46 protein-coding genes, 2 tRNA genes, 2 rRNA genes and 1 other RNA gene (2 of these 51 running past the window's edge) are annotated in these 57,671 nt (G+C 41.4%); 17 read left to right on the forward strand and 34 right to left on the reverse strand.

All coding sequences use genetic code 11. The features are described 5' to 3' along the window. From IGI54_RS06970 to IGI54_RS07020, 11 genes are all read right to left on the reverse strand, one after another. A 23S ribosomal RNA gene (locus IGI54_RS06970) occupies positions 1-1,773 on the reverse strand (it extends 1,140 nt beyond the left edge of the window). Between the two features lie 176 nt (positions 1,774-1,949). Further along, positions 1,950-2,022 (reverse strand) — tRNA-Ala (locus IGI54_RS06975). A gap of 97 nt (positions 2,023-2,119) precedes the next feature. Next, positions 2,120-3,678, reverse strand: a 16S ribosomal RNA gene (locus tag IGI54_RS06980). Together the 16S and 23S rRNA genes with 1 tRNA gene alongside form the textbook arrangement of a ribosomal RNA operon. A gap of 526 nt (positions 3,679-4,204) precedes the next feature. After that, the gene (locus IGI54_RS06985) at positions 4,205-5,710 is read right to left on the reverse strand and encodes a HAMP domain-containing sensor histidine kinase (RefSeq protein ID WP_071862816.1); all 1,506 of its coding nucleotides are present in this window, start codon (positions 5,708-5,710) and stop codon (positions 4,205-4,207) included. Continuing rightward, the gene (locus IGI54_RS06990) at positions 5,707-6,393 is read right to left on the reverse strand and encodes a response regulator transcription factor (RefSeq protein WP_071862817.1); all 687 of its coding nucleotides are present in this window, start codon (positions 6,391-6,393) and stop codon (positions 5,707-5,709) included. The genes IGI54_RS06985 and IGI54_RS06990 overlap by 4 nt, the downstream gene beginning before the upstream one ends. Before the next feature lie 110 nt (positions 6,394-6,503). Continuing rightward, entirely contained in the window at positions 6,504-7,925 is a 1,422-nt protein-coding gene (gndA, locus tag IGI54_RS06995) for an NADP-dependent phosphogluconate dehydrogenase (protein ID WP_430620269.1), read from the reverse strand. A 243-nt stretch (positions 7,926-8,168) separates the two neighbouring features. After that, positions 8,169-8,348, reverse strand: coding sequence for a 50S ribosomal protein L32 (gene rpmF, locus IGI54_RS07000; RefSeq protein ID WP_010740070.1), 180 nt, complete (start codon positions 8,346-8,348; stop codon positions 8,169-8,171). A 57-nt stretch (positions 8,349-8,405) separates the two neighbouring features. Beyond that, positions 8,406-8,954, reverse strand: a complete 549-nt coding sequence (locus IGI54_RS07005; RefSeq protein WP_071862819.1) for a YceD family protein — start codon at positions 8,952-8,954, stop codon at positions 8,406-8,408. Between the two features lie 463 nt (positions 8,955-9,417). Next, a complete protein-coding gene (gene pyk, locus IGI54_RS07010) occupies positions 9,418-11,202 on the reverse strand; it encodes a pyruvate kinase (protein WP_216430979.1) in 1,785 nt (594 codons plus the stop codon). Positions 11,203-11,263: 61 nt separating this feature from the next. After that, entirely contained in the window at positions 11,264-12,226 is a 963-nt protein-coding gene (gene pfkA, locus IGI54_RS07015) for a 6-phosphofructokinase (RefSeq protein ID WP_071862821.1), read from the reverse strand. Positions 12,227-12,366: 140 nt separating this feature from the next. Then, positions 12,367-15,627, reverse strand: a complete 3,261-nt coding sequence (locus IGI54_RS07020; protein WP_430620270.1) for a DNA polymerase III subunit alpha — start codon at positions 15,625-15,627, stop codon at positions 12,367-12,369. Positions 15,628-15,840: 213 nt separating this feature from the next. Here IGI54_RS07020 and IGI54_RS07025 point away from each other — a divergent pair, with 213 nt between their 5' ends. Next, the gene (locus IGI54_RS07025) at positions 15,841-16,020 is read left to right on the forward strand and encodes a YjzD family protein (RefSeq protein WP_071862823.1); all 180 of its coding nucleotides are present in this window, start codon (positions 15,841-15,843) and stop codon (positions 16,018-16,020) included. A 95-nt stretch (positions 16,021-16,115) separates the two neighbouring features. Here IGI54_RS07025 and IGI54_RS07030 read toward each other — a convergent pair whose 3' ends face one another. After that, positions 16,116-16,526: a hypothetical protein gene (locus IGI54_RS07030; protein ID WP_430620271.1), complete on the reverse strand. Its 411-nt coding sequence runs from the start codon at positions 16,524-16,526 to the stop codon at positions 16,116-16,118. A 69-nt stretch (positions 16,527-16,595) separates the two neighbouring features. Next, a complete protein-coding gene (locus IGI54_RS07035) occupies positions 16,596-17,798 on the reverse strand; it encodes a multidrug efflux MFS transporter (protein WP_071862895.1) in 1,203 nt (400 codons plus the stop codon). Positions 17,799-18,071: 273 nt separating this feature from the next. Here IGI54_RS07035 and IGI54_RS07040 point away from each other — a divergent pair, with 273 nt between their 5' ends. Continuing rightward, on the forward strand, positions 18,072-18,878 hold the full coding sequence (locus IGI54_RS07040; protein ID WP_430620272.1) for a Cof-type HAD-IIB family hydrolase: 807 nt from the start codon (positions 18,072-18,074) through the stop codon (positions 18,876-18,878). Positions 18,879-18,933: 55 nt separating this feature from the next. Here IGI54_RS07040 and IGI54_RS07045 read toward each other — a convergent pair whose 3' ends face one another. From IGI54_RS07045 to IGI54_RS07060, 4 genes are all read right to left on the reverse strand, one after another. Continuing rightward, positions 18,934-19,716: a hypothetical protein gene (locus tag IGI54_RS07045; protein ID WP_430620273.1), complete on the reverse strand. Its 783-nt coding sequence runs from the start codon at positions 19,714-19,716 to the stop codon at positions 18,934-18,936. Positions 19,717-19,861: 145 nt separating this feature from the next. Next, positions 19,862-20,089, reverse strand: a complete 228-nt coding sequence (locus tag IGI54_RS07050) for a hypothetical protein (RefSeq protein ID WP_071862827.1) — start codon at positions 20,087-20,089, stop codon at positions 19,862-19,864. Positions 20,090-20,215: 126 nt separating this feature from the next. After that, positions 20,216-20,303: transfer RNA gene (locus IGI54_RS07055), tRNA-Ser, on the reverse strand. A 40-nt stretch (positions 20,304-20,343) separates the two neighbouring features. Then, positions 20,344-20,916 carry a TetR/AcrR family transcriptional regulator gene (locus IGI54_RS07060; protein ID WP_071862828.1) on the reverse strand — a complete coding sequence of 191 codons (573 nt, stop codon included), beginning with the start codon at positions 20,914-20,916 and terminating at the stop codon, positions 20,344-20,346. Between the two features lie 390 nt (positions 20,917-21,306). Between IGI54_RS07060 and IGI54_RS07065 the strand changes: the two genes are divergently transcribed. The 4 genes from IGI54_RS07065 to IGI54_RS07080 all read left to right on the forward strand — a co-directional run bounded on the left by IGI54_RS07065 (position 21,307) and on the right by IGI54_RS07080 (position 24,925). Next, complete coding sequence (locus IGI54_RS07065) at positions 21,307-22,059, forward strand: threonine/serine exporter family protein (protein WP_216430760.1); 753 nt, start codon at positions 21,307-21,309, stop codon at positions 22,057-22,059. 45 nt (positions 22,060-22,104) lie between these two features. Continuing rightward, positions 22,105-22,554 carry a threonine/serine exporter family protein gene (locus IGI54_RS07070; RefSeq protein WP_315306238.1) on the forward strand — a complete coding sequence of 150 codons (450 nt, stop codon included), beginning with the start codon at positions 22,105-22,107 and terminating at the stop codon, positions 22,552-22,554. Positions 22,555-22,731: 177 nt separating this feature from the next. Beyond that, entirely contained in the window at positions 22,732-23,331 is a 600-nt protein-coding gene (locus IGI54_RS07075; protein WP_216430759.1) for a TVP38/TMEM64 family protein, read from the forward strand. Positions 23,332-23,365: 34 nt separating this feature from the next. Next, positions 23,366-24,925 (forward strand): glycerophosphodiester phosphodiesterase family protein, encoded by a 1,560-nt coding sequence (locus tag IGI54_RS07080; protein WP_315306236.1) that lies wholly within the window; start codon positions 23,366-23,368, stop codon positions 24,923-24,925. Between the two features lie 202 nt (positions 24,926-25,127). Here the strand turns inward: IGI54_RS07080 and IGI54_RS07085 are convergent, their stop codons facing one another. The 3 genes from IGI54_RS07085 to gdhA form a co-directional block, all read right to left on the reverse strand. Beyond that, a complete protein-coding gene (locus IGI54_RS07085) occupies positions 25,128-25,346 on the reverse strand; it encodes a hypothetical protein (protein ID WP_071862833.1) in 219 nt (72 codons plus the stop codon). A gap of 311 nt (positions 25,347-25,657) precedes the next feature. Further along, entirely contained in the window at positions 25,658-27,004 is a 1,347-nt protein-coding gene (locus IGI54_RS07090; RefSeq protein ID WP_071862834.1) for a glucose-6-phosphate isomerase, read from the reverse strand. 85 nt (positions 27,005-27,089) lie between these two features. Continuing rightward, a complete protein-coding gene (gene gdhA / locus IGI54_RS07095) occupies positions 27,090-28,433 on the reverse strand; it encodes an NADP-specific glutamate dehydrogenase (protein ID WP_430620274.1) in 1,344 nt (447 codons plus the stop codon). Positions 28,434-28,595: 162 nt separating this feature from the next. On the opposite strand from gdhA, the gene IGI54_RS07100 reads away from it, so the two are divergent. Then, positions 28,596-29,852: an NAD(P)/FAD-dependent oxidoreductase gene (locus IGI54_RS07100; protein WP_430620275.1), complete on the forward strand. Its 1,257-nt coding sequence runs from the start codon at positions 28,596-28,598 to the stop codon at positions 29,850-29,852. Here the strand turns inward: IGI54_RS07100 and ybaK are convergent. Further along, positions 29,849-30,334 (reverse strand): Cys-tRNA(Pro) deacylase, encoded by a 486-nt coding sequence (gene ybaK, locus IGI54_RS07105; RefSeq protein ID WP_430620276.1) that lies wholly within the window; start codon positions 30,332-30,334, stop codon positions 29,849-29,851. The two genes, IGI54_RS07100 and ybaK, sit on opposite strands and share 4 nt — an antisense overlap. A gap of 137 nt (positions 30,335-30,471) precedes the next feature. On the opposite strand from ybaK, the gene IGI54_RS07110 reads away from it, so the two are divergent. Continuing rightward, positions 30,472-31,509, forward strand: coding sequence for a tagatose 1,6-diphosphate aldolase (locus IGI54_RS07110; protein ID WP_430620277.1), 1,038 nt, complete (start codon positions 30,472-30,474; stop codon positions 31,507-31,509). A gap of 76 nt (positions 31,510-31,585) precedes the next feature. On the opposite strand, the gene aroD is transcribed toward IGI54_RS07110, so the two are convergent. Both aroD and IGI54_RS07120 read right to left on the reverse strand, forming a co-directional pair. Then, complete coding sequence (aroD, locus tag IGI54_RS07115; protein WP_430620278.1) at positions 31,586-32,335, reverse strand: type I 3-dehydroquinate dehydratase; 750 nt, start codon at positions 32,333-32,335, stop codon at positions 31,586-31,588. Positions 32,336-32,355: 20 nt separating this feature from the next. After that, a complete protein-coding gene (locus tag IGI54_RS07120; protein ID WP_430621487.1) occupies positions 32,356-33,525 on the reverse strand; it encodes a class I SAM-dependent rRNA methyltransferase in 1,170 nt (389 codons plus the stop codon). Positions 33,526-33,702: 177 nt separating this feature from the next. Here IGI54_RS07120 and IGI54_RS07125 point away from each other — a divergent pair, with 177 nt between their 5' ends. The 3 genes from IGI54_RS07125 to IGI54_RS07135 all read left to right on the forward strand — a co-directional run bounded on the left by IGI54_RS07125 (position 33,703) and on the right by IGI54_RS07135 (position 38,165). Next, positions 33,703-35,814 carry an LTA synthase family protein gene (locus IGI54_RS07125; protein WP_071862841.1) on the forward strand — a complete coding sequence of 704 codons (2,112 nt, stop codon included), beginning with the start codon at positions 33,703-33,705 and terminating at the stop codon, positions 35,812-35,814. Between the two features lie 120 nt (positions 35,815-35,934). Further along, positions 35,935-36,591, forward strand: coding sequence for a hypothetical protein (locus tag IGI54_RS07130; RefSeq protein WP_313631575.1), 657 nt, complete (start codon positions 35,935-35,937; stop codon positions 36,589-36,591). 134 nt (positions 36,592-36,725) lie between these two features. Further along, positions 36,726-38,165: an NCS2 family permease gene (locus IGI54_RS07135; protein WP_216430746.1), complete on the forward strand. Its 1,440-nt coding sequence runs from the start codon at positions 36,726-36,728 to the stop codon at positions 38,163-38,165. 221 nt (positions 38,166-38,386) lie between these two features. Here IGI54_RS07135 and IGI54_RS07140 read toward each other — a convergent pair whose 3' ends face one another. Both IGI54_RS07140 and IGI54_RS07145 read right to left on the reverse strand, forming a co-directional pair. Further along, the gene (locus tag IGI54_RS07140; RefSeq protein ID WP_430620279.1) at positions 38,387-39,850 is read right to left on the reverse strand and encodes an ATP-binding protein; all 1,464 of its coding nucleotides are present in this window, start codon (positions 39,848-39,850) and stop codon (positions 38,387-38,389) included. Continuing rightward, complete coding sequence (locus IGI54_RS07145; RefSeq protein WP_430620280.1) at positions 39,847-40,569, reverse strand: winged helix-turn-helix domain-containing protein; 723 nt, start codon at positions 40,567-40,569, stop codon at positions 39,847-39,849. Before IGI54_RS07145 ends, IGI54_RS07140 begins: the two co-directional genes overlap by 4 nt. A 228-nt stretch (positions 40,570-40,797) precedes the next feature. Here IGI54_RS07145 and ssrA point away from each other — a divergent pair. Beyond that, positions 40,798-41,166, forward strand: a transfer-messenger RNA (tmRNA) gene (gene ssrA, locus IGI54_RS07150). 182 nt (positions 41,167-41,348) lie between these two features. Here the strand turns inward: ssrA and IGI54_RS07155 are convergent. The 3 genes from IGI54_RS07155 to IGI54_RS07165 are packed head-to-tail and all read right to left on the reverse strand — an operon-like array spanning position 41,349 to position 45,651. Next, positions 41,349-42,575 (reverse strand): L-lactate MFS transporter, encoded by a 1,227-nt coding sequence (locus IGI54_RS07155; protein ID WP_430620281.1) that lies wholly within the window; start codon positions 42,573-42,575, stop codon positions 41,349-41,351. A gap of 11 nt (positions 42,576-42,586) precedes the next feature. Beyond that, the gene (locus tag IGI54_RS07160) at positions 42,587-45,028 is read right to left on the reverse strand and encodes a flavocytochrome c (protein ID WP_430620282.1); all 2,442 of its coding nucleotides are present in this window, start codon (positions 45,026-45,028) and stop codon (positions 42,587-42,589) included. Continuing rightward, positions 45,025-45,651 (reverse strand): NADPH-dependent FMN reductase, encoded by a 627-nt coding sequence (locus IGI54_RS07165; RefSeq protein ID WP_430620283.1) that lies wholly within the window; start codon positions 45,649-45,651, stop codon positions 45,025-45,027. The genes IGI54_RS07160 and IGI54_RS07165 overlap by 4 nt, the downstream gene beginning before the upstream one ends. 183 nt (positions 45,652-45,834) lie before the next feature. Between IGI54_RS07165 and IGI54_RS07170 the strand changes: the two genes are divergently transcribed. After that, positions 45,835-46,770 carry a LysR family transcriptional regulator gene (locus tag IGI54_RS07170; RefSeq protein WP_430620284.1) on the forward strand — a complete coding sequence of 312 codons (936 nt, stop codon included), beginning with the start codon at positions 45,835-45,837 and terminating at the stop codon, positions 46,768-46,770. A gap of 39 nt (positions 46,771-46,809) precedes the next feature. Here IGI54_RS07170 and IGI54_RS07175 read toward each other — a convergent pair whose 3' ends face one another. The 3 genes from IGI54_RS07175 to IGI54_RS07185 form a co-directional block, all read right to left on the reverse strand. Then, on the reverse strand, positions 46,810-47,745 hold the full coding sequence (locus tag IGI54_RS07175; protein WP_430620285.1) for an FAD:protein FMN transferase: 936 nt from the start codon (positions 47,743-47,745) through the stop codon (positions 46,810-46,812). 93 nt (positions 47,746-47,838) lie between these two features. Continuing rightward, positions 47,839-48,687: an aldo/keto reductase gene (locus IGI54_RS07180; RefSeq protein WP_430620286.1), complete on the reverse strand. Its 849-nt coding sequence runs from the start codon at positions 48,685-48,687 to the stop codon at positions 47,839-47,841. A 148-nt stretch (positions 48,688-48,835) separates the two neighbouring features. Next, positions 48,836-49,021, reverse strand: a complete 186-nt coding sequence (locus IGI54_RS07185) for a hypothetical protein (protein WP_071862852.1) — start codon at positions 49,019-49,021, stop codon at positions 48,836-48,838. A gap of 224 nt (positions 49,022-49,245) precedes the next feature. Here IGI54_RS07185 and IGI54_RS07190 point away from each other — a divergent pair, with 224 nt between their 5' ends. Next, entirely contained in the window at positions 49,246-50,034 is a 789-nt protein-coding gene (locus IGI54_RS07190; protein ID WP_071862853.1) for a Cof-type HAD-IIB family hydrolase, read from the forward strand. A 43-nt stretch (positions 50,035-50,077) separates the two neighbouring features. Here the strand turns inward: IGI54_RS07190 and IGI54_RS07195 are convergent, their stop codons facing one another. Beyond that, entirely contained in the window at positions 50,078-51,421 is a 1,344-nt protein-coding gene (locus IGI54_RS07195; protein WP_430620287.1) for a citrate/2-methylcitrate synthase, read from the reverse strand. A gap of 169 nt (positions 51,422-51,590) precedes the next feature. On the opposite strand from IGI54_RS07195, the gene acnA reads away from it, so the two are divergent. Together acnA and icd are read left to right on the forward strand one after the other, a co-directional pair. Continuing rightward, positions 51,591-54,242 (forward strand): aconitate hydratase AcnA, encoded by a 2,652-nt coding sequence (acnA, locus tag IGI54_RS07200; RefSeq protein WP_430620288.1) that lies wholly within the window; start codon positions 51,591-51,593, stop codon positions 54,240-54,242. Then, positions 54,242-55,471 (forward strand): NADP-dependent isocitrate dehydrogenase, encoded by a 1,230-nt coding sequence (gene icd, locus IGI54_RS07205; protein ID WP_430620289.1) that lies wholly within the window; start codon positions 54,242-54,244, stop codon positions 55,469-55,471. Before acnA ends, icd begins: the two co-directional genes overlap by 1 nt. A gap of 96 nt (positions 55,472-55,567) precedes the next feature. On the opposite strand, the gene IGI54_RS07210 is transcribed toward icd, so the two are convergent. Both IGI54_RS07210 and IGI54_RS07215 read right to left on the reverse strand, forming a co-directional pair. Then, positions 55,568-55,795 (reverse strand): hypothetical protein, encoded by a 228-nt coding sequence (locus tag IGI54_RS07210; protein ID WP_071862857.1) that lies wholly within the window; start codon positions 55,793-55,795, stop codon positions 55,568-55,570. Positions 55,796-55,905: 110 nt separating this feature from the next. Further along, positions 55,906-56,388 (reverse strand): GAF domain-containing protein, encoded by a 483-nt coding sequence (locus IGI54_RS07215; protein WP_430620290.1) that lies wholly within the window; start codon positions 56,386-56,388, stop codon positions 55,906-55,908. A gap of 299 nt (positions 56,389-56,687) precedes the next feature. Here IGI54_RS07215 and IGI54_RS07220 point away from each other — a divergent pair, with 299 nt between their 5' ends. Further along, positions 56,688-57,671, forward strand: partial view of a peptidoglycan DD-metalloendopeptidase family protein gene (locus tag IGI54_RS07220; RefSeq protein WP_430620291.1) — the 5' portion only. 459 nt of this gene lie beyond the right edge of the window; only the first 984 of its 1,443 coding nucleotides appear in the window; the start codon lies at positions 56,688-56,690; its stop codon lies off the right edge, out of view.

The following is a 57,671-nucleotide window of genomic DNA, read 5'->3' on the forward strand; positions in this document are numbered from 1 at the left end:
TTCACTGCGGCTGATCGTTAGATCAGCACCCCTTCTCCCGAAGTTACGGGGTCATTTTGCCGAGTTCCTTAACGAGAGTTCTCTCGCTCACCTTAGGATTCTCTCCTCGACTACCTGTGTCGGTTTGCGGTACGGGCCATTGTTTTCTCACTAGAAGCTTTTCTCGGCAGTGTGACATCAGGAACTTCGGTACTATTATTTCCCTCCCCATCACAACTTGTCCTTAGAGAAGCAAGCATTTGACTCGCCTCAAGACTCATTGCTTGGACAGACATTTCCAATCGTCTGATTCCTTAGCCTCCTGCGTCCCTCCATTGCTCAAACAAAAACAACGGGTACAGGAATATCAACCTGTTATCCATCGCCTACGCCTTTCGGCCTCGGCTTAGGTCCCGACTAACCCTGGGCGGACGAGCCTTCCCCAGGAAACCTTAGTCATTCGGTGGACAGGATTCTCACCTGTCTTTCGCTACTCATACCGGCATTCTCACTTCTAAGCGCTCCAGCAGTCCTCACGATCTACCTTCAACGCCCTTAGAACGCTCTCCTACCAACATACCTATTGGTATGTTCCACAGCTTCGGTAAACTATTTAGCCCCGGTACATTTTCGGCGCAGGGTCACTCGACTAGTGAGCTATTACGCACTCTTTAAATGGTGGCTGCTTCTGAGCCAACATCCTAGTTGTCTGTGCAACCCCACATCCTTTTCCACTTAATAGTTATTTTGGGACCTTAGCTGGTGGTCTGGGCTGTTTCCCTTTCGACTATGGATCTTATCACTCACAGTCTGACTCCCAGAGATGAATGGATGGCATTCGGAGTTTATCTGAATTCGGTAACCCGAGATGGGCCCCTAGTCCAAACAGTGCTCTACCTCCATCATTCTTACTCTGAGGCTAGCCCTAAAGCTATTTCGGAGAGAACCAGCTATCTCCAAGTTCGTTTGGAATTTCTCCGCTACCCACACCTCATCCCCGCACTTTTCAACGTACGTGGGTTCGGTCCTCCAGTGCGTTTTACCGCACCTTCAACCTGGACATGGGTAGATCACATGGTTTCGGGTCTACGACCACTTACTCATTCGCCCTATTCAGACTCGCTTTCGCTACGGCTCCGTCTTTTCAACTTAACCTCGCAAGTAATCGTAACTCGCCGGTTCATTCTACAAAAGGCACGCTATCACCCATTAACGGGCTCTAACTTGTTGTAGGCACACGGTTTCAGGATCTATTTCACTCCCCTTCCGGGGTGCTTTTCACCTTTCCCTCACGGTACTGGTTCACTATCGGTCACTAGGGAGTATTTAGCCTTGGGAGATGGTCCTCCCGGATTCCGACGGAATTCCTCGTGTTCCGCCGTACTCAGGATCCTCCTAGGTGCCAGTCAAATTTTGTCTACGGGGCTTTTACCCTTTCTAGCAGACCTTTCCAGGTCCTTCGACTATTTCACTGGACTACCATATCGGAGTCCTACAACCCCAAGAGGCAAGCCTCTTGGTTTGGGCTTTTCCCGTTTCGCTCGCCGCTACTCAGGGAATCGAATTTTCTTTCTCTTCCTGCAGGTACTTAGATGTTTCAGTTCTCTGCGTCTACCTCTAATCAGCTATGTATTCACTGAAAAGTAACATCCTATAAAAGATGCTGGGTTCCCCCATTCGGAAATCTCCGGATCAAAGCTTACTTACAGCTCCCCGAAGCATATCGGTGTTAGTCCCGTCCTTCATCGGCTCCTAGTGCCAAGGCATCCACCGTGCGCCCTTATTCACTTAACCTTATCTTGACTTTCGTCAAGGGTCTTACTAATTCCCATGAGCGATCATGTTCCTTAGTAATAAATAAGCAATTGAACTTATTAAAAAACTCATTCAACGCGGTGTTCTCGGTTTGTTTAAAAAAATGTGTTTCTGTATCCAGTTTTCAATGAACGAATGATGACCAACGTCATCAATGGAGCCTAGCGGGATCGAACCGCTGACCTCCTGCGTGCAAAGCAGGCGCTCTCCCAGCTGAGCTAAGGCCCCGGGTATTAAATTGAGAGTAAACCTCTCAAAACTGAACGAATAAAAGCAATCCTGTGTAGTTTCCGTAACGTTCATCTTAGATGAACTATTTCCTTAGAAAGGAGGTGATCCAGCCGCACCTTCCGATACGGCTACCTTGTTACGACTTCACCCCAATCATCTATCCCACCTTAGGCGGCTGGCTCCAAAAGGTTACCTCACCGACTTCGGGTGTTACAAACTCTCGTGGTGTGACGGGCGGTGTGTACAAGGCCCGGGAACGTATTCACCGCGGCGTGCTGATCCGCGATTACTAGCGATTCCGGCTTCATGTAGGCGAGTTGCAGCCTACAATCCGAACTGAGAGAAGCTTTAAGAGATTAGCTTAGCCTCGCGACTTCGCGACTCGTTGTACTTCCCATTGTAGCACGTGTGTAGCCCAGGTCATAAGGGGCATGATGATTTGACGTCATCCCCACCTTCCTCCGGTTTGTCACCGGCAGTCTCGCTAGAGTGCCCAACTAAATGATGGCAACTAACAATAAGGGTTGCGCTCGTTGCGGGACTTAACCCAACATCTCACGACACGAGCTGACGACAACCATGCACCACCTGTCACTTTGCCCCCGAAGGGGAAGCTCTATCTCTAGAGTGGTCAAAGGATGTCAAGACCTGGTAAGGTTCTTCGCGTTGCTTCGAATTAAACCACATGCTCCACCGCTTGTGCGGGCCCCCGTCAATTCCTTTGAGTTTCAACCTTGCGGTCGTACTCCCCAGGCGGAGTGCTTAATGCGTTAGCTGCAGCACTGAAGGGCGGAAACCCTCCAACACTTAGCACTCATCGTTTACGGCGTGGACTACCAGGGTATCTAATCCTGTTTGCTCCCCACGCTTTCGAGCCTCAGCGTCAGTTACAGACCAGAGAGCCGCCTTCGCCACTGGTGTTCCTCCATATATCTACGCATTTCACCGCTACACATGGAATTCCACTCTCCTCTTCTGCACTCAAGTTTCCCAGTTTCCAATGACCCTCCCCGGTTGAGCCGGGGGCTTTCACATCAGACTTAAGAAACCGCCTGCGCTCGCTTTACGCCCAATAAATCCGGACAACGCTTGCCACCTACGTATTACCGCGGCTGCTGGCACGTAGTTAGCCGTGGCTTTCTGGTTAGATACCGTCAAGGGATGAACTTTTTACTCTCATCCTTGTTCTTCTCTAACAACAGAGTTTTACGATCCGAAAACCTTCTTCACTCACGCGGCGTTGCTCGGTCAGACTTTCGTCCATTGCCGAAGATTCCCTACTGCTGCCTCCCGTAGGAGTTTGGGCCGTGTCTCAGTCCCAATGTGGCCGATCACCCTCTCAGGTCGGCTATGCATCGTTGCCTTGGTGAGCCGTTACCTCACCAACTAGCTAATGCACCGCGGGTCCATCCATCAGTGACGCAAAAGCGCCTTTCAAAGTAAAACCATGCGGTTTTACTTGTTATACGGTATTAGCACCTGTTTCCAAGTGTTATCCCCTTCTGATGGGCAGGTTACCCACGTGTTACTCACCCGTTCGCCACTCTTTTTCTTTCGGTGGAGCAAGCTCCGGTGAAAGAAAAAGCGTTCGACTTGCATGTATTAGGCACGCCGCCAGCGTTCGTCCTGAGCCAGGATCAAACTCTCATAAAAAGTGTTTGAAACAATCTTGCGATTGTTAAGCTCAATTGTAATAATTGACTTGCTAGCATATTGCTTGCTATGTTGTTTGCTTCTATAAAAGAAGCGCCCTACACATTTGGTTTGTTTTATTCGTTCAGTTTTCAAAGGTCTACGTTGTTTGTCGCTTTGTTTCAGCAACTTTTATATCTTAACAGGTTACTGTCTCGATGTCAAGAACTTTCTCTCAAAAACTTTTTATAAAAAAACATTTTCGGATGACTTCTCGCATCAGCGACTTTATAAAAATACCACAAGTAAAAACATCCGTCAACTATTATTTTGAATCTTTTTTCAAGATGCTTTATTCTCTTGGGAACAGATAATAATATAGCAATCTTCAAGTTACATTGCAACTATTTTTTGAACTTTTTTCAATCTTTTTTGCTTTTTCGAACGTTCTTGCAAAACTCCAAAATAACGTTCGATTTTAAAACAAAAATAACGCTATCTAGAATAATTTCATCTTTGAACTTTCGCATAAAAAAACAACCGAATTTTACTCGGTTGTCTCTTCTTCTAGCATTGGAATAAAAATTCTAAAAATCGTACCCTTTCCAACAGAGCTTTCGACACTAATATTTCCTTTATAGCTCTCTAAAAGTTTATGAGCGATAGACAATCCTAAGCCATTTCCGCCTTTTGTTCTAGCACGGGCCTTATCTACTCGATAAAAACGATTGAACACTTTACCAATATCTTCATCGGGAATCCCTTCACCAAAATCTTGAATCGCGATTTCAAAACGATTGAAGGTTGAAGAAACAGAAATATGGACTTCCTTACGATCAGTCGAATATTTCACTGCATTATCTAAAATAATAATCAAAATTTGCTCTAAGTGATTGCGATAAATTTTTAAAATCTTTTCTTTATCCAAATCATCATCTAAGGTAAAGGTAAATTCTGGATAAAGTAGTTTGAAATTATTAAACACTTGGTACGTAACTTCTTTGGCTTTTGAGGTTTCATTGCCATAATAAACATCTACTTGCTCAGCTCTAGATAAATCTAGCATCTCTTGAACGAGACTCTTCATCCGAACCAGCTCTTGTAAACTGGCTTGAATCGACTCATCAAGGATCTCAGGATCATCTTTTCCCCAACGGTTCAGCATATTCAGATGTCCTTCGATTACAGCAACTGGGGTTCTTAGTTCGTGAGATACATCCTCTACAAACTGTTCTTGTTGCTCAATATACATTCGTATCCGATCAATCACATCATTAAAAATCACCGCTAAGTCCGCCAACTCGTCATTAGTGGTAATGTCTGGAACATGGACTTCTGCTTGCGGATCTTGACGGATAATTTCCATGGTATCGCGGAGAATTTTTACCGGCTTCAAGAAATAGGAAGACAATAAGAAACCAAAGAAACTACTTAACAACAACGAGAAGATTTCCAAAATGATCAACGTTAATAGTAATTTGCTCCGCATCTCATAAAAATCTGAAAGCTCATAAAAAATCTGGGCATAGCCGATTTTCTCACCGGTTTTTTTAGAATAGATTGGTTCAACTGACAGGAAACCATTTTTTTCATCCACTGTCACAATAGTAGGACTTTTATGCTTTGTCTGAACTAATGGTTGATACTCTTCCTGTGTTTTGAAAATCAATTTTTTGTCTAGATTATAGATGTCTAGCGATAGTTGTCGTTGACCTAGCTCTGAGATGAAATCGTCGATGCGCATCATATTGCCTTCTAAGGTCATGTTTTGATCATATAAAGAGTTGTCTTGCGCAGTAGATTCCGTCAATGTTCGATACGTACTTACGAGCGTCAGCTCTTCATCCGCATCGGCTAGCCGTGAGGTCACCGCTGTAATGGTCCGTTCGACGTTGTTTCGTTCCTTCGTTACAATCAGATTCACGGAGGACTTGTAAGTAATCACCGCGAAAATAGTAAACACCACAAATATAAAGAAAGAACTTGTAAAGGCCCACTTGATGGTAAGTGAGGGCCCTTTCAGTTCTCTTTGATTCTTGATAAATTTTCTCATGAGCGCATAACGTAACCAGTACCACGCACTGTTTGGATATAGCTATCTTCACCGGGTACATCAATTTTATTACGCAAGTAACGAATATATACGTCTACCACATTGGTTTCGACTTCTGTTTCATAGCCCCAAACCTTATTTAATAAAACATCACGGGCAAGAACCACATTGACGTTTTCCATTAGTGTTAACAGCAACTCGTATTCACGTTTCGTTAATTCGATAATTTCATTGCCACGGCGAACCACTCGATTTTCTTTCTCGATCGTTAAATCGCGGTACGTAATCGTGGTTTGTTTAGCAACATTTTTATCGCCTTCGATATCGATACGGCGAAGTAATGCGCGTAAGCGTGCTAATAATTCTTCGATTGCGAAAGGTTTGACGATATAGTCGTCTGCCCCATGATCCAAACCTGAAACGCGGTCAATAACTGAATCACGAGCTGTCATCATAATAATTGGCGTATTTTTCACCTGACGGACGCGACGGCAAACTTCAAGACCATTTAATTCAGGCAACATTAGATCAAGTAAAATTGCATCCCAGTCACTTTCCAATGCAGCTTCAAGGCCAGTTCTGCCATTATAATGCACTTCTGTTTCGTAACCTTCGTGCTTTAATTCCAGCTCGACAAAACGAGCTAGATTTTTTTCGTCTTCAATGATCAGAATATTACTCATTTTTTTAGTTCCTTTCCAAGTTAAGTTTCATTAAACCTTTACCATTATAGTGGTATTCATACTAAAAAGCTATAGCCAGTTTAACATGGGATTTTAAATCAGCTGTTTTTTTATTCTTCGTGATACCAGCTGTAATGATAAATCCCCTCTTTATCGGTCCGTTCATAAGTATGAGCACCAAAGTAATCACGTTGCGCTTGGATTAGGTTTGCTGGTAAACGTTCAGCTCGATAAGAATCATAATAAGTAATCGCTGATGAGAAGGTTGGAACTGGAACACCTGCTTGAACAGCAATCGCTACAACATCACGGACAGCTTGTTGATACTTCGCGGTAATTTCTTGGAAATATTCATCTAGCATCAAGTTCGCCAAGTCTGCATCCTTTTCGTAAGCATCGGTAATTTTTTGTAAAAAGCGAGCACGAATAATGCAACCGGCACGCCAGATTTTCGCGATATCGCCAAATGGCAGGTCCCATCCGTATTCTTTTGAAGCACTGCGTAATTGCGCAAATCCTTGCGCATAGCTCATGATTTTGCTGAAGTATAATGCTTCACGGATTTTTTCGATCAATTCTTGTTTGTCGCCTTCGTATTTATAAGGAGCTGGTTTTGGCAAGACTTTGCTAGCGGCAACCCGTTCATCTTTATATGCAGAAATAAAACGAGCAAAAACTGATTCAGTAATCAACGGTAGTGGCACACCAAGGTCTAAGGCACTTTGTGAAGTCCATTTACCAGTACCTTTATTACCAGCTGCATCCTTAATCACGTCAACGATTGGTTGATCCGTTCCTTCATCATCTTTACGTGTCAAAATATCCGCTGTGATCTCGATCAAATAGCTGTCTAATTCGCCTTTGTTCCATTCGGAAAAGACATCCGCCATTTCATCAACTGATAGTCCTAATAATTGCTGCATCAAATCATACGATTCGGCGATCAATTGCATGTCGCCATACTCAATACCATTATGAACCATTTTTACATAATGGCCCGCACCATTGGCACCGATATAAGTAACGCATGGTTCACCATCTTCAGCTTTGGCAGCGATTTGCTCAAAGATCGGCGCAACTAAATCATACGCTTCTTTTTGACCACCAGGCATCATTGAAGGACCTTCTAACGCACCTTTTTCACCACCGGAAACACCAGTACCGATGAAGTTGATTCCTGAGTTGGCTAATTCTTCATTGCGGCGAATCGTATCTTTAAAGAACGTATTTCCTCCGTCAATCAAGATATCGCCTTTATCTAAATGAGGTAATAATGATTGGATTGTTGCATCCGTAGCAGGCCCCGCTTTGACCATCAATAAAATTCGACGAGGTTTCTCAATCGAATCAACAAATTCTTCAATCGAAAAAGTAGCTTTCAACTTGCGATCAGGATGTTCTGCAACAACCTCCTCCGTTTTTGAGCCTGTCCGATTGTACAAGGCAACAGAATACCCGCGGCTTTCAATATTCAAGGCTAGATTCTTGCCCATTACTGCCATACCTACGACACCAAATTGTTGTTTTGACATAATTATCCTCCTAATTCGTGTTAAACACTTATTTTTCTTTAGAAAAATAAGATAGATTCTTTCCATGTTTAACGTTTCTACCATCCGTTGAACACGCAGTAAAATCGTTTTGTTAGCATTCAATACGTTTCTCATTATATCCTAACAAAGTAAGAATGGAAAATGAATTGTGTTAACTCTAAGAAAAAAACCCCAAGACTCCATGGTTAGTCTTGAGGTTTTGGCTTCTCTATTAAAAAGTGCTTATGCTTCTTTAGACATAACATCTTTTCCATCATAGTAGCCACAGTTGGCACATACGTGATGGCTCTTCTTCATTTCGCCACAGTTTGGACATTCGTTCAAACCTTTGATGGTTAATTTGTAGTGAGTACGACGTTTGTTCTTTTTAGCTTTTGATGTTTTTCTAGCTGGTACTGCCATTGGGTGTTACACCTCCTTATAAAATGAAGTATCATTAATGATACATTTATTCCAATCTTACTGATCATCTTCCTCATTGAATAATTCCGATAACTTCGCAAGACGAGGATCAATTGTTTCAGCAGATTCCTTTTTCTGGAAATACTCTTCTTCGCTAACAACTTCCCAATCGTTACCTTTTGGAAGGTCGGTCGCTTGCTTTTCTTCCTCAGAAAAAACTTGTAGCGGAATCGCCAGTAAAATGTTGTCTTCGATGGAGTCCGTCAAGTCGATCGTATCATTGTCTATGACAAGGATCTCTTCGTCTCGCTCATCTTCCAATGAAGACCATTGCTCCCGTGTCATGAATACCTCATCCACCGATAAATCAAGCGGTAAGTCAACTGGTTCCAAGGAACGTGCTGAAGGAACAGTTACAATTGTTTTCAATTGATAATGTAAAATGTATTCATTTTTTCCAACAGACAAGAGACCCTCCACAGTAACCGGAGCTACCGCCAAGATTTCGTTATCTCGCGCTGTTAATGTTTCACTTACATCGATCGTTTCTGAAAAATTTAGTGCTTCTTCTTTGTAGCGGCGTAATTCGCCAATCGACCATTTCATTATTCATCACCTCTAAGCAACAATCGCTATTATACAGGTGTAAAAAATCTTTGTCAATGAAATTTTCTTGACACCCTTAAAGGTTTTCCAACTCACCTAGATTTTAAGCAATAAGACGAAAATAGATAGAAATCGTTCATCAGATTTATATACATTTTTGCTAATTGTTGAAAAATTTAGCTTAGAACGCTAGATGTCCGAACAAAACCAGTTGTCCTTTTTCGAAAATACTCATTTCAGACAAATTTGATTTACCCATAATCTTAGCCAACTCAAATAATTAGGAGATATAAATTTTATCAAAATTTATGCGTATCGTCAGCGACAGACTATCCAAATAAACGTTTCGCATCCGATTTTCCTAATCACGCTAAAGCGTGATTAGAAAAACTCGCAAAAGGAGACTGTGACAAATTGTCGCAGTCCCCCGCATTTCTTTTTTAAAACGCTGATCTAAAGGTTATTAGATCGCTGTTGTTTGTCCACGGTATACAATACCACGACGAGGGTCAACAGTGACTAATTCACCGTCAACAACAGTTGAAGTTGCTTCTTTAGCACCTACGACTACAGGGATATCTTGAGCAATACCAACGACTGCAGCGTGTGAAGTTAAGCCGCCATCTTCAACGATCAAAGCTGCTGCTTTTTCGATTGCTGGCATATATTCTTTATCAGTTGTAGGAACAACTAAAACCATACCATCTTTTGCTTTTTTAATTGCTTCTTCAGCAGATTTAGCAACGACTGCATGAGCAACGACTGTTGATTCACCAACGCCTTGCGCTTCTAATAATTTAGAACCGATCATTTGAACTTTCATTACGTTAGTTGTTCCACGTTCGCCAACTGGTACACCAGCAGTGATTAAGATTAAATCGCCTTCTGAAGCGAAACCTAAATCTACAGCTTGTTGAGCAGCTAAGTCGAACATTTCATCAGTTGTTGTTGGTTTTTCAGCAACTGTTGGATAAACACCCCAGTTAACCATCAAGCTACGTTTTGTACGTTCGTCAAAAGTAACAGCCAAGATATCAGCATCTGGACGGTATTTAGAGATCATACGAGCTGTGTGACCTGATTCAGTCGCAGCAACGATTGTTTTAATACCTAAGTTTTTCGCAGCACGAGCAACAGATAAACCAATTGTTTCAGTTACGTTTGATTTGTCGAATTCGTTGATTTGGAATGAACCTAATTCTGATAAAGCAGATTCAGCTTCCATATCGATGCGAGCCATTGTACCAACAGCTTCAACTGGGTATTTACCGTTTGCAGATTCACCAGAAAGCATCGTTGCATCTGTTCCGTCAAATACAGCATTGGCAACGTCAGAAGCTTCCGCACGTGTTGGACGTGGGTTTTCTTGCATTGATTCTAACATTTGAGTTGCAGTGATTACTGGTTTACCAGCGTAGTTACATTTTTTAATGATACGTTTTTGAACCATTGGTACTAATTCAGGTGCGATTTCAACACCCATATCTCCACGAGCAATCATGATACCGTCAGAAACTTTGATGATTTCGTCGATATTATCGATTCCTTCTTGTGATTCGATTTTAGGGAAGATATGAACGTGTGTCATATTTTTTTCTTCAAGGATTTCACGAATATCAAGAACGTCTTGTGCTTTACGAACAAAACTTGCAGCGATAAAGTTGATGTCATTGTCTAAACCAAAACGGATATCATCTGCATCTTTTTCAGTGATCCCTGGCAAGTTGATTGAGATTCCAGGAGCGTTCACACCTTTACGAGAACCTAGCATACCAGCATTTTTAACTAGCATAATTAATTCGCGGTTAGCTTCGTCTTTGTCTACGATTTCCATGTCGATCAGACCATCATCGAATAAAATGTGTCCGCCGATATGTGCATCGTCGAATAAACCTGGGTAAGTCACAGCAATTTTTTCTTTCGTTCCTTTTAATTCAGAGTCCATTGAGATGCGTGTTTCGTCGCCAACGTTAAATTCGATATAACCAGCACGACCGTAGTCTGCTTCTGTTGTGTCTTGAACAGTTGTACGGATTTCAGCACCTTTAGTATCTAATAAGATACCAACATCTTTACCTGTTTTTTCGACTGCATCACGAACCATTTGCATACGTGACAATTGTTCTTCGTGATCTCCGTGTGAAAAGTTGAAACGGAACACGTTGGCACCAGCTTCGATTAATTGAGAAATTGTTTCAACTGTGTTACTTGCTGGTCCTAATGTACTAACGATCTTCGTTTTTTTCATTACGTAATACGCTCCATTCTTGATTGTTTATAATATATAGTCTGCACTATTATTAACGAGATTAAAATGAGATTTGGTTGTTTAATTCATACAACGATAAATCAGGCTTGTGTTTATTGTTTTCTAATGTGTCGATGATGTCAGCAGCAACGACGTCATTGTTTTCGATTCCGATACACAATCCGCCTTTACCTTCTAATAATAAATCAACAGCGTATGAACCAAATTTACTTGCTAATACACGGTCGCGAGCGCTTGGAGAACCACCACGAACAACGTGACCTAACACACTGACACGTGTATGGAAGTCGCCGTATTCTGCTAGTTTATCAGCGAATTCATTTCCGCCCATAACGCCTTCAGCCAAGATAATCAAGCAATGTTTCTTCCCGCGATCACGGCCTGCTTGAATTTTCTTCGCGATTTTTTCCATATCGAAATCATGTTCAGGGATCACGATTTCGTCTGCTCCGCCAGCAACACCTGACCACAAAGCAATATCGCCTGCGTTACGTCCCATTACTTCGATGACGAATGTACGAACGTGTGAAGTTGCAGTATCACGGATACGGTCAACTGATTCTAATACGGTGTTGATTGCTGTATCAAAACCAACCGTGAAATCAGTTCCGGGAATATCATTATCGATCGTTCCTGGGATACCAACAGCTGGATAACCGTGTTTTGTTAAAGCCATCGCACCATGGTAAGAACCATCGCCACCGATAACCACTAAGCCTTCAATACCGAATTTTTTCAATTGTTCGATCCCTTTTAATTGCCCTTCTTCAGTAGCAAATTCAGGATAACGAGCAGAATATAAGAAAGTCCCGCCGCGTTGGATCTTATCTCCAACATCAGCAACGTCTAGACGACGGATGTCTCCAGCAACCAATCCAGCAAAACCGTAATTGATTCCGTAAACTTCCATGCCTTCGAAAATTGCTTTACGCACAACGGCACGAACAGCAGCGTTCATTCCTGGAGCGTCTCCTCCACTTGTTAAAATTCCAATGCGTTTCATTTTCTCACCTCATAAATATTTCTCGAAAAACGTACATCGTTTAATTCATGGTACATTCTACCAAAAAACATCCCAAAAGTCTTGGGATGTCCACGTGAAAAGCCGAGTTTTTGCAAAAAGTTTTTGAAAGTTACAAGAAATCATCTTATTACGATGTTTTGTTCCCCTAATATGTCACGTAAAGCATTTAACAGGGTGTCATTAATCCCCACCCAGAACTTTTTATCCAACACAATCTTTTTGCGATTTTTTTCATAATAGATAATCACCGGTACTTTTCCTGGAGAAGTTTGGAGTTTATCGGCAATCGCTTGTTGAATTGCTTGGTCATCTTTCTCTGCTGGCACACGCAAAAACAATGTTTGGTCACTGATATTTTCTTCAGCAGTCTCTGCTAATTCCAATTCTTCCACTAACAACTGAAGAGCTTGATCATAACGACTACGTTCGACCTTTCCAGCGACTAAATAAACCTTTTCTAACTCCAGCGCATTGCGGATTCGACGATAGGTCTGTGGGAAGATTGTCAAAGAAATCTCGCCACTTTGATCATTTCCAGTCAAGAAGGCCATCTGCTCACCCTTTTTGGTGCGAATCTCGCGTATATCCTTTAAATAGAAAAGAATCTTGCTACGGCTACCGACAGATAACTCCGTGATAGCACGCAAGTCCTTTTGTTTAAGCAACTTAGGGAAATTCTCCGTAGGATGGCCTGAGACATACAGCCCTAGATATTGTTCCTCATAGTTCAAACGCTCAGCTAAAGAATAATCCGCTAACGGCCGTTCCTTTAAGCTCATCACGTCTAACAGAGACATGCTGCCACCGCTATATTGCACGTTCTGGATCTTCCCTTCTAATTCTTCGATTAGCTGTCGGCGATTGGGATGCAGTTCATCAAAAGCACCAATCAAAATCAATGGTGCAATGTACTCATTTTTCAACCAACGTTTTTCAACGTTTAACAAAAACTGATCTAAGGACTTAAAGGGACCATTTTCTTTGCGAGCCGTCAGAATGTTGCTGACAAAGTCCCGCCGAATTCCTTTAATGGCATCTAAACCAAAGCGAATCAACTCTTTTTCGACTAAGGTAAAGCTGTACTGACTGCGGTTAACATCCGGCGCTAATAATTTTACCCCGGCTCGATTGGCTTCCGCGATATATTCCCGCAATTTTTTCGGATCATTCCGCACCGATTGCATCAATGCTGTATAAAAGGCCCCAGGATAATGAACTTTCAAGTAGGCCATTTGATAGCCGACAAAACTATAGGCCACCGAATGAGAACGGTTGAAGCCGTAATTCGCGAAACGTTCAATATAGTCATAGACTTCTTCGGCGCTTTTCTGACTATGCCCTCGTTGAACAGCCCCATCAACAAAATGTCGACGCTCTTCGTCTAATAAATCTTTTTTCTTTTTGCTCACCGCCCGGCGCAAAATATCGGCTTGTCCTAAACTAAAGCCGGCCATCTGAGCAGCAACTTGCATGATTTGTTCTTGATAGACGATAAAGCCATAGGTTGGTGCTAAGATTGGCTTCACTGACGAGTCCGGAAAAGCAACGGGCTCCTTTCCATTTTTACGAGCAATAAATTGGTCAATGATCTGCATTGGACCAGGTCGATACAGCGCATTAACCGCTACGATGTCTTCAAAGTCGGTAGGATGTAATTTGCGCAACACATTTCGGATACCTGCAGATTCGAATTGGAACACGCCGCTTGTCTCACCCCGCTGAAATAACGCCAAAGTCTCTGCATCATCTAAAGGAATTTTTTTAAGATCCAGTTCCTCATGATAAATGCGGCGAACATTCTGTAAGGCTGTATCAATGATGGAAAGATTCCGCAAACCAAGAAAGTCCATTTTCAATAAGCCGATCGCTTCTACATCCGTCATGGTGAACTGAGTCAGTAAAATGTCCTCCGAACCATTTTGTAATGGCACAACTTGCATTAAATTCACATCGCTGATCACCACACCGCCAGCATGGGTGGAAACGTGTCGGGGCAACCCTTCCAGCGTCAAAGCGGTTTGAAACAATAAATTGCTTCGCTTATCATGAGCCACTAGGCGTTTCAAGGGCTCCGACTTTTCATAGGCTTCCTTCAACGTAATTTTCAATTGACTAGGTATGGCCTTTGACCATTGATTGGCTTCACTTTGAGAAAGGCCAAACACTCGGCCGACATCTCGCAAGACCATTTTGGCCGCCATTGTTCCAAAAGTCGCAATTTGCGACACATGGAAATGACCGTATTTTTCATGGACATAATGCAATACTTGATTACGGCGATTATCAGGAATATCCAGATCGATATCGGGCATGCTATTGCGTTCTGGATTCAAGAAACGTTCAAATAAAAGATCGTATTTGATTGGATCAACGTCGGTGATACTCAGAACATAGGCTACCAGCGAACCGGCAGCCGACCCACGACCTGCCCCAGAAGCAATTTTGCTGCGATGAACATAATCCATGACATCCCAAACAATTAAGAAATAGTCATCAAAGCCCATGCTATGAATAATCGCTAACTCTCGTGTCAGGCGTTGACGATAAATTTCTGTAACTGATTCGATCCGCTGCGGTAATTTTTCCCAGCATAGCTCCTGTAAATACTCGTTGGCCGTTTGCTTGGTTGGTACGGGATAATGAGGCAATAGTTTTTGATGTAGCGGCAGTTCAAACTGACACTTCTCAATTATTGCTTCGGCATTCTTGACAGCCTCCGTTTCATTTTGGAAACTTGCTGCCAACACTTGACTATCTAATAGGTAGTTTTCTCCCAGCAGATTACTTAATTCATCTTTTGGCAGCTGCGTGCCATTTTGGATATGCTGCATCACCTTAATGGAAAAAGCCTGATCTGCTTCCAAGTAAGCCACTTGTTGGATCGCGATTCTCGGTAATTGCGTCGTCAAATCAGACGTATCACTGTTTGGCGAAATTCCTAAATAAAATTCTTTCGGCGTTTCCTTTAACACTTCCGCGATGGCAGCATCTCGGTGATCTTCTAAGCCATCTACCGGCAAAACGACGACTAAATTTTCTGTCTGAAGCTGATAGTCTGAGAGCAGCAATGGTTTTTCCGCCATCATGCGTTCACTAGACAAGCGCATCAGCTCCTGATAACCTGCGACATCCTTTGCATAAAACAGTAACTTCGCTGTTTCTTCAGCCAAAGCAAAATCCAATTCTAAGCCAATGATTCCAAGTATTTCTTGCGCTTTACAGGCTTGGAAAAATTCTACCGCGCCGTACAAGACATTCTCATCGGTAATAGCGATCGCCGAGTAGCCACGTTTTTTGGCGGCCTCGACGTATTCCTTGATTGTCAGCGTACTGTTTAATAATGAATAGGAAGTTTTTGTATATAGTTGTGGGATTCCCATGAGATCCTCCTAGTTCGTAGTGATATTTTTAAATAAATCTGACTGCATATCTATGTAACACGAATTTCAAAAATCGTTAATAGTAAATTTCACGCCAAAAAGTGTCGCTGTTCCTACAAATGAAAATTCATTTTTGTTGCAGGACTTTTCTTTACATTTTCAAAAAAAATGCTAAACTGAACCTAGATATTACTGCGAAAAGAGGTGCTCTTGATGAAATATCTAGTTACATTATTTTGGGCTTTCGCAATTGGACAAGCCGTTTGTTATTTAGGTGGTGCCTTGCAAAGCGGGACTTATAACTTCGAACTATCTACGATTATTTCGTTAGTTGTTGGTGTTATCGCGATTATTACCGCACGTTTTGTTTCACCCAAAAAAACTGAAGCATAAACAAAACCAGTTACTTTATTGTAACTGGTTTTTTGTTTATTTCAAACTGCTAGTATCATAAAGATTTCAGCTAACACAATTTCAATGCTTATAGCTTAATGCTGATAAGCAGAAAAAGGTACGGGTAGTTTATATTTACGAATCAACCAGAGCGCTAATGTTAATTGAATAAGACTAATAATCATAAAAATTATCTGAATTGGAAAAATAGCCGCCATCAATAGCCACTGGATGATAATCCATACTCCGGTAATAAAACCCATGAAAGCAGACGAGTAGGCGCCTATTCCAAGCCCTTTCCCAAGTAAAATTCCACTAATTAGATTTCCACCAAAAATCACGGCCAGTAAAAAAATCCCGGGAACTAAAAAGGTCTTAAAGGGAGCATGAACCAACATATCGGTGCTCACTCCCATACTGGCAGCTCCACCAGGAATCAACGCTGCTCCAGCGCCGACGGCTCCAAGTATTGCCATGATCAAATCAAAAATCACCAATCGTTTCATTTCCCTTCTCCTTCCTTTTCAGATTGCAAACTATAATTTGCCAAAAGTTTTAACCAAGTTCTCTTTGAATTATATTTTTGTTTTCGTCACTAATAACTTACGGAAATTAAAGGTACTCAAAATGATATTTCCGAAAACGCAGACACTGGTCACGATAAAAACAGAGGGATAGCCCATCGTGTGTGCCACCGTCGATCCTAGCATTGGACCAATCACCTGACCAAAGTTGTTAAACATTTGATTGTAGCTGTAGATTCTACTAACGCCTTCTGGAGGACTGATTTTACCAATCAATGTATTGATCGACGGCATCAAAGCCCCCGTTGAAAAACCTAGGAAAAAGCGCAGCACACCTAATTGAAACGGTGTTTTGACAAAAGCCATCGGAATAAAACATAAAAGAGATAAGACTAGTCCCGCCAATAAAACTTTATGATTACCGATTCGATCGCCGACTTTCCCCAACGTTGGCGAAGACAAGATCGCCGACACCCCAGCCGCTGAAACGATGAATCCGCTGACTAACAAGGTATTACTACTAGGGCCGCTTAGCTGTCGCACATACAATGTCAAGATTGGACTGATACTAGTCGCGCCTAACTGTAAAATCAAGGTACTAATAAACAAACCAATCAAGATTGGCATGTGATCGATTCGTTTGCGCAGTTCCCCCATACTAACAACATCTTGCTTTTCGATAGGTGTAAAATCTTCTTTGACCATAAAAATAGTCAACACAGTACAGATCAACAAAATAATTCCAGTAATAATAAATACATTTTCTAACCCAAACCATTGAGCCAGCAGTCCACCGATTGACGGACCGATCAAACTCCCTGCTACCGCACCCGTTGAGAGTGTCCCTAAAGCCCAGCCGCTTTTTTGTTTTGGTGCTTGCGAAGCGATCATCGCCGTTGCATTAGGAATATAGCCTGATAGGACACCGGTCATAAACCGCATAATTAACAGCCAATAAACATTTGGGACGAAAGCCAGCGATCCCATTGTCACGGTCATTCCAGCTGCAGCTCGAATCATCATCAATCTTCTACCTTTTCGATCAGCCAAGCTTCCCCATAAAGGTGAAACGATCGCCGCGGCAAAAGCAGTCACCGAAATCGCCAAGCCGGAAAATAATTCAACTTGTGATTCTGGCGTCCCCAACTGTTCAATGTAAACAGGCAAGAACGGCATAACTAAACTAAAGCTTGCGCCAGTAAAAAAACAACCAATCCACGAAACAAATAAGTTTCTACGCCAATTGATTTTCATTGCTTCAAAACCCACTTTCTTCCATTTACCTATCTCTACTATACCAGAGAATTTAATAAAAACGTTTTCGTTGGCTTAACCAATCAGAAATATATTTAATAATTTCATTATTTTTAAGCGCTGTTGTTGCGTTTTTTAATGGATATGCTAGACTAAAACAAGTTGAACCTAAGAATCTTCGTCTAATTTAATAGTAGTTGGAAACCTAATTTGGGGTCAACTCCTGATGAAGTAGGCGTTGCATATAAATATTTTAATGAGGTAGGAGATTTCATGAAAAAATTGATCGCTATTGATTTGGACGGGACGACGCTAAATCAAGATTCTGTAATAACTGAAAAAACCGCTAAAACATTGCATCGTGCGATTGAAGATGGACACTCTGTGGTGATCGCCACCGGCAGACCCTACCGTATGAGCAAGAACTTTTATCAAGAACTACAGCTAACCACACCGATGATCAATTTCAACGGCGCTTTGGTTCATCTTCCAGAACAAAAATGGGCAGGAGAACAAGAAATTTCCTTTAATCGCAGTATTGTGTTTGATTTATTAGCGGAAAAGAAAAATTTAAAGCTGGATTTCATCGCAGCGGAAAATCGCGAAACTTTCTTTATTGATGACCTAAACTTTTTCGATCAGCACTTTTTTGCTAGTGATTTCGCTACGAATGACAATTTATTAACGGTGAACACACTTCAAACCAATCCAACTTCTGTTCTACTAAGGAGCCAACCGGAAAATGTCGGTAGTGTTTCTGAAGAATTGAAGCAGCAATTCGGTCACGAGGTTGAAGTCAATACTTGGGGCGGACCTAAGCCTATTTTAGAAGTTGTAGCTAAAGGCATCCAAAAAGCCCACGGTTTGAAACGAGTCTTAGAAAGCGTCCATCACAAGCAAGAAGACATTATCGCCTTTGGTGATGAACACAACGATGTGGAAATGTTGAAATTTGCTGGTTGGGGCGTCGCTATGGCAAACGGGACTGATCAACTGAAGTCCGTTGCTAATGATATTACTGAACTGCCTAACAGCGAGGACGGCATGGCTGATTATTTAACAAAATATCTTGATTTATAATCGCAAAAAACGCAGTGCTTTTTGTAGAAGCACTGCGTTTTTATTTATCTCCGATTTATTTAACTACGGTATACTCATCAATCGTTTTGCCATTCTGATCCTTTAAGATTAACCAGCCATTTGTACCGGCAAAATAAAGAAAGATTCCAACTTCATTGACACTTTTTAAAATAATATCCTCAGTCGTCACACCATTGGCTATTTTGTCACTGTGATCTGCTCTTAGCTTTTCAGTCAGTCGAGCACTAAAGCCGATCGAACCATCTTTATTCAAAGGCATCTCCATTTTTAACTTGGCTCCTGCCTTCAGCAACATCTCATTGCGTTTTTGCCAAATTACCTCTCCTTTTGAATCACTGTAATCAATATAAAAAGGAATCTCACTGACCTTTTTATTCCAGCGATGTTGGGCTTTCATTGGTTTCTTCTTTTGTTTTTCGTTGACGATGCCAAAGGTCGCAAAAATCGCAAACAATTCCGTTTGAGTATTGGTTAACGTCGGAAAATGATTGGTGGCGATTTTAGCTGTGTCAACTAGACTTTTCACCGTTAATTGATTGTCCTGCCAAGCTTGCAGCATCACTTGGGCCAGCTCGATTCCTTCAATATCCCACGGAATCGTGATGGCAATCACTTGATCTGCCTCCTGAATAGCCGACTTATCCCACTCGTGATTATAATCGATTGCTTTAGGTTCTCGACCTGTAACATAAATCAATAACTGATCAGAAGTCATTGCTGGTAATTTCTTCAACTCTTGATAAAAAATCAACGCTGCCCCTGCTTCAGTTTTTATTTTGGTACTCGTCTTTGTAATCTCAACGGTTAATTTAATCATACGATCAGCCTCGAATCTTTTTTCTTTCAGCTTATAAAAAAAGCGTCTAACAGTCGAATCATACGTCTTTTCCAATTATAAAAAGCGTCGCTTCGAAAGGAATGCTTGAGACATTTCTTTCGAAGCAACGCTTTTCTTAGTCCATTTACTCGATGATCTGCTTTACTTTAAACGCTTCTCCCTGATCTGACGCTGACAGTTGGTCATCTAGCTCAAATAAAATATGCGTTTCATTTTTTTCATCTTCAACGATCACGAGCTTTCCCAATGGATCGCGGTTGTCTTTCACGATTTGGGCCTCTTTAATCAACTCTTTAGGATCACGTTTCGAGGCCAGAGCATTGCCTAAATTAAAGAAAACTGTTTCTTCCATTTATCTTCACTCCTTAATTTCATTGCGGCATAATGAATCATTCATTCTCTTCATTATATCAGAAAAAGAGCTGGGATACGGAAAAGCAACTGCCTCCGTGTTCCAGCCCAATAACGATAAGATAAAAGGAAGGTACGGGATTTGAACCCGTGCACCACATTACTGCGGCTCGCCGGATTTCGAGTCCGGTGCATTACCACTCTGCCAACCTTCCGCATCATCCATCTTACCTCTTTGCTTCAATTTGTCAAGATTTATAATGCGTCTAAGACAGAAGTATCTTCTTCTTGCAAGATATTATTGATTGTCCGGTTAATCAGATGAACAATTTCATCTTGACTTGGTGAAATGATACCAGAAGACATCAACGTTGCGATTCCGGTCACGGCGATCCATGTCCCAACATGCAGTGCATTGATTTTCTTTTCAGATAGCTTGCTGTATTTCGGATGTTCCATAATCAATTGGTGGAAGTAATTGTATGAAAAGTCGTGCATTTTTTTCCCGCCACCGTATTCTTGTACATACAAGGCATTGTAGAGATTGCTTTGTTCCTTGGCAAAATAAACATAGCTTAAGCCTAGATCGATGATTGAATCGCCAGTCCGAACTTCTGGGAAAATATCGTAATACAGGTGATTACAGATTTCATCTAACAAAGTATTTTTAAGGTCACTCATATTTTTAAATTCTAAATAGATCGGTTGCGTGCTGATCCCCATTTTTTTGGCGATGTTCCGTGCTGTAAATCCAGAGAACCCTTCATTTTCAACAACTTCATAGGCAGCCTTTAAAATCTGGTCTTTGGTATAAACTTTTCTTCTCATTTCTATTCCTCCCAGAATGTTATTATTTTTGTTGTCATTTTATTTTAATCAAAAATTGATTAGTTTTGCAACCCTTATGTAACATGTTATCTAAATTTAGTGATATTTTTTTAAAATAGAACGTCTTAGAATGAAGTTTTTTCTTACATAAGGGGTGGAACCGTTTTTATTAATTTGATAATTTTCTGTTTCTATAATTAAAAAATAAAAGTGTCGTTATGCTTTTGATTCATTTTTGTTTCTTTAAAAATAATAAGACTCGCTGGATAAAAAAATATCTTGTTACTTTATTATACTTTTTCTCGTAGTCAGTGACAATCCTTATTCTTTTTCTTGTCTATTTTCTTTATTTTCACTACTATAGTATAGGAACGCAGAGGGGGAATCTTTATGGAGCAACAAAATTATTCACAATTAGTCTTAAACACCTGCTTAAAAGCCGGAAAAATCATGATGGAGTCAGGCTCCGAGGTCTATCGGGTGGAAGACACTATGAAACGAATCGCTATCAACGCGGGACTAGATGATATCCAAACCTATGTCACCGCCACCGGCTTAGTCGTCGGCTTCCCTTCTGAACAAAATAGCCAGGTGATTCAAATCACTCGTCAATCGATCAATTTGGAAAAAGTGACCGCCGTCAATCAAGGTTCCCGCCAATTTGCGGAAGGCGAACTCTCACTGCCGGATTTTTACCTTTATTTAAACGAAGTAGATAACCAGACTCCGGACTTTCCTTACTTATGGAAAATTATTGCTGCCGGTGTCGTCAGCAGCACTTTAATGATCATTTTAAATGGGACTTGGTACGATTTTATCCCAACATTCTTTATCGGGATTACCGGCTTTGCGGTTCACACCTTTGTTGGTAAGAAGCTCCAAATGAGTTTTCTAAATGATTTTCTCGCCGCTTTTGTCATCGGCGTCTTATCATTACTCGCGGTTAAAACGGCTTTCGCGCGTGATGTTAACAGCTTGATTATCGGCTCCATCATGCCGTTGGTACCGGGACTAGCCATTACGAACGCCTTTCGCGATATTATGGAAGGACATTTGATCAGCGGCGTGGCTCGTGGTACGGAGGCTTTATTTATTGCAGGAGCCATCGGCGGTGGCATTATCGTCGCCTTTAACTTTTTTTAGTCGCCCAGTAACCAAAACAATCAACCGAAAATAAGGAGCCCAGCCATGACCTTTATTATTAATTTTCTTTTTAGTATGTTTAGTACCATCACCTTTGGCATTATTACGAATATTCCTCGCCGCGCATTTTTTACTTGCGGGCTGACTGGCGCGACAGGTTGGATGACTTTTTGGATCTTGCAAACTTACTGCCATCAAAAAATTGGAATCTCTAACTTTTTAGGTGCTTTAATGATCGGACTCATGAGCATTCTCTTTTCTCGTAAAATGCATATGCCTGTGATCGTTTTTAATGTTCCTAGCTTAGTACCACTAGTTCCTGGCGGTCCCGCTTTTATGGCGGTACGCTACATGATGGATCAAAAGTTTACGGAGTCAATGGAAAAAGTCGTGACGGTACTCGTTACCGCCGGAGCGATCGCCTTAGGATTCATGTTTACGAATTTAATCGAGCGGGCCTTAAAGCGAACACGTTCAAACTTCCAGCCAAAATAAGTAAAAAAACTCAAATTGCTGCCATTTACTGGCAGAGTAGTGATGAAAACGAAATCATTAAATATCTAAAAAAATTTTAAGTTTAATCCTAAAATGCTAAATTACAACCTTAGACCTATGCTTTTTTTTGATTTATCCCTTATACTTCAATCATGAAGTGCAAAGGAGCTGAATCAAATGAGCGTTGTTCAATCACGACGATTGCTAAATATTATTTCCTTAATCGGAATTGCCTGTTCAATCAGTTTAACTATTTACTTTTATCATTTAGGTGTATTCAATGATATGAATTCGTTGCAACAACTTGTGGGAAACTCTCCCCTCGCCGGACCGCTTATCTTTATTCTGATTCAGATCATTCAAGTAGTCATCCCAATTATCCCTGGAGGCATCAGCCTCGCTGCCGGTGTTCTAATCTTCGGCCCTTATTGGGGATTTCTTTATAACTATATCGGGATTTGTATCGGTTCGTTGATCTTGTTCCTACTAGGCCGTCACTATGGCAAACCCTTGATTCAGCATCTGGTTAGTGATAAGGTATATCAGAAGTATAATCACTGGTTAGATGATCAATCTCGTTTCGAAAAAATGTTTACCTTAGCGATTTTCTTCCCTGTCGCTCCAGATGACGCCCTTTGTCTAATGGCTAGTCTGACAAACATCTCATTTAAAAAATATAGCGCGATCATCTTTTTAGCTAAACCTGCTTCGATCTTCTTATATAGTTTAGCTTTATTGCAAGGTGGCAGCTTATTATCACACTTACTCGTCCACTAATCTTAGTGGACTTTTCTTTTGCCTAGGAGGAGCCATGAAGTTCATCAGTCGTACTGCAAAGTCTTTTTTTCATTCTATTCGTTTACAGGATTTTTTAATCGTTACCTTTGGTTTATCTTTTTTAACCGAAGGGCTCTTTTTATTTTTCCAAGAACTATTCCGACACGGAAACTTTCCAAAATTTTTCTACCTGCTTTTTTTCGCGTTATTTGGTTTGTATGGATTCTTCTTTAGTCAAATCCAAACTCGCAAACCTTTTTTTCAAGATTTTTCTCTAAGCGGGATACTTTTTAGCAGTCTCCATTGGCTGATCCTTTCTCCCATCGTTTTTTTCAAATTCTATCAGCTTTTCTTAGCATACCGGCCACTACCAGCGACGTTCTTATCTTTTATCTTTCTGTATCGCTGGAAAATTTTGCCGATCATTGCAGTGCTCTATTTGCTGCTGCTTTATTTTGTCTGGCGGTTTCTACTGGTTCCCAGCTATTTAAACGATGGACTTTCTTTAAAAGTAAGTCTGCAAAAAAGTTGGCAGCAAAGGAAGCTGGCAATCGGGCTTCAGCTTATTTCTTTTTTAGTGATTCCTTTACTCTTTTTATTAAGTAGCCTGCTATCGAAAGTCCTGTTCACCCTAATGGCACAGCTGGTCACAACTAGGACTGCTGGTCTGAGTCTATTGCTGCTCTATCAAGCCTGTAAAAGCAGTTTGTTCGCTCTCTTCTTTTTATATCTAGCCTTCAATAACCAGGCAGAAGCACAGCACAACTCGGGCAAAAATTATTGGCTGATTCTTCCGATTATTGCTAGTCTTGCTCTTTATGGGCTGACTTATACGCAACGATTGACAGTTAAACCAGCCCCTATTCCACAAACGATTTCGCATCGAGGTGTTTCCGATGATAACGCGTTGCAGAATTCAATCACGGCGCTTAAACGAACTAGTCAAACGTATCATCCCGATTTAGTGGAAATGGACATTCAAGAAACTGCCGATCACCAATTAGTCGTGATGCACGACGAAAACTTGAAGGAACTTGCCGGAAAAAATTTACGAGTTGATGAAACGAACTGGTCCCAATTAAAAAAATTGACATTAAAAGAAAACGGTTATCAGGAAAAGATCCCTTTATTTGTGGATTATCTAGACGAAGCAAACAAACTCCAGCAAAAATTGCTGATCGAATTGAAGGTCAGCGCTAAAACAAAGAAAACGATGATCCAACAACTGCTTCCTTTAAAGGATCAACTGGTTGGACATCAATTGCAAAGCATGGATTTAGATACGGCTCGGAACTTAAAAAAGAACTTCCCCAAACACAAGATCGGCTACATCTTACCTTTTGACCTATTAGGAAGCCCTAAGACACAGTTGGATTTTATCAACATCGAAGCCCGAACTGCCAATCGTCAACTGATCCAAGCAATACAGCAACGAAAACAAGGCGTTTACGTCTGGTCGATCAACACTTCATTACAAAACCAAGCCTTTCAATTGCAAGCGGTCGATGGATTATTAAGCGACAAATTAACAATCTTAAGCCCTCAGAGCAACAGCATCAAAGCCAAAGTAGTCGCTGCTCTTTGGATAAACTAAAAAATTAGCAACCGATTTTCATTGTCGGTTGCTTTTTTCGATTTAAAAGCGGTCATTATCAATTTGAAATGATTATTTGAAAACAACCTATATTTAATCCGCAATCACATTTTTTTCAAAGAAAAAACCGGTCTTCTCTTTGAAATAAAGGAGAAAACCGATTTTATAACAAGCGCAATATTTCACATGTATTTTTATAGCTTTAAGCGGTACATTCTGTTTCAAGACACGCAAGCACATCTTCGTACTTCACCAGCAGACGATTTTGTAGCTCAATCACTGATGCACGGTCTGTTGGATCACAGCTTACAACGTTGATTAAAACAGTATTGTTGTAAAGTTGTTCCACCACTCCTACAACTTCTTTTTCTATTCCGATCGCTCGGCATTCATACGAAAGACCAATTTCAATATTATTCATAATAACTCCCCCTTTATTTCTACGTTTTTATAATAACACAATGACGAAAAATTGAAAACGTTTTTTATTACTTTTTTTGCTTTTATATCAAGGGAATAATTACAATTTTTAGAAAATTCGCAAAACACAAACAGAAACAACTATAGTTATTTTTAATCTTACGTTCATTTTTTACTTATCTTTATTTATTTAAAAGCGATTTAATTCTTCGTAAAAAATACTTTTTGTGGTTAATTTTGATTAGCAAAAGGCTATTTTCACTATACCAATTAAAAAAACGGCCTTCGCATCGCGAAAGCCGTTTTCGTTTTTTATAGGCGATTATTCAATTCTTTTGCTAAATCTTCAAATCCTGGTTTTCCAAGTAAGGCAAACATATTTTTTTTGTAAGCTTCCACACCTGGTTGGTTGAATGGGTTGACCCCTAATAAGTAACCAGAGATTCCAACTGCGATTTCAAAGAAGTACATTGCATAACCTAAAGTGTAAGCATCCATTGTTGGAATGTTTAACACTAGGTTTGGCACGCCGCCGTCAGTATGAGCTAATAATGTTCCTTGATAAGCTTTCGAGTTAACAAAGTCAACGTCTTTGCCTTCCAAGTAACCTAAACCGTCTAAGTCAGATTCTTGAGCAGGAATTGCCACAGATTTACGTGGCTTTTCAACTTTTACGATAGTTTCAAAAATGTTACGACGGCCTTCTTGGATGTATTGTCCAAATGAATGCAAGTCAGTCGAGAAGTTGGCACTTGATGGGTAGATACCTTTCAAGTCTTTTCCTTCTGATTCGCCGTATAATTGTTTCCACCATTCGTTGAAATATTGCATGCCTGGTTCGTAGTTGACTAAGATTTCAGTCACTTTACCTTTGCGGTATAAGATATTACGAAGTGCTGCATATTGATAGGCTTCATTTTCATCTAAGTTATCGCTTGAGTAAGCTTCACGAGCATCAGCTGCACCTTTCATCAATGCATCGATGTCAGCACCGCTTGCTGCGATCGGCAATAAACCAACGGCTGTAAGAACAGAGAAACGTCCACCGACATCATCCGGAATAACGAATGTTTCCCAGCCTGCTGCGTCTGCTTCAACTTTAACAGCTCCACGAGCTTTATCAGTTGTTGCGTAGATACGTTTGTTGGCTTCTTCTTCACCATATTTTTTGATCAATAATTCTTTGAAGACACGGAAAGCGATTGCTGGCTCAGTAGTCGTTCCTGATTTAGAAATGACGTTGACTGAGAAATCACGATCTCCGATCACTTCGATTAAGTCAGCAATGTACGTTGAGCTGATTGAGTTTCCGGCAAAGAATACTTGCGGTGCTTTACGATCTTCTTTGTCCAATACATTGAAGAATGTTTGATGTAAGAATTCGATCGCTGCACGAGCGCCTAAGTATGAACCGCCAATCCCGATAACAACTAAAACTTCTGAATCAGATTGGATTTTTTCAGCTGCTTTTTTGATCCGAGCAAATTCATCTTTGTCATAGTTTACAGGAAGATCGATCCAGCCAAGAAAATCATTTCCTGCGCCAGTTCCTTCATGTAATTCTTTATGAGCTCGAGCTACTTCAGTTTTGATGTAGTCCATTTCATGTTCGCTCACAAATGGTGCTACTTTCGAGTAATCGAATTGAATGTGTGCCATTGTTTTTCCTCCTTGAAAATCACTTCAGTACAACCTATACTTTACGTTTCTTTTCCTTTTTTTTCAAGTTCGAACCTCTCAAAAATTAAACTAATCCTTGAGCTAACATTGCCGCGGCGACTTTTTCAAAGCCGGCAATGTTGGCGCCAGCGGCGAAATTATCTTTTTCAGCATATTTTTCAGCGGTATCACGGCATGTTTCATAAATATTTTTCATAATATCATCTAACTTGCTGTCCACTTCTTCTTTCGTCCAAGCTAACCGTTGTGAGTTTTGGCTCATTTCTAACGCTGAGACCGCGACTCCTCCAGCGTTTGCTGCCTTGCCTGAGCCGTAGAGAATCCCTTTTTCAAGATATAATTTGACAGCGTCCATCGTGCTTGGCATATTGGCGCCTTCAGCCACGACTTTGACTCCGTTTTTCACTAAGATCTCCGCTTTTTTGCCATCGATCTCATTTTGTGTCGCGCAAGGTAAAGCAATATCCGCGTCTATTTCAAACTCCCAAACAGAACCTTCATAATATTCAGCCGATGACCGTTCTTTGGCGTATTCCGTCAGACGTTCCCGACGGACTTCTTTGATGTCTTTCAACAAGTCTAGATCAATGCCCTCTTCGTCATAAATATAGCCGTTTGAATCAGAGCAAGTAATGACTCTCGCGCCTAATTCATGAGCTTTTTCAATCGCATAGATTGCTACATTTCCACTGCCGGAAACCAATACTTTTTTGCCTTCAAAAGAATCCTCACGGTCCTCCAACAAGTGTTTGACAAAATAAACGGCACCGTAGCCAGTTGCTTCTGTTCGTCCAAGACTGCCATTGAATCCTAGTGGTTTGCCCGTTAAGACGCCCATGTCGTATTCACGCAGACGTTTGTACTGACCAAATAGATAGCCGATCTCACGACCGCCAACACCAATATCTCCAGCTGGTACATCTAGGTTTGGTCCGATATGTTTTGCTAGCTCAGTCATGAAACTTTGACAAAATCGCATGATCTCTGAGTCGGATTTCTTTTTCGGATCAAAATCTGAGCCGCCTTTGCCGCCACCAATTGGTAGATCCGTCAAACTATTTTTAAAGATTTGCTCAAAACCTAAAAATTTCAAAATACTCAAATTAACACTTGGGTGGAAACGTAATCCGCCCTTATATGGACCAAGCGCTGAATTAAATTGAACGCGATAGCCGCGATTGACCTGCCAGTTTCCCGCATCGTCTTGCCAAGGTACCCGAAATTGGATCATTCTTTCGGGTTCAAGAATGATTTCTAAAATATTCTTCTCTACGTATTCTGGATGCTCTTCTAAGAAAGGAATGACTGCCGGTAAAAATTCTTCCACCGCTTGTAAAAATTCTTCTTGGTTTGGATCTTTTGCTGCTAAGTTTTTTTGAACCTGTTCCACATATTCTCTTACTTCCATCAAATTCCTCCTCACATTTAATACTCATAGTTTACATCATTTTTTAATAGAAGTGGGAATTAATTCATGCTACACTGCAATTTATAAATGGAATGTTCGTAAATGAAACAATAACTTTCAAATAAAATCGTAGATAAAATATAATAAAGGTTGGTTGACTAGATGAAAAATAAATTTGATGTGATTGTGATCGGCGGCGGTCCCGCCGGTATGATGGCGAGTATTACTGCTGCGATGAACGGATCAAAGGTCGCACTTTTTGAAAAGAATAAACGCTTAGGTAAAAAGCTATTGATGACTGGCGGCGGTCGCTGTAATGTGACGAATAATCGACCGGTGGATGATCTGATTACCCATATACCTGGAAATGGGCGGTTCTTATACAGTACCTTTGCACAATTTGATAACCAGGATATTATGAGCTTTTTCAGTGAGCGTGGAGTTGCTTTAAAGGAAGAGGACCATGGTCGGATCTTCCCAGTTTCAAATAAATCAGCGACGATTGTCGACACTTTAAAGAAGGAATTGGAAAGTCTAAACGTGGAGCTGCATTTTAAGGAGCCTGTTGAAAAAATCATTTCTGATGGCGCGATGATCCAAGGGGTGCGTACCGCTGAAGGCGATTATTCCGCTAAAAGTGTGGTTATTACTACCGGTGGCATTACCTATCCTTCAACCGGTGCTCAAGGAGACGGCTATCGCTTCGCCAAAAGCGTCGGTCATCATGTGACGCCGTTATATCCGACCGAGTCACCGATTTTTTTGACCGACGATTTTGTTGCCGCTAAAACCTTACAAGGCCTATCCCTGCAAGATGTGACCTTGAGTGTGGTAGACCAAAAAAATAAGACGGTTGCCAGCCATGAAATGGATCTGCTGTTTACTCACTTTGGGGTCTCTGGCCCTGCGGCGTTGCGTTGTTCCAGCTTTGTCAATCAGCTATTGCGAAATCAAGATACGGTCACACTAACGCTTGATTGTTTCCCGCAGCTTACGAAAGACGAACTTTTAGCTGAAATCAAAAAACGGGGCGGTGCCTCTACGAAACAATTAAAAAATGCTTTAAGCGGCCTTTTGCCTGAACGATTACTGCTATTCTTTTTAGGAAAAGTTGGGATCAGCGAGCAGACTTATCCGCAAACCACTAACGAACAATGGTCACAGTTGATCGACTATTGTAAAAACTGGTCATTGACCGCCAATAAAACCTTTGGCTTAGAAAAATCCTTCGTCACCGGTGGCGGCGTGGAACTTAAAGAAGTCAATCCTAAAGATTTAGCCAGCAAAAAAATCCCCGGCCTATATTTTGCCGGGGAGGTGCTTGATGTGAATGGCTATACCGGCGGTTACAATATCACCACCGCCTTTTGTACCGGCTATGTCGCCGGAACCAACGCCGCTTATCACGCTTTTGATTAAAGCGTCAACTCAACAAATTGCCCTCGCGTCAGTTCAACAATGGCGTCGGGGGCAATTTCCATTTGCAGCCCTCTTCTGCCTGCGGAAATAGCGATTTTTTCGAAGCTTTTTGCTGACGCGTCTACAAAGGTTGGAAATAGTTTTTTCATTCCGATGGGTGAACAGCCGCCGCGAATATACCCAGTGGTTGCTTCCAAATCTCTTAGATGGAGCATTTCAACTTTTTTATTGCCGCTAGCCTTCGCGATTTTTTTTAGTTCAAGCTCGTGATTGCTTGGAACCACCGCTACTACTGGACCAGTTTTATTTCCTACTGCAACTAAAGTCTTGAAAATGCGCGCTGGTTCGATTTTGACTTGCTCAGATACATGGCCCGCCCCTAGATCCTCTTCACTCCAAGCATACTCATGCTCGATATAGTCGATCTTCTTTTGTTCTACCAAGCGAATTGCATTGGTTTTTTGAATTTTTTTCTTCGCCACGTCAATCCCTCACCTTTACTTATTTCCTAAAGTCTAGCAAAAAAGCGTCAATCAAACAAATGATCGTTTTATTTGGTCTTTTTCCGCAAAAGTCCTACACTGAAATTGTAGCAAGATAAGAAGGGAAGGATTTCATCATGAAAAGAATTTCAAGAGGAAAGTTTGAAAAGATGCAACAATTGTCAAATGATCACGGCGTCATTGCGGCCTTAGCTATCGATCAACGAGGCTCTATGAAAAAAATGATGCAAACCGCTGTGGGTGAGGGAAAATTCTCAATGGACCAAGTTTATGAGTTTAAAGAATTGGTTTCCCAAGAATTAACCAAACACGTCAGTGCCATTCTTTTAGATGAACAGTACGGCTTCAAAGGGATCAAAGCCAAAGATCCCAATTGTGGTTTGATCATGTCTTATGAAAAAACCGGCTACGATGCGAATACACCCGGTCGTTTACCAGAATTATTACCAGACGAATCATTAGATCGCTTGTTAGCAAAAGGCGCCGACGCTGCGAAAGTCTTGGTCTATTATGATCCTGATGAAGCGCAAGAAATTTTAGACGTGAAGCATGCCTTTTTGGAACGCTTAGGGACAGAAGCTTTAGCGGCGGATATTCCGGTATTTGTGGAACCAATCGTTTACGATAGTAAAATTACCGATGATCATTCACCGGAATTTGCGAAAATCAAACCGAAAAAAGTGATCGATACAATCAAGGAATTTACCCAAGACAAATACCATATCGATGTTTTGAAAGTCGAAGTTCCTGTTTTGTTTAAATACGTTGAAGGCTATACAAAAGACAATGATCTAGTTGTTTACACGCAAGAAGAAGCGGCAGCTTACTTCAAAGAAGCTGGCGAAGCAGCAACCCGGCCCTTCATTTATTTAAGTGCTGGTGTGCCTGCGGATATTTTCCGCGATGAACTGAAATTCGCCGGACAACATGGTGCCAATTATTGCGGTATCTTAGGCGGTCGAGCTACTTGGCGTGATGGAGTGCAAGTCTATGCCGATAACGGTAAGGAAGGCTTGATCAAATGGCTGGACACACAAGGACGCGAAAATATTGAAGAATTAAATGAAATTCTCGATCAGTATGCGAAACCTTGGTATGAAATCTATGGCGGGTTAGACCAGATCGAAGTCTTTGATATTGATGTGATGGAATAAAAATAAGAGAGTGAAACATTAAAAAATGTTTCACTCTCTTATTTGTTTGAACTGATTCGTTTCACCTCAGCAGCTCTTATCTTAACTCGTTTACGATCATCGCTAATTTTTCAGCCTCGATCATCGCGTCAGGTTGCATTTTTCCTGCTAAAGACCCATATGTCATACAAGAGCCATCCAGTGAACCGCCGACTTGTGAGAATTTACCCAGTCTACCTAGTGAAACCGAAATAATCGGCAGTGTCACAAAGGTCTGGGCCTTCATAATGATTTTCATTTGTCGCAAAACATCAGCTTCACTTTTAGGAGTGACAACAATTTTTGCCAGATCCGCTCCCCAATGTTCGATTAGATTTAAACGAAATAACAGTACTGCGTCTTCTGGTGTCTGTTCGAAATCATAATAGCTCATGATGACCCGCACATCTAGGGCCTGCATCCACTTTATAAAGGTCGTTGAAAGTGTATCAACGATCGAAACCTCAATATCCGCCAAATCAATCGCTCGCGAAGAAACCGCAAACTCATTGATCTGCCGATACTGATTGAGAGGTAAATCTAATGTTCCTCCCGCCCGTTCGGTGCGTAGATTGAAAATCAAAGGAATATTACGGATTTCATCTCGCAAGGCCAGTAAAGTCTGATTTAATTTTTCTTCATCTAAAAGGTCCTCATAATAATCCGCGCGCCATTCGATTACTTCTGCGACATTTTTCGCTTCATTCGCCTGTTCGATGATCTCATCGAAGGTTTTCCCAAGAATCGGTACGCAGATTTTAGGTTTTCCTGCATCAAATCGCACCTCTCTTACTTGCACATCCATCATACATATCCCATCCTATTTTTCTATTTTTTTATCTCATAAAACAATACCTTCAAGTAATTGCTTTCTTCAAAATGACTGGCTGGAAAATCGGCAGGCAATCGATAGCTTTCTACTAAGCGATAGATCGCTTGCTTGTTGTTTAAGGCTTGTTCGATTGCCTGTTTGAACTTCTTGATAGAGAGATTCGCCGCGTTGGTGGAAGCAATAATCATTCCTTCATCAGACAAGATCTCAACACTGTCTTCAATCAACCGCCCGTAGTCTTTTGCCACGGAAAATGTTTTCTTCTTATTGCGGGCAAAACTTGGCGGATCTAAGATAATTACATCATAACGTAAGTTCTTTCGCATTGCATAGCGGAAATAATCAAAAGTATCCATGACAATGATTTTTTGCTGCTCTAAGGGTAAGCCATTGATGGCAAATTGCTCCTGCGTCTTTGGTAAACTGCGTTGCGCTAGATCCACGCTAGTCGTTTCCACCGCGCCGCCGTAAGCAGCCGCTACTGAAAAAGCACCGGTATAGCTAAACATATTCAACACTTTCTTGCCAGCGGCCAATCCTTCAGTCAACCGCCCCCGAACTTCTTTTTGATCCAAAAAGATCCCCGTCATATAGCCTTCATCTAAATAGACCGCATATGAAACACCGTTTTCCAAGACAAGCAATGGCTCCTGTGGCTTCTCTCCCATCAACCATTGGCTTTCTCTTAAGTCGCTAGTAAAGCGAATCTTTTCCACCACACCTTTCGCCGTTGGAAAGGCCGCCAACAAACTGTCTAAGATTTCTTGTTGAAAATGATAGATCGTCTGATTGTACCAAGACAACACTAAATAATCGTGATAATAATCAATCGTCAATCCGCCGATGCCGTCTCCTTCACCATTAAATAAGCGAAAAGCGGTCGTTGTTCCATCCGCAAAAAAAGCTTGACGCCGCTGGATCGCCTGTTTAAAAGCTTCTATAAAAAAAGCACGGTCAATGGGACGCTGCGTTTGATCTAACACCCAGCCCATGCCTTTATTTTGTTTGCCTAAATAGCCAGAGGCAACATATTTATCATTACCATCAACAAAAGTCACCCATTCAAGGGGGATTTTTTTTATATTTTGTTTCAAATCTTCTATTTGAATTAATGGATTTCCTTGACGAATTCGTTTAATTCCATTATTTGTTAATTCTATCTTCACATTCATCCCTGCTTTCTCCACTAGTATATCAAAAAAAACAGCTAGTTTTCGCTTATAAAGTTTTTATTAAAGCTGATTGCTCCTAATTTGATAAGAATTGACGGGGACCATGTAAGCTAGTAAAATGTTACCAAGTGAACAATTTGCATTTCTTCTGCATTAGAAAGGAAGTTACTATTGAATAAACTCAAAACACCAAAATTTTTAAATAAACGTTTAGGCTTTTACGCCTTATTAACCTTCTTATTATGGGCTAAAAGTATCTTTGCCTATTTATTTGAATTTAATCTCGGGATCGAGAGTCTGACCCAATACTTTATTCTCTTCATCAACCCAATCGCCTCAACGATGTTCTTGTTATCGATCGCCTTGTATGTGCGCAGACCAAAAGCATCTTATCGAACAATGATGGTGATTTACGCGCTGGCCAGTTTTTTACTGTTTGCCAACGTCGTCTACTACCGCGAATTTACTGACTTCATTACCGTCAACACTTTCTTAGGTGCCGGCAAAGTCGCTAGTGGTTTAGGTGAGAGTGCCATTCGTTTGTTCCGTCCATATGACCTCTTATTCTTGATTGATATCATTATCTTGCCGCTGCTTTTATGGCGCAAACGAATCAAAGAAGAAGAACGTCCCGTACGTGCTCGGATGGCTTTTGCGATGACCGCTCTATCGATCATGATCTTTTCAGGAAATCTTTTCTTGGCAGAAGCAGACCGTCCAGAATTATTGACCCGGACTTTTTCTCGTGACTATTTGATTAAATATCTTGGGGTTAATGCCTTTACCGTTTACGATGGCATCCAAACCTATAATACCAACCAAGTACGAGCAGAAGCGAGTCCAAATGATCTAAAGGATGTTGAAGCGTATGTCAAAGAACACTACGCCGCTCCAAACAGTGACTATTACGGTATTGCCAAAGGACGGAACGTCATTACGATCCATTTAGAAAGTCTGCAACAGTTTGTGATCGACTACAAATTGAAGGATGCAAATGGACAAGAACATGAAGTAACGCCGTTCTTAAATAGTATTTTCCATAACAACAGCACCTTTGCTTTTGATAATTTCTTCCACCAAGTCAAAGCCGGAAAAACTTCCGACGCGGAAACATTGATGGAAAACTCGTTATTCGGGTTGAATCAAGGTTCACTCTTCTCGCAACTAGGCGGAAAGAACACCTTCCAAGCAGCACCGGATATTTTGAAACAAACAGAAGGCTACACAAGTGCGGCTTTCCACGGAAATTCAGGAAACTTCTGGAACCGGACGGAAACCTACAAAAATCTTGGCTATGATTATTTCTTCGATTCTTCTTATTATGATGTGAACGATGAAAACTCATTCCAATACGGCTTGCATGACAAACCGTTCTTCCAACAATCAGTGAAATATCTGGAACGTCTGCAACAGCCTTTCTATTCAAAATTTATTGCTGTATCCAATCACTATCCATACAGTGAATTTAAAAATGATGAAGCCGGCTTCCCAATGGCTGACACTGGTGATGAAACCATTAATGGTTACTTTGCTACAGCCAACTATTTGGATAAAGCCGTTGAAGAATTCTTTAACTATCTAAAAGCTTCTGGCTTGTATGACAATTCCATCATCGTCATGTATGGCGATCATTATGGAATTTCTAATTCAAGAAATCCTGATTTAGCACCATTACTTGGTAAGTCGAAAGAAACTTGGTCAAACTATGACAATGCGCAAATGCAGCGGGTTCCTTACATGGTTCATGTGCCTGGACAAGAAAAAGGCGGCATCAACCATACTTACGGCGGTGAAGTTGATGCGTTACCTACTCTGCTTCATCTATTAGGAACAGATACGAGCAAATACTTACAACTAGGTCAAGATTTATTATCAAAAGATCATGACCAAGTCGTAGCTTTCCGTGATGGCGACTATGTGACACCAAAATATACAAACTACAGTGGGAACTTGTACGACAACAAGACTGGTCTTCCAATCACTGAACCGGATGAAACGGTTAAGGCCGAAACTGAAGCGAACAAGGACGCTGTTGCGAAACAGTTAGATACCTCGGATCACATCAATAACGGGGATCTCTTGAGATTCTATTCAGCTAGCGGATTGAAGCCAATTGATGCATCCGATTATAACTATAAAGATGGCTTGAAACAGATGGAAAAAATCGAAAATAAACTCGGTGATAAATCCACTAGCATCTTTGATCAACATGGAAAAAAATCCACTCAAGACTTGTATAAGACTGAAACGTATAAACAATATCAAGAACAAAATCAACAATAATTCTCAATCACCCATTTCGCAAACATACGAAATGGGTGATTTTTTTGCACTTATTTCTTCTGATAGAATTCATACTTCTTTCAAATTAAGAATTTATACTACTTATTAAGAGGTGAGTATATGAATCTTTTCTCAACAACACTTACAACGATCAAGCGGCATCGCTTTCAATTTTCGATTTCATGGGTGATTTGTTTATTCGCCCTTTTTAGTTTAACCAGCTTTGGTGTGCTGCGGTCGATCTTGATTCAATTAGATTCACTCGACCAAATCAAATTATTTACGAAGCCTGAAATCAAACAGCTACAGGAATATTTTGCTGATCGTCTGCTTTTTTGTTGTATCGGCTTCTTTTGTTTACTGTTGATCGGCTTTGCTCTACGTTTATACATCCAAAAAAAATATACTACTTCATTAAAGCAATTAATTTACACCACAGGATTAGAATTTTTTATCGGCCTGATGGTTGCTACAATTAGTTTAATTCTTCTTTTCGCGATCTTTGAACCGGTCTACGAAAGTGTCTTACAAAATTTGTATCATCAAGGCTTAAACCAATTCAAGAACTTGCCGAATTTTGTTTTAAGTAACGGTACTAGCGGAATTGCCTATTCGATTCGTTCTTCCCTATCCTTTGAGTTATCCTCTATGACTTTACTGGATCTTTTTTTTAACGCTTTACTGAAGTCCTGTGCTTTTCTCGTCGCAAGCTTAGGCGTAATGATTCTCCTATTCCAAACAATCAATCGAATCAGCAAAAGGAAGAATGTCCGTTAAAACACGAACATTCTTCCTTTTAATTATTCTTTTCTTGAAATAAAACTTGAAAGTCGATTATTCCTTAATTATACTTAAAAAGTATTCGGGTTTTATCGATATCATGAACTTATTTTAAGGAGCGTTTATTTAAAATGGAAAAATTCTTCAAGTTAAAAGAACACGGGACCAATTTTTCAACGGAAATGATGGCGGGGATCACGACTTTCTTCGCGATGAGTTATATTTTATTCGTTAATCCAAGTATTTTATCAGCTTCAGGAATGCCATTTCAGGCGGTATTTTTAGCAACGATTATCGCTTCTGTTATTGGAACCTTAGTCATGGGCTTGTTCGCCAACGTGCCTTATGCGCAAGCGCCAGGTATGGGGCTGAATGCGTTCTTCACTTACACAGTCGTTTTTGGATTAGGTTATTCTTGGCAACAAGCACTAGCGATGGTTTTCATTTGCGGAATCATTAATATTCTGATCACGGTTACCAAAATTCGTAAATTGATCATTCGTGCAATTCCTGAAAGCATGCAGCATGCGATTGGTGGTGGGATCGGGATTTTCGTTGCTTATGTGGGAATCAAAAATGCTGGTCTCCTTTCCTTTACTGCTGACTCTTCAGCCATCACTAGCAGTGTAGTAGAAGGCGGCAAAGCCACTAATGTTTCGATCAACAGCGGAATTGTTCCTGCTTTGGCGAACTTTAATAATGCGCCGATTCTTTTGGCTGTCATTGGTTTGGTTTTAACAACGATCTTAGTCGTTAAAAATGTCCGCGGCGCAATCTTGATTGGTATCTTAGTCACGACTTTATTAGGTATTCCAATGGGCGTCGTTCAATTAGGCGCGATTGATTGGCACGCAAATTCATTAGGCAATTCGATCCAAGAGCTTGGTACAACCTTTGGCGCTGCCTTTGGTTCAGCTGGTATGGGCTCGCTCTTTTCTGATTCATCAAAATTGCCGCAAGTATTAATGACAATTTTAGCCTTTAGCTTATCTGATACCTTTGATACGATTGGAACCTTTATTGGAACTGGCCGGAGAACCGGCATTTTCTCTAAAGAAGATGAAATGGCGTTAGACAATGACGGCCGCGGCTTTAAAACAAAGATGGACAAAGCCTTGTTCGCAGATGCGATTGCTACATCAATTGGAGCGATCTTCGGTACATCGAATACTACAACTTACGTTGAATCAGCTGCTGGTATCGGTGCTGGTGGACGCACAGGTTTGACTTCCGTCGTCGTTGCTGTTCTATTTGCTCTAAGCAGTCTGTTTTCTCCACTGATTGCGATCGTACCAGCACAAGCAACCGCACCTGCCTTGATCTTAGTCGGAGTCATGATGTTGGCATCCTTCGCGGATATTAATTGGTTGGACTTGGAAGAAGCCGTTCCCGCTTTCTTCGCGAGTGTCTTTATGGGTCTATGCTACAGCATTTCTTATGGGATCGCTGCTGGTTTTATTTTCTACACGATCGTTAAAGTCATTAAAGGAAAAACCAAGGAAATCTCACCGATTCTTTGGATCGTTGATCTACTATTCATTTTGAACTTTATCATCTTGGCAATTTTATAAATTCAGCATAAGAAAGGCTTTCGCGAACTCGCTCAGCTTTTGAGCAATAAGACCAAACGATTTCTAAATTGCTTCTCAAATTTCGAAATCGTTTTGCTTATTGCCGATAAAGCTAGTTCGTGAAGCCGGACATGAATATGCCTGCTGTAAAGCGATTTATTCATGTGAAATTTTTATACTTTCTTCATAGTTTAAAAAAGAAGCGTAAAACCGATTTGGTTTTACGCTTCTTCTTTTATGTCTTCTTTTACTTCATCGGGAAATGTCACCTTGAAGGTCGTTCCCTTTTCAAGTTCGCTGGCAACCTCAATCGTTCCATGATGCAGGCGAACTAATTCTTGAACGATGGACAATCCCAGTCCGGACTCGCCGTATTTCGTATTTTTCCGTGATGGATCGGCTTTGTAATAGCGATCCCAAATATTTTTTACTTGTTCCTCCGACATACCGATCCCATTATCGCTGATCTTGATCGCTGTCGCAGCGGCTTCTTTTTGGATTGAGACTTTAATGGTCCCATTTTGTGTAAACTGGATCGCGTTTTGAATCAAGTTCACCAGCACTTGAACGAACCGATCGTAATCCGCATAGACGTCAATCGCTTCATCCGTGTTCAAGACTAGCTGGTCGCCAGAAGCCTCGGCTTTGGCTTTTAGTTGCGTCAACAGAGTAGAAACTGCTTCAGTGGCATTGAACTTCTGCAAAATAATACTGATTTGATTGGTCCTGATCTTTTCATAATCGAGATTTTCATTGACCAAACGAATCAATCGGGATGTTTCATTTTGCATCAAAGTGATTGCTTTGGCCTTTTGATTTTCCGGGATCGCGTTGTATTGCAGCCCTTCCAAAAGACCATTAATGGTCGTCAGCGGTGTCCGCATCTCGTGAGAAGCATCTGCCATAAATTGTTTCCGACGTTCTTCTTGCCGCTCGATCTCATCTTGCGACTCTTTCAAAGAGATGGTCATTTGATTAAAATCATTGGCTAAATCATCAAATTCATCCCGATTGCGATTCGGTACTACTACATCAAAGTTTCCTGTGGCCACCTCTTTAGTGGCCGAACGCATTCGATTGATCCGCTTTACCTGTCTGGTAGCAAATAAATAGCTGACGATGATCGCGATAATCGAGGCAATAATGAAGGCTTTAAATAGGTCCGTCACGATAGAATTGACGCTATTTTCCACGTTCATCGCCGGCTGACTGACCAAAAGTACTCCATAAAAAGAATCATTGCTGAAAAACGGCACCATCGCATAGGAAGTCGTTTGATTTTGCCCCATCACATTCTTCGTGCTGGTTTCCTTTTGCTGCTGACCAGCCTTCAACGCCTTCCACTGCGCGTCGCTAACTAAGTGCTTATTGACCTTACCGGCTTTTTGCGGGTATTGGACATTTTGATCCTTGTCGATGAAAACAAAGGTCACCCCTTGTTGATTCAAACTAACTTCGGTGACACTAATGGCATTTTGAAAGGCCGCGTCTTCTGTCATCCAATCATATTGACTGCTGAAAGAAAGATTGGTTTTTTCAACCGAGCGGGCATAGCCGAACAATTCTTTATAGTTATTATCCTCAAGTGTTTTTCGCGTGAATTGGGTAAAAGAAAGTCCCAACGTCAACAGGATCAACAATATCAATCCGCCGAAAGCCAACAATTGCTGATAAAGATACTTCATCGAGCAACCTCGGTATCATCAAATTTGTAACCGACGCCCCAAACCGTTTGAATGACCTGCGATCCGACTTTTTCAATCTTTTGACGCAGCTTTTTGATATGAGCATCGACTGTCCGCTCATCGCCAAAATACTGATAATCCCAAACCAATTCCAACAACTGTTCACGAGTAAAGACTTGTCGTGGCTTCTTCGCCATTGTATAAAGCAAATCAAATTCCTTCGGCGTCAGTCCCTCAATCGCCTTATCATCCAAATAAGCCTCTCGCGTCTTCAAGTTCATTTTGAAATGATCGGTTTGGATATCAAAGTTCTCATTGTTCGCTGCAACTTCCTTATTCGGTTCAGTCGCTAGTTCGCTACGACGATGCAATGCTTTGATCCGTGCAATTAAAGTCAGCGGCGAGAAGGGTTTTGTGACGTAGTCATCAGCTCCCATCTCCAAACCAATCACTTGATCGCTTTCGGAATCTCTGGCCGTCAGCATAATAATCGGTACCGTGCTTGAAATTTTGCGAATCTCACGACCTACTTCCATTCCATCCATGCTAGGTAGATTCAAATCAAGCGTGATCATGTCCCATTTTTGCGAATCTGCTTTAAACGCCTCCAAACCTTCTTTGCCATCGTATTTAAATTCAGCTTCCCAGCCTTCATTTAAAAAGAACATCTGCATCATTTCAGAGACGGATTCATTATCTTCAATCATTAAAATATTCATACAATATCCCCCTAGTATCATCTGATTCTCATACTTAGTATACTCTATTTCAATTTTTTCAACCATTACCTTACCTATATCTTCATTAACAATTTGCTTTTTCTTCAATCTTTTTAGCGCTTTCCTCTGACAATTCATGACTTTCGCTAAAGCTTGAAAGCTTTGCTTAGTTCTTTGCTTTTTCGATGATGGAATGTTATAATTTCACTTGCAGTAAAATTTTATTAAGGGGCTGTTTCTGGATTCGACAGGCATTGTTCGGGCCTGAGTTGCGCTTCGTAGGTTACGTCTACGTAAAAACGTTACAGTTAAATATAACTGCTAAAAACAATAACAACTCTTACGCTTTAGCTGCCTAAAAACAGTTAGCGTAGATCCTCCCGGCATCGCCCATGTGCTCGGATCAGGGTCTCAAATTAAGTGGGATACGTTTTAACTTTCCGTCTGTAAGTTAAAAAAGAGATCACCAGACTAGCGAAATAGACTGCTTGTCACTCGGCATGCTATCGAGCGAAACCTTAAATGAGTTGACTATGAGCGTAGAGATTTAGGTTAAGAGATGTTTGGACAGGGGTTCGATTCCCCTCAGCTCCATTATAAAAAGGAACGATCTTGAGAGATCGTTCCTTTTTATTTGCAAAAAAATAATAGTAGCTTTATCTGTAACTTCTTTCTCGACTCCAACCCTTGCTTTAAACAGCTACCCACAAAAAAAACTTATCGAAGCAGTGTAAGAGGCAAACCTTCTCACATTGCTTTGATAAGCAGACAACACTATTTTAATTGATTGAAGCTTTCATCACTTTATTCTTCAATTGAAGATAAACGATGTTCAATAAGATCCCAATTCCGGCAACACAAATCGCCACATAAAAAGCTTGGGTAAAATTCCCTTGATGACTCGTAGCTAGACTGATTGCGACTTTAGGTGCAAAGAATGCTGCCGCGGAGTAGCCACAGAAAATTATACCGTAATTGACCCCTTGATTGACCGGACCATAATTTTCCATTACTAATGGAGGGAAAACGCCCATCACGCCGCCAAAACACAAACCTAGTACAATGATTCCCGCAGCGAAGCCTAGTGAAGATGAAAAGGCCACTAGCATAATAAAAGCGACAATAACTGCACCAAAGATCATATTCAATGCTTGATTTCTCCCAAGTCTATCAGAAATAATTCCCCAGAAGACACGGCCACAACAATTACTCAACGAATACAGACTCACATAAAAGGCCGCTGTACTAGCTGACAAGTGGAACATTTGTTGTCCGATCGCTGATGCGTTGGACGCGATCATCAAGCCTGAAAAAGCCCCGGTAAACATCATTAGAAAAATCAAATAGAAATTAGGTGTCTTCAGCATGTCTCGCCAGTTCTTATTATTCCCTTTAGGATTGCCTTTAACAGTCGGTGGCGTCCAACCTGCCGGCTGAAAACCTACCGGCGCCTTCTTGATAAACAGGCTGGCCATAGCCACTACCGCCATATAGAAAATACCTAGAACACGAAAAGCGTAAGACACATCATGTGTTTGAATCAAATAGTTTCCAATTGGTGCTGCGATGATCGCCGCACCACCCATCCCAGCTGTGATGATTCCTGAAGCAAAACCCTTTTTATCTGGGAACAATTTAATTGTATTGCTTAAGCAGCCTGAATAGGCCAAACCTTGACCTAAGCCGCCTAGTACACCATAAGTCAGATATAGCATCGTCGTCGTGTTCGCCATTCCTGATAAAAAGAAACCTAAACCAAACATCAAACCACCAATCGTGATCGTCCACTTCGCTAATCCGCGATCTGTCAAAAAGCCGCCAAGGATCATTGGGATCGGCCCAATCGCTGAGTTGATTGCAAAAGCCGTCATCACTTCTCCCATGCTCCAGTTTTTCGCGGCACTCAAAGGTCCCGCAAAAACACTGAAGGCATAGATTGCACCTGTACATAACAATACAGCGGTTGAGGCGATAAGAATCTGCCATCGATTAACTTTAGTTATCATAATTTCCTCCATTACACTTTTACTGTGTGGGCTTTTAGTTCATTGATTGCTGTTTTACCGGCGATACGTCCAAAGGTAAAAATATCTGTCAATGAGTTTCCGCCAAGTCGATTTCCAGCATGGATTCCGCCTGCTACTTCTCCCGCAGCGTATAAGCCTGGAATAACCGCGCCCTCTTTATCTAACACATGAGTATTTACATCAATTTTCAACCCACCCATTGTATGGTGGACAGCTGGTTTCCGAGGCGTCGCATAAAATGGTGCTACTTCAACCTTCAGATCAAAGACGTCTTTGCCAAATTCTTCGTCTACGCCGGCATCAACTGCTGCGTTGTATTTTTCAATCGTTGCTGTTAAAACTTGCGGATCAACTTGAATTTGTTCAGCTAATTCTGCTAATGTGTCTGCTCGGTACAAAGTTCCCGCCGCTACTTGCTTGTCGATTTTTTCTTGCGAAGTATTGTAAGCAGTATTTTTAATCAGCTCATCAGCGATCAAGTAGAACAATCCGCCATTATCAATCGCTGCTTGGGTCAAGAGATCCCGACTACCATACTCATTGACAAAACGTTCGCCTTTCTGGTTTACCATTACAAAGTTTTGTGGCGGAACTTGCAAACCACTAAATAACGCGCCTGTCTCTGGATCGGAGACTGGCATCATTTGTGAGAAGCCCATTCCGACTAAATCTGCGCCTGCTTGTTGACCAAGTAGAATTCCATCACCTGTAATCGCTGGTGAATTAGAAGTTTTGATGTCATCATCAATTTCTGTCCAATAGGTATTGTATTCCTTCAACATTTTTGTATTTGCGCCAAAACCACCGGAAGCTAAGATTACTGCGTCTGCATGGACAGTCACTTGCTGACCATTCATCCCTTCCCCAACGACACCTGTGACCTTTCCGTCTTCAATAATCAAGTTTTTCACTGCCGTATCGGTAATGATCTGACCGCCATTTTTTTCGACGAAGGCTTTCAAAGCAGATACATAAGCGTAACCTTCATTTTTTAATGGCTTATGTCCTCTACGCCACAAAGCACCTACTGGCATGGTTACGTCTGTCTTATCAAATTCGACTCCAATTGCCTCTAACCATTCGACTGATTCCATCGCTCGATCCGTCAAGGTCTTCACTAAATCGTATTGTCCGTAAATAACTGTTCCTTGTTGATCGGTCCGCTTGCCTCCTAAATAGGTTTGCATACGATAAAATAATTCTGAGTCAAAGAGATAGCCGTTTGGATCGTCATTTTCTGCTAGGTAAGCGGCGATTTCTTTTTGCAATGTTCGAAAATCTTCGCGGTATTCTGGATCAATTTGATTTTCATCCAGTTCAGCCATTTCCTTCAGGGTATGACTTTCTCCTGGCTTAGCCGCAAAGCCATTTTGCCATGCTGGGTCTGCCGCATTCATCGGACCACCAGTACGAACGGTATTTCCGCCGATAGCTGGGAATTTTTCAACGACGATGACTTTTTTACCTTCTTGTAAAACTTTTGAGGCGGCAGTCAATCCTGCACCTCCTGCGCCGACTACAACGACATCCGTCGTGTATGCCGCATCATGGGTAACTAACGCGCTAGGTGCTTTCGGACGTTTTTTCAGCGTGTCGGGATTTGCTCCGGCCATTTTTATCGCCTTCGCTACGCCGTCAATTACGCCATTACTTGTGACAGAAGCCCCTGACAATACATCCACATTCAAAGTTTGACCTTCAACGATTTGTTGTGGAATCCGGGTGAAGACCACATCCGCGATTCCTTCTGATTCGCCAGAAGTATCGATATCAATGCTTTCGATTCGCTCCTGTGATAAAGTGACTGTCATTGGTAGATCACCATTGTGTCCAGGCGCTGTGACTGTAAACGAACCTGGTTCAAAGGTCACATCTTCAGGAACATTCAATAAATTCGCCACTTCAGTGAAGCGTAAAAAGTGCCAAAAACAGCTTTCTAGAAAATCGATCGTCCGTTCATCTTTTAGATCCCCTGCATCATTAAAGGCTTGATGAGCACGGCCTAGTAAGAATTCATAGCCGGGCATCACAGTCGCATTTACGCCAGGAGCATCTAAGATCTGGCGCAAATGTAGTTGCGCTCTGGAAGAACCTTGAACATCGTAAGAAGCCCCTACGATCATGACCGGTTTCCCGTCAAAAGGATGGAGGTTAAAAGACAACCATTCGATAATGCTTTTCAACGCTGATGGAACCGAATGATTGTGTTCAGGTGTGGCAATGATTACTCCGTCAGCTTCCATGATTTTATTATTGAACGCTTGAATCACCGGGCTATTGGATTGATCATCGGTTTCATTGAACATCGGCACATCCGTTAATTCTAAAATTTCAATTTCCGCTTTTGCTTCAAAATGTTTTTGCATGAACTGTAATAATTCTCGATTGTATGATTTTTTTGCATTCGTTCCTACAAGTCCAATAAATTTCATTTTTCGATTCCTCCATTTGCCGCCTGTTCCCAGGTAAAATTACGCTTTTGTTCTGTTTTAAAACGTTGGTCTTTTGTTAGTTGGTTCGTGAGAGTAACAAAAAGTTGAAATTCTTCAAAACATTCCTCCAACTCTGTCACCTTATCTCCGTAAACTAATTCTCCAGACTCATCAAAAGCTTCCAAAGAACGACCTAATAGAAATTCCATGCCTGGCATGATCCGAGCTTTTAATTCAGGTGCATCCAAAATTTGACGTAAATGTGCTTGCGCTCGGGAGGAGCCAAGAGAACCATGAGAGGCGCCAACGATCATAACAGACTTATCAATCAGTGGCCGTGTCGTATATGACAACCATTCCAAGGCGCTTTTCAACACAGCGGGAATCGCGTGGTCGTACTCAGGGGTACTAATGATTACTCCGTCTGCCTCATCTAGCTTGTCTGATAATTCCTTCACCGCAGCAGGAGCCACCGCTTCCTCCGGTTCATTAAATGCAGGTAGATCCTTGATTTCGCAAATCTCAATCTCCGCTTGTTCCGAAAAGTGCTTTTGGATATAGTGTAATAATTGACGATTAGTGGAACGGCTTGAGTTCGTCCCAACGATACCGATAAGTTTCATTTCATTCATCCTTTCGTTTGTGTAGTTGCGCACAAATAAATCTAAAATAATATTCTTTGCCTATTGAAACTAATTTCATTTGACAAAGAGCTTTCTTGGCTATAGTCTAGATCAGAGAACAAGCCTTGTGAAATATTTATTTAATTATCAAGCTATAACCAAACAGTTATGGAGGGACAGCAAATGGTACAGATGGACTCTCCGGTGCTCTTGCAGTATCTGGATATACTTCTTAAACATGGAAACTATACTAAAGCAGCGAAAGACCTTTATGTTTCGCAACCTTATTTAACTCAGACCATCAAAAAAGTTGAAAAGGAACTAGGGATCGATATTATCAATCGAAAGACGAACCCGCTTCAACTGACAGAAGCTGGGCGAATCTATTATCAATACCTCAACTCTTTAGAAACTCAGCAAGAACAATTTCTAAAAAAAATCAGTCACTATTCTTCAGCAGAAGGCCCTTTGATCCGTATCGGTGTTTTGTCTAGCCTAGGAACGTACTTATTGCCCTTGTTCGTACCAGATTTTATGAGAAAGTATCCGGCGGTCAACGTTGAACTGTATGAAGATATTCCAGAAGCGAATGAAAAACGTTTGTTAGCTGGTGAATTAGATTTTTTGATTGGTCAAAACCCTGAGATGCTTTCGCCTAACTTGATTGTCCATCAGCATGGAAAACATGGCTATTATGCAGTGATTCCTGAAAAATCACGTTTTTATCAAAAAAAGACGCAGCAATTAACGGAGCAGACCATGACAATAAAGGAATTGTTGCAAGAAGAACTAGTACTAACTTCGCGAGGTTCTCCAATCCGACGCCAAATTGATCACTTGCTGCAAAAGTATAAGGTTCAGCCTCGAATCGTCTTAGAGAGCAATAATGTCTTTACGGTTCGAGAACTAGCTAAGCAAAATCTGGGGATCGCCTTTCTCCCAGAAAGCATCCAGATAGCGGTACAAGACGAGCAGCAACATTTTAATATTCTCCCCCTCTCAAAAGAGTTATTGTCATTGGATTATTTTATCGCTCACTCTGCCAACAAAACTTTAGACGAACCTGAGAAAGCCTTGATCGATTGTTTTCTTTCACAACTAAAGCATGACTTTTCTTAATTTAAAGACATAAAAAAACGAAGCCGGGGCTTCGTTTTTTTATGACAATTCGATATTCTTTTTTAATCCTTGGCTAAAGGCCAATTCACCTTGATTTGTGATTACTAAGCCTTCGATCGTCGGAATTGAATTCAAGTCTGTGATAATAGTTGACGGAGTTTTCCCGTATAAGCGGGTTGTCCATATTTCGCCATCCAGTGATTGCTTAGAAACAATAGTCAAGCTGGCCAAAGAGGATTGGATCGGAAAACCCGTGTGAGGGTCAAAAATATGATGGTAGGTTTTTCCTTGCCATTCAAATTTTCGCTCATAAATTCCCGAAGTGACAACCGATTGATTCTTGATTTTAACCACCGCCGCATATTGGTTTCTGGGTAAAAAGGGATTCTGAACCCCCACTCGCCAATAGCCGTCTTCATGAAACGGTGCTTCCCCGAAGGTCAGTACATTACCTCCTAAGTCGATATAGGCCGCCTGTGCTCCCTCGCGTCGGAAAAAAGCAATGATTTTATCTGCGAAATAGCCTTTAGCCAGCGCGCCTAGATCAATCTCCATGCCCTGCTGACGGAAAGCCACCGTTCTTTCTGCTTCATTCAATAAAATATCTGCAGGATTTGTAAGCTGCAATAATCCCTTAATCTGATGAGCCTCTGGATAATGGGCATCCTTGAAACCAATCCGCCATTCCTTCACTAACGGACCAAGCGCGATGTTCAAAAAACTATCAGTCATGAGACTTTGTTCTTTTCCGATCGAGATCAATTCAAATAATTCCTTATCCACCTTCACGAAATGACTAGCCGCCTGTTGATTAAGCTGCATCAACGCTGATCGATTATCATTTGCGCTAAAGTGCCCTTCATAATCGATCAACATTTCTTCCGCTTTAGCTAGTAGTGGTTCCGGCTTCTCGTGCTGGAGCCACAAATGAATGACCGTCCCCATCATGTGTAGTACTTTTTCTTTGATTGCCATTCCTCTCCACCGCCTCTAACTCAATTTTCTCCAGCCATCATACCACAATTTTTTGCAGTTAAAAAAACCGACTGATTTTAGTCGGCTTACTAATCACCAAATAGTCAACGGCATTTTTCTTGTAGGTTCGGGATAGACTTGATTCAACTGAATTAAATCCTCCTCACTTAACTGAATCTCAGTGGCTTTCAAATTGCTTAAAACATGTTCGGTTTTTCCCGCCTTTGGAATTGCGATCGTCTGACCGTCTCTAATGCACCAAGCTAATAAAAGCTGGAAAATATCGCAATCATGTTTCTCGGCTAGTTCTACTAGGGTTTTCTCTTTGGTAAAATGAAAGCCTTGACTATCTCCCATCGCTAAGGGACAGTAGGCAATCAATGGCATTTGCTGTTGCCGCATCAGTGGAATCAAATCAAACTCGATTCCACGATCTCCTAAGTTATAACAGACTTGGTTCGTGGCACAATGGTCGCCATTTTCTAAACGTAGGATTTCCTTCAATTCGTCAGTGTCCAAATTCGAAACACCCCATGACTTGATCTTGCCTTTTTGCCGCTGTTCTTCTAGAGCTTCGATCGTTTCTTGAAAAGGGATTTGACCTGGCCAATGGAGCAAATACTGATCTAAATAATCAGTCTTCAAGCGTTTTAAACTGGCGTCTAAACTTTTTGTTAATTGCTTCTTTGAGGCATTTGATGGCAAGACCTTCGAAATCAAAAATAATTTTTCTCGGTCATAAAATGTGATCGCCTCACCAACTAGTTCTTCTGATAAGCCGTTGCCATACATCTCAGCCGTATCGATCACTTCTGCACCGGCTTCGATTCCGGCACGTAACGCCGCGATTTCTTGCTTTCTTGGAGCTCGTTCTTCTCCCATTTTCCACGTTCCTAAACCGATTGGAAAAACCGATTGCTTTGCCAACTTGACTGTCTTCATGAGATTCTACCTTCTTCCACTCTTTTGATAATTAAAGTCTACAAACATTCAAGAATAAATTCAAGTTAACGACTCTAGCCGGTTTCTGAGTCACTAGTCCAACAAAAAATGATTCAGCATCGCAAACTGAATCATCGGGCAAAACGTTTTATAGTTCTGGCGTTTCAGCTTCTTGGTCAACAAATACAAACTTCAATTGATCGGGATACACATAAACAATTAGGCGTTCTTTGCGGATGTCGGTGGTTTGATAAACTTGTTCAGTGGTGACATTATCGCGATAAAGTTCTTTTAAAATAATCTCTAAACCTGCATTAATGAATGGATTTAACATACCTCTCCCTCCCTTTCAATAGTCAGTTCTTCACCTCTATTATACTCGCGAAACGATGGAAACGCTTCTTTTCCCAAAAAAAGTTTCTTCTCTTAACGAAATGAAGGAATTCCCTATCGCTACATTTGACACTTTCAACTCAAAAAGAGATGCGCCTGATTGAATTTTCTTTTATACTTGGATTAACAGCAATGGAACCGAATTCAAAGGTTAGGAGTGTTGGTATGAAAAATTTCCGTGTTGCTTTTTTTGATATTGACGGGACGTTGGTGGACAATCAGTTGCCTCATACATTGCCTTTTGGAGAACGCATCCCTGCCTCGGCTAAGTTGGCGTTGCGGAAGCTAAAGGAGAATCAGATCGAACCCGTGATCGCTTCAGGACGCAATCATCAGACGCTGGCAGCTTTGGCAGAAGAACTTGGCGTGGACAGTATTATTTCTTCCAATGGCAACTGTGTTCATTATCAAGGAAAAATAATTCATCAAAACAGTATCCCAAATGACTTACTTAAAAAGCTGATAGCGCATCTAGAACAAGAAGAAATTGCGTATTTGATCGAAACGGCTGATCTCATCTACAGCTATGAAGACGAGCAGCAAAATGAGAAGCATCCTTCAAAAAAAGCTTTATTACAGCAAAGTGATCCCTTACCAGAAAACGTTCTACAGCTAATCGTTGGTTGGAATGAACGAACAGACTTTAAATTAGGGATTGATTCACCATTGATCGCTGAAAAAGTCGCTCCGGTCGCGGCAAATATCCATTTGAAAACAGGAACTAAGGCGGAAGGAATCCATAAAATTTGCGCAGAAATGGCAATCACCGCCGACCAAGCTTTAGCTTTCGGCGATGAAGAGAATGACTTTACCATGTTTGATGCCGTCGGCTTTCCTGTCGCCATGGGAAATGCGGCCCCGGCACTGAAAGAAAAAGCCGCCCACGTGACGGCTCCTGTCTCAGATGATGGAATTTGGAAAGCCTGTGTGGAGTTAGGATTGATTGCGGAATAAACAAAAAGGAGGTGTGACAAGTTCTGTCAGACCTCCTTTTTACTTACTTTCGTTTGCCAAGCTCTTGATAATTCTGATCCTCAGAAACTTCCATATAAGCCGGTCGAATGATTTTTTGAACATTGATCAGTTCTTCGATTCGGTGGGCCGACCAGCCGACGATTCGAGCGATCGCAAACATCGGTGTGTACAATTCTTGCGGCAAATCCAGCATATGATAAACAAACCCGCTAAAGAAATCGATATTGGCGCTGACGCCTTTATAGACCTTACGCTTTTCAGAAATGATTTCTGGTGCTAAGCGTTCGACTTTGCGATAGAGATCAAATTCAGCAGAAGCCGCGGAGCCTTTCTCTTCGGCCAACTTCTCAACATAGCGTTTAAAAATTTCCGCTCGCGGATCTGATTCTGCATAGACCGCATGACCCATGCCGTAAATCAATCCTTGCTTATCGAAGGCTTCTTTATTCAGGATTTTTTCTAAATAGGCCCGAATATCGTTCTCATCTTCACAATCATTGACGTTGGCCTTCAAATCTTCCATCATGCGGGTGACTTTGATATTCGCTCCCCCATGTTTTGGCCCTTTTAATGACCCCAATGCGGCAGCAATCGTTGAATACGTATCAGTCCCGCTAGAGGTCACTACGCGCGTGGTAAAGGTAGAATTATTCCCCCCACCATGTTCCATATGTAAAACTAATGCCATATCCAAAGTCTGTGCTTCTTGGAAAGTATACTGCTTGTCTGGCCGCAACATGGTTAAAATTGCCTCAGCGGTGCTTAGGTTTTCCGCTGGACGATGAATATACATGCTGTCGCCTTTTCCATGATTATAGGCATGGTAAGAATAAACGGCGATCATCGGAAATATAGCAATCAATGATAAACTCTGATCCAAAACATTCTCAATGCTGATATCATCCGTCTTATCATCATAACATCCCAATGTCAGGACACTACGGGACATCATGTTCATTATATTATGTGAGGGCGCCTTCATGATAACATCACGTGTGAAATTGGTTGGAAGTGTTCGTCTTTTACCGATTAAATCCTTGAATTCTGTCAGTTCAGCTTGGGTTGGTAAAGTGTCAAATAATAACAAGTAACTGACTTCTTCAAAGCCTAAACGCTTTTCTGAAACAAATCCGTTCACTAACTCGTTAATATCGATCCCGCGGTAACGTAATTCTCCAAACTTTGAGACTACCTTGTCTCCATCCATGATTTGCGGATGAATCGTGGAAATGTTGGTCAGTCCAGCCAAAACACCCTTCCCATCAAGATCTCGTAAGCCTTTTTTAACATTATGCTTTTTATATAAGGAAGCGTCTAAGTAATCTTCACGGCGGCAGACCTCAGCCATTTGTTTCAAATCTAACATTTCTATGTCCTCCTAACTCTATCCAGCTTTGTGTTCGGTTTAAGAAACATTATAACACCATTATTATAAAATGAAATAGTTTTAATAATTTCATTTACATTCTTTTTTTTTATTCGTATAATATTGCTAACTATCTTCAAACGATAACACACTTAGGAGGGATTCCATCTTGGATTGGAAAAAAGAGTTAGTCGTCAATGACGAACATTATACCTATTTTGATCTTCCTTCAATTACAGCAGCCTACCAAAAAGACATTACGGCGTATCCCTACAGCATTCGGGTTTTAATAGAAAGCTTAGCACGCCATGAAGAAATTGCTGATTTAGAAAACTTGGTCAATTTTAACGCGAAAAAGCCCACTGGAGTCGTTCCCTTTCGCCCGTCACGGGTGGTCCTGCAAGACTTCACCGGTGTTCCTGCGGTAGTTGATTTGGCAGCAATGCGGGATGCGGTGGTCAAACTTGATGGCGATCCGCGGATTATCAATCCCGAGATTCCCGTGACTTTAGTTGTAGACCACTCGGTCCAAGTTGATTGTGCGGGAACTAAAGAAAGTCTATCTTACAACACCGAAAAAGAATTCGAACGGAATCACGAGCGCTATCAATTTTTAAAATGGGCCCAGCAGGCTTTTGATAATTTTGAAGTTGTACCACCAGAAACCGGCATCATCCATCAAGTCAATCTGGAATATTTATCCGATGTGATCTTAAAAAATGAAAAAAATATTTTATTCCCGGATTCATTAGAAGGAACTGATTCTCATACCACCATGATTAACGGCCTGGGCGTACTTGGCTGGGGCGTTGGCGGGATCGAAGCGGAAGCGGCGATCTTAGGCGAAGCTTCCTATTTCCCAACTCCGGAGGTCATCGGTGTAGAATTGACCGGTTCTTTAAGCCCCGGTGCGACTGCTACCGATTTAGCCCTTTATTTAACCGAACTATTACGCAATGAAAAAGTTGTCGGCAAATTCGTCGAATACTTTGGTAGTGGCTATAAAACATTAAGTCTCTCTGACCGTGCAACGATCGCCAATATGGCGCCTGAATACGGTGCAACTTGCGGCTTTTGTCCAATTGATGAAGAGACGCTAGCTTATTTACGCTTGACAGGTCGAACAGAGGAACAAGTACAATTAGTTGCCGCCTATGTGAAACAAAACCGCTTGTTCTATGATGGAACAGAAACACCTGAGTATACTCGCGTGATTCATTTAGACTTATCGACGGTTCAATCCTCCATCGCTGGCCCAAAACGGCCACAGGATCGGATTCTATTGGCCGAAGTGGCGGATAATTTTGCCACTTCCTTAACCAATGTCAACGGACCGAAAGGCTTTGGCTTAAACGAGAAGGAACTTACTCGCCAAGAAAAGATCGCTGGAACCGACACAGCCCTTGAAACAGGTGATTTGGCTTTAGCCGCTATCACCAGCTGTACGAATACTAGCAATCCATCCGTCATGGTGGCTGCCGGCTTATTAGCTAAAAAAGCTGTCGATCTAGGCATGCAAGTCCCGGCGACCATTAAAACCTCTCTGGCTCCCGGTTCAAAGATCGTGACCCAATACTTAGAAAAGGGACATTTACTAGAACCTTTGGCTGAACTAGGCTTTGATATCGTCGGCTACGGATGTACTACTTGTATCGGAAATTCTGGACCTTTGGCCGAAGAGATTGAAACGACCTTAAAAGAAAGTGATTTAGTCGTTTCCGCCGTCCTATCAGGCAACCGGAATTTTGAAGGACGGATTCACCCGTTGATTAAGGCGAACTATTTAGCTTCGCCGCCGTTAGTGATCGCCTATGCATTAGCAGGCTCAATCAAAAAAGATTTGACGAAAGAAGCAATCGCTGTCGTCAATGGAAAAGAGATTTACTTGAAGGACTTGTGGCCAACGCAAGAAGAAGTGGCGGCTTATATCAATGAGTTCTTAGAGCCGGCTGATTTTCAAAAGGCTTACGAAAATGTTTATCAATCGAATGAGCGTTGGAATCAGATTGAGACCTCTGAAGGCGATTGCTACGATTGGGATGACGCATCTACCTACATCGCTAACCCGCCTTTCTTTGAAAACTTAGGTGCGGCAATAGATGATACGGAAAGCTTGAAAAATCTGCAAGTCTTGGCGAAATTTGGTGACACGGTTACTACCGATCATATCTCGCCGGCTGGAAATATCAGTCTGCAATCACCGGCTGGCAACTATTTGAAGGAGCATGGCTTGGCTTATATGGATTTTAATTCCTTCGGTTCAAGACGGGGCAATCATGAAGTAATGATGCGGGGAACCTTTGGCAATATCCGCATTCAAAATCAATTAACTCCCGAAACAACTGGCGGCTATACAAAACTTGCTACCACGGGTGAAGAGCTGTCGATCTATGATGCAGCGATGCGTTATCAGCAAGAAAAAATCGGTACGATCATTTTAGCGGGAAAAGATTACGGCATGGGGTCTTCTCGTGATTGGGCTGCTAAAGGAACCAACCTTTTAGGTGTCAAAGCAGTCTTAGCGGAAAGCTACGAACGCATTCATCGCAGTAATCTCGTGATGATGGGAGTGATTCCCTTTGAGTATCTACTAGGACAAACGGCGGATTCTCTAGGCTTAACTGGACAAGAACGGTACAGCTTTGTCTTTCCAAAGGAACCAGCTATCAATCAATTGATTGACGTAATTGCTGTTGGTGATACAGAAATTCATTTCCAAGTGAAATTACGATTCGATTCTGCTGCGGACATCAGCTATTGGAAAAATCAAGGTATCCTACCTTTAGTCATCCATAAAAAAATGCAGAAGGAGCAAGTTTAATGACAAACACAATCAATCCTGTCATCCCTTATATCGAAGGCGATGGTATTGGTCCTGAAATTTGGCAGGCAACCAAAAAAGTGGTCGATGCAGCCGTCAATTCTGTCTATCAAGGAACACGAAAAATCGATTGGCTAGAAATTTTAGCTGGTGAAAAAGCTTATAATCAAACGGGTACATGGCTTCCTGACCCTACTTTAGAAGCGATCAGAGAACATAAGATTGCCATCAAAGGACCGTTGACCACGCCGATCGGTGAAGGTTTCCGTTCTCTTAACGTGACTTTACGCCAAGAACTAGATCTCTATGCCTGTGTTCGACCGGTCCGCTATTTCAAGGGGGTTCCTTCTCCATTAAAGGAACCGGAAAAAACCGATATGACGATTTTTCGAGAAAATACCGAAGACGTTTATGCTGGTATCGAGTTTGCAAAAGATTCTTCCGAAGTCCAAGCGCTGTTAGCTTTCTTAACTGATAAATTATCTGTTACAAAAGTTCGTTTTCCCGAAACAACTGCCTTAGGGATCAAGCCCATCTCTCAAGCAGGCAGTCAACGGCTGATCGCCGCGGCGTTAGATTATGCCCTTGAACAAGGCAAGACCCGGGTGACGCTGGTCCATAAAGGCAATATCATGAAATTTACTGAAGGCGGCTTTAAAAATTGGGGCTATGATTACATTGAAAAAAATTATTCCCAAGCCTTCACGATGAATCAGTTTAAACAGCTTTCAGCCAAAGCCGGCAAGGAAAAAGCGGAAGCGGCTTTGGCGGAGGCGCAAGCCGCGGGGAAAATCATTGTTGACGATGTGATCGCAGATAATTTCTTGCAACAAATTCTTTTGTATCCAGAAAAATATCAAGTTGTAGCGACGACGAATTTAAATGGGGACTATATTTCCGATGCTTTAGCCGCCCAAGTTGGTGGGATTGGGATCGCTCCTGGGGCGAATATTAATTATAAAACCGGTCATGCGATTTTTGAGGCCACCCACGGAACTGCACCGGATATTGCCGGTAACGGCTGGGCGAATCCTTGCTCGTTACTACTGTCGGCGACGATGCTGTTGGATCATCTCGGCTGGTTCGAAGCTAGTCAGTTGATTACTCAAGCGATCGAACAAGCGTTAGAAACACATTTAATGACCCACGACTTTGCTCAAATGCTAAAAATCGACGCGTTATCAACCGACGCGTTTGCTGAACAATTAGTACGCTTTGTTACAAAATAGGCAAAAAAAGAGGTATGACTGTCTTCAGTCATACCTCTTTTTCATGAATAGAGTGCGTGTCAAAAGGAATTTCCGACACCCACTTTACTTACTTTTTTAGCTAAAAAATCGATTGTTTGTAACGATGCCTGTTACTTCACTGTATTTAATTAATACTTGGCCTTCGACTTGATCAATTTTATCTACATCTAATCCATAGAAACGCTCGACATTAACAACACAGCCGCCGTCTTCTTTCCGTAGAACCTCTCCAATAATTGGTCGAGCAAAGTCCGTTTTACGACACTCATAGCTCTCTCCGATAATAACTGCTTCTTTATTCATCGAAATCCCCCTTAAAAGTTTTACTACACTTATATCGTAGCATTAAGTGGGTTAAAAAGCCACATTAAGCGTGTTATTTCTTCAAATAAATAGCATTATACGCATTATTCTTAATTTAAGCTGATACTTTCCATTAATAATGCTACATATTGCTCTAAATAAAATTGATCAATCTGATCGTACATACCGACTTCTGAACTATCAAGATCTAGTACACCAATTAGTTGGTCACCTTTCTTCATAGGAACGACAATTTCCGAACGAGCCGCTGAGTCGCAGGCAATATAATTTTTATGTTCCAAAACATTTTCAACGATTAATGTTTGATTCTTCTCAGCAGCTTCGCCACAAACGCCTTTGCCCATTGCGATATGCACGCAAGAAACATTTCCTTGAAACGGCCCTAAGATCAACTCATCTTCTTTAAACAAATAATACCCAGCAAAAACGGTCTCTTGTAAAGTTTGATTTAACAAAGCGGAAGAGTTCGCTAAATTCGCGATCAAATCACTTTCTCCTCCAAGCAATGCTTTTTGTTGCAACAGCAGTAATTGATATGCCGCTTCTTTTCCCTCTTGATTTTTCCAACTCATTTGATAGTCCTCCTGCTTTCAAAAAAAATTTAAACAAATACTTCTTTCTGGCATTATTTTACCGTAATTAATCGCAGAACTCCATTAATCCAGCGGTTTTTATTTAGCTTGGAACCAATGGAAATAGGCCACAATCAATAAATCGTACAGGTCAAGTAATATTCTGACTATCTCCCCCATTTGAATATTTCATTCCCATTACAAACTATACGGTTAGATGAAAATTCGGCTACTTTAAACTTTTTATTCATAACTTCTTATATAATTGAATCCGAAAGATGAAAAAAGTGAGGGAATCCATGATTAAGTTGAAAAAGTACACAGCGTTGACGTTATGCGCTTTGACCTTAACTGCTACTCCTATTAGCGCGTTAGCAGATGAATATGATCAAAAAATTGCTGATCAAGATAAAAAAATCTCAGAATTGCAACAAACAGAACAATCCGCGGAAGAACAAAAGGCTGCCTTAGAACAGCAAGTTGCCGCTGTTGAAAAAGAAGTCACCGATGTCTTGAAAGAAAAGACAAATGAAGAAAAAAAATTAAGCGACTTAACTAAAAAGATTGGGATTTTACAGGAAAAGATTCAAAAACGTGAAAAGCAGTTGAGAAGTCAGGCACGTGACGTGCAAACTAAAAACCAAGCGACTTCCGTTGTCCACGCCGTCATCGAATCAGATTCGATCGGTGAAGCGGTTAAGAAAACAATGGCTGTTTCAACGATGTTAACAGCTAGTAAAAATATCATGGAACAGCAAACCAAAGACAAGGCAGAATTAGAAACGCTTGAAAAAGAAGCCGAACAGCGCCTAGTCGTGATTAATCAAAAGACTGAAGAACTAAAAGCCAAGCAAGAAAAACTCGTCCAAACAAAATTGGATCAACAAGTTAAAATAAATGCGCTTCAAGTCAGCATCGCCACTGAAAAAGGGCAAAAAGATAAATATGAAAAACAAAAAGAAGAGGCTGAGAAAAAACGTCAAGCCGCTTTGAAAGCTTTAGAAGAACAACGTAAAAAAGAAGCTGAAGCCCGTGAAAAAGCCCAAGCAGAAGCTGAAAAACAAGCGAAGCAAGCAGCTGAAGAAGCTCAAAAAGCGGCTGAAGAGGCCGAAAGACAAGCCGCTGAAGCTGAGAGTGCAAAACAAAAACAAACCGCTGAAATCGCGCAATTAGAAGCACAGCGTCAAGCAGCAGAAGCCAAACAGCAACAGCAGCAAACGGAGACAGTAACTAATCCCTCTGCTGTGCAAGTAACGACAAACCCAGCAACAACTGATACTCCT

The organism is Enterococcus sp. DIV0800, from assembly GCF_050559735.1.
Taxonomy (GTDB): Bacteria; Bacillota; Bacilli; order Lactobacillales; family Enterococcaceae; genus Enterococcus_A; species Enterococcus_A devriesei.

Bases quoted from the DNA above. Each gene is read 5' to 3' on its own strand.
- IGI54_RS07025 (WP_071862823.1), top strand. From the start codon at position 15,841: ATGAAATATCTAGTTACATTATTTTGGGCTTTCGCAATTGGACAAGCC.
- IGI54_RS07035 (WP_071862895.1), bottom strand. From the start codon at position 17,798: ATGAAAATCAATTGGCGTAGAAACTTATTTGTTTCGTGGATTGGTTGT.
- pyk (WP_216430979.1), bottom strand. From the start codon at position 11,202: ATGAAAAAAACGAAGATCGTTAGTACATTAGGACCAGCAAGTAACACA.
- IGI54_RS07090 (WP_071862834.1), bottom strand. From the start codon at position 27,004: ATGGCACACATTCAATTCGATTACTCGAAAGTAGCACCATTTGTGAGC.
- IGI54_RS07110 (WP_430620277.1), top strand. From the start codon at position 30,472: ATGAAAAGAATTTCAAGAGGAAAGTTTGAAAAGATGCAACAATTGTCA.
- IGI54_RS07005 (WP_071862819.1), bottom strand. From the start codon at position 8,954: ATGAAATGGTCGATTGGCGAATTACGCCGCTACAAAGAAGAAGCACTA.
- IGI54_RS07040 (WP_430620272.1), top strand. From the start codon at position 18,072: ATGAAAAAATTGATCGCTATTGATTTGGACGGGACGACGCTAAATCAA.
- IGI54_RS07140 (WP_430620279.1), bottom strand. From the start codon at position 39,850: ATGAAGTATCTTTATCAGCAATTGTTGGCTTTCGGCGGATTGATATTG.
- IGI54_RS07135 (WP_216430746.1), top strand. From the start codon at position 36,726: ATGGAAAAATTCTTCAAGTTAAAAGAACACGGGACCAATTTTTCAACG.
- gndA (WP_430620269.1), bottom strand. From the start codon at position 7,925: ATGTCAAAACAACAATTTGGTGTCGTAGGTATGGCAGTAATGGGCAAG.
- pfkA (WP_071862821.1), bottom strand. From the start codon at position 12,226: ATGAAACGCATTGGAATTTTAACAAGTGGAGGAGACGCTCCAGGAATG.
- aroD (WP_430620278.1), bottom strand. From the start codon at position 32,335: ATGATGGATGTGCAAGTAAGAGAGGTGCGATTTGATGCAGGAAAACCT.
- IGI54_RS07215 (WP_430620290.1), bottom strand. From the start codon at position 56,388: ATGAGTTGGAAAAATCAAGAGGGAAAAGAAGCGGCATATCAATTACTG.
- IGI54_RS06985 (WP_071862816.1), bottom strand. From the start codon at position 5,710: ATGAGAAAATTTATCAAGAATCAAAGAGAACTGAAAGGGCCCTCACTT.
- IGI54_RS07080 (WP_315306236.1), top strand. From the start codon at position 23,366: ATGAAGTTCATCAGTCGTACTGCAAAGTCTTTTTTTCATTCTATTCGT.
- icd (WP_430620289.1), top strand. From the start codon at position 54,242: ATGACAAACACAATCAATCCTGTCATCCCTTATATCGAAGGCGATGGT.
- IGI54_RS07020 (WP_430620270.1), bottom strand. From the start codon at position 15,627: ATGGGAATCCCACAACTATATACAAAAACTTCCTATTCATTATTAAAC.
- rpmF (WP_010740070.1), bottom strand. From the start codon at position 8,348: ATGGCAGTACCAGCTAGAAAAACATCAAAAGCTAAAAAGAACAAACGT.
- IGI54_RS07145 (WP_430620280.1), bottom strand. From the start codon at position 40,569: ATGAATATTTTAATGATTGAAGATAATGAATCCGTCTCTGAAATGATG.
- IGI54_RS07210 (WP_071862857.1), bottom strand. From the start codon at position 55,795: ATGAATAAAGAAGCAGTTATTATCGGAGAGAGCTATGAGTGTCGTAAA.
- IGI54_RS07030 (WP_430620271.1), bottom strand. From the start codon at position 16,526: ATGAAACGATTGGTGATTTTTGATTTGATCATGGCAATACTTGGAGCC.
- IGI54_RS07165 (WP_430620283.1), bottom strand. From the start codon at position 45,651: ATGAAACTTATCGGTATCGTTGGGACGAACTCAAGCCGTTCCACTAAT.
- IGI54_RS07195 (WP_430620287.1), bottom strand. From the start codon at position 51,421: ATGTTAGATTTGAAACAAATGGCTGAGGTCTGCCGCCGTGAAGATTAC.
- IGI54_RS07065 (WP_216430760.1), top strand. From the start codon at position 21,307: ATGGAGCAACAAAATTATTCACAATTAGTCTTAAACACCTGCTTAAAA.
- IGI54_RS07180 (WP_430620286.1), bottom strand. From the start codon at position 48,687: ATGAAGACAGTCAAGTTGGCAAAGCAATCGGTTTTTCCAATCGGTTTA.
- IGI54_RS07075 (WP_216430759.1), top strand. From the start codon at position 22,732: ATGAGCGTTGTTCAATCACGACGATTGCTAAATATTATTTCCTTAATC.
- IGI54_RS07155 (WP_430620281.1), bottom strand. From the start codon at position 42,575: ATGATAACTAAAGTTAATCGATGGCAGATTCTTATCGCCTCAACCGCT.
- IGI54_RS07100 (WP_430620275.1), top strand. From the start codon at position 28,596: ATGAAAAATAAATTTGATGTGATTGTGATCGGCGGCGGTCCCGCCGGT.
- gdhA (WP_430620274.1), bottom strand. From the start codon at position 28,433: ATGGAAGTAAGAGAATATGTGGAACAGGTTCAAAAAAACTTAGCAGCA.
- IGI54_RS07085 (WP_071862833.1), bottom strand. From the start codon at position 25,346: ATGAATAATATTGAAATTGGTCTTTCGTATGAATGCCGAGCGATCGGA.
- IGI54_RS07130 (WP_313631575.1), top strand. From the start codon at position 35,935: ATGAATCTTTTCTCAACAACACTTACAACGATCAAGCGGCATCGCTTT.
- IGI54_RS07190 (WP_071862853.1), top strand. From the start codon at position 49,246: ATGAAAAATTTCCGTGTTGCTTTTTTTGATATTGACGGGACGTTGGTG.
- IGI54_RS07050 (WP_071862827.1), bottom strand. From the start codon at position 20,089: ATGGAAGAAACAGTTTTCTTTAATTTAGGCAATGCTCTGGCCTCGAAA.
- IGI54_RS07060 (WP_071862828.1), bottom strand. From the start codon at position 20,916: ATGAGAAGAAAAGTTTATACCAAAGACCAGATTTTAAAGGCTGCCTAT.
- IGI54_RS07170 (WP_430620284.1), top strand. From the start codon at position 45,835: ATGGTACAGATGGACTCTCCGGTGCTCTTGCAGTATCTGGATATACTT.
- IGI54_RS07070 (WP_315306238.1), top strand. From the start codon at position 22,105: ATGACCTTTATTATTAATTTTCTTTTTAGTATGTTTAGTACCATCACC.
- IGI54_RS07175 (WP_430620285.1), bottom strand. From the start codon at position 47,745: ATGGCAATCAAAGAAAAAGTACTACACATGATGGGGACGGTCATTCAT.
- IGI54_RS07160 (WP_430620282.1), bottom strand. From the start codon at position 45,028: ATGAAATTTATTGGACTTGTAGGAACGAATGCAAAAAAATCATACAAT.
- IGI54_RS06990 (WP_071862817.1), bottom strand. From the start codon at position 6,393: ATGAGTAATATTCTGATCATTGAAGACGAAAAAAATCTAGCTCGTTTT.
- IGI54_RS07185 (WP_071862852.1), bottom strand. From the start codon at position 49,021: ATGTTAAATCCATTCATTAATGCAGGTTTAGAGATTATTTTAAAAGAA.
- IGI54_RS07045 (WP_430620273.1), bottom strand. From the start codon at position 19,716: ATGATTAAATTAACCGTTGAGATTACAAAGACGAGTACCAAAATAAAA.